This window comes from Microbacterium sp. MYb54, assembly GCF_002979515.1.
Lineage (GTDB): Bacteria > Actinomycetota > Actinomycetes > Actinomycetales > Microbacteriaceae > Microbacterium.
In genome coordinates this window covers 115344-157645 of record NZ_PCPA01000010.1, presented here as the reverse complement: position 1 = coordinate 157645, position 42302 = coordinate 115344, and the positions used below count along the sequence as shown (strand labels likewise).

Below are 42302 nucleotides of genomic sequence, written 5' to 3'. Positions count from 1 at the left end.
AGCGGGGGGCTAGCCGTTGGCGTAGATGGCGATCGTGGCCCAACCCAGGCCGAGGAAGAGGAGCGCGGAGTGGGTGAGAACCTGTTGCATCGCGGTGACCCGTCGGCGGAACACCCAGGTCAAGACCAGCGCGAGGAGCCCGAGTCCGGTGGCGAGGAACGCGATCGGGACCCGAGACTCACCGGTCTGGGTGGTGATCGTGCCTCCGTCCGTGGCGGCGTAGGTGCACTGTCGACCCGGGGGGAGGAAGGTGATGTCGGCTTCGTAGGCGGAGGAGTCTTCTGTCCCCACAGCCCCTGGGGGCACGTTCCCGAAGCACTGGCCTTCGATCTCTCGGCCGTCGGCGTACTGACCGATGAACACGAACCAGATCAGCGCCGCGCCCAGCGCGCTCAGGAGGACGAACCACCATCCCAGATTGCGCCGGCGGTCTGCATTCGTCATCGAGTCACGATCTCGTCCGCGCTCTCTCGACGCGGACGAGGCGGGTCGCGGAAACGGCATACGCGCCGGCTATGGCCAGCGCCAGAAGCGCGCCGAGAACGACGGCGGCCGGGAACGGAGCGGTCCCCGCTCGAAAGAGGCCGGTGACGGCCTGAATCGCGAAGAGGACGGAGAGGACCGCACTGGAGAGAGCCGTCGTCGTCATCCGCCACCACGGCCGGGGCTCCGGCCCCTCGCCGGGACCACGGAACGCACGCGCGGTGAAGACCACCAGGGCGATGACCACCAGCAGCGACCAGACATACCCGATCAGGAGGTTCATCGCGCCGAGGGCGATCCCGATCATCGGAAGGATGATCACCGCTCCGACGACGATCCCCGCCTTGGCCGAAGGTGCTCGCACGCGCATTCTGCCCTCTCCCCCACACGAATCCTGCACACGACGAAGAGACGTCATGCCATCAGGACACTAGACGTTTCTGAGCGCCGTGTCTGTCGACTGTTCGGGGGACACCGCCGCAGTCGGGCGTTCTCGTCGAGTGCACGGCATCCTGCCGAGTGCACGGCATCCTCGCATCGATAAGCCGTGCACTCGACGCGAAGCCGTGCACTCGCGGCCCGGGGGGGCGGGGCGCGCGCCGCCGCTCAGCGCTTCTGGCGCTGCACGGCCAGGGTCACCGTCGCGGAGTCGGCCGCCGGGACAGGAGGCGCGGCGAGGGTGGGGAGCCCCGCGGCGACGGGCTTGCGGGCCCGACCGATCGCGCGCCGGGAGAGCGCCCACTGCAGGCCGTAGCCGATCGCGAACACCATCAACGTGAAGATCAGCGCCATCGCGGCCCCCTGGTCCGGCGCGTACAACTGCGCGGACCGCGGGTTGATCATGGCGTAGATGTACATCGACAGTGGACGCGACGACGGGGTCGCGAGGAACGCCGGGAGGGTGAACTCGTTGGTGCCGAGGATGAACATCTGGATCCACACCGCCATCACGGTGGGCATCAGCAGCGGCGCGATGATGCGGCGGAACCCCTCGAACCGACTCGCTCCGCTGGTGAGCGCCGCCTCCTCCAGCTCGGGACGGATCTGCAGCGTCGCGCTGTACGACGAGCGGTAGGCGATCGACACCCGGTACGAGTAAGCGATCACGAGAGCGAGCAGCGTACCCGCGATCGGGATGTACGGGTTGATCACCATGAAGGTGAGGAACATCGCGAAGCCGGCGATGGTCGCGGGGATCGCGACCGACGACGAGGCGAACAGGTCCATGGCCTTCACCCACCACGTCTTCTTGCTGCGGGCGATGCCGTAGGCGAGCACCGTGGCGAAGACCACCGCGATCGTGGCGCTGCCGCCCGCGATGATGACCGTGCGCCCGAGCGACACCCAGAACTCCGGGTCGGCGAGCACCGTGCCGAACGCTCCGAAGTCGGTGCTGCCGAGCATCGCGTCGATCGAGAATGCCACAGGGTACGGGGTGATCGCCGCCCACAGCAGCGCCAGAAGAGGAAGGATGCCGGTGAGCAGGATGAACACGGCGACCAGCAGCATGACCGGGATCTTCCACGGCCCCATCCGCATGGTCGACGGCCGGAAGCCCTTGCCCGACACCGAGGCTCTTCGCTCGGCGTTGCGCGTGGCCCGCAGATAGATCGCGAAGGCGATGGTCGTGATCACGAGGAACACCAGGCCCCACGCGGCGGCCAGACCGTACTGGGGCAGCTCGCCCGCGTTGGAGCTGATGAGCGTCCAGAGCTTGAGGGCGAAGATGTCGCGCCCCGACTCCTGACCGAACAGCAGCGGGACCTCGAGACTGCCGAGACCGAGGATGAAGGTGAGCACGGTCACTCCGAGGAGGCCGGGCCAGAGCATCGGCAGCGTCACCCGACGCAGCGTCTGCGGCCACGAGGCTCCGGACACCCGTGCGGACTCCTCCAGAGAGCCATCCATGTTCGTCAGGATGGGCACGATCATCAGATACGGGAACGTGACGTTGGTCAGCGCCTGGATGAAGATCATGGTCGGGAAGGCGTACGGATCGATCGGCACGTCGCTCGCGAACGGCAGCAGTCGCAGCATCTGGTTGAGCACGCCAGACTCCGGCGACAGCATCAGCAGGTAGGCCTGGGCCTTCACGATCGGCGGGATGATGTACGGCACGATCACCAGCACCGAGATGAGGCGACGCCACGGTGCATCCGTGCGCACCGTGACCCAGGCGAGGCCGAACGCCATCAGGAGCGTGAGCAGCGTGGAGCCGCCGACGAAGGCGCCGGTCGCGCCGAGCACTCCCCAGAAGTCTTCACGCAGCTGCCACAGGGTGACGAAGTTCTCGACACCCCACTTCGCCGATGAGACGCCGAAGGGCAGAAACGGACCACGGAACGCGGTGATCACCTGGACGATCAGCGGTACCGCGAGAAGGATGAAGATGACCGCGCCCGAGACGATCATCGCGATCGTCATCGTGGTGGGACGCTTTCGCCCCGTGGTCCGTCCTGCCTTGAACATCGTTATCCGTTCAGCGCCTTGTCGGCGGCGTTGATCATGGCCTGCCAGTCGTCACGAGTGGCCTGCGTCTCGGTCTCGGCCCCGTTGTCGAGGCCGAGCAGCAGTGCGTCGGAGTTCGTCTTCATGAGCCCGGTGGACTCGGCGAACGTCGCGGCCGGAAGACCTGCGAACGGCACCTGGGTGCTGGCGAAGCGCTCGTCGGTCATGCGGAGCTTGATCCAGTCGGGGTCGAACGCGTTCCACAGGGTCCACAGCGCCGCACCCGGCTTGTTCTTGGCGTCGGAGTTCACTCCGGAGAACTGCGCCCAGACCCCCGCGTGCTCGAACGGCGAGACCTGCAGCGCCGGGTTCGGGTTGAACAGCGTCTGGTTGAGCGCGATCGGCACGTCACCGCTGGAGAGCGGAGCGCCCTGGTCTTCCAGCAGCTTCAGGTTGCCCGACGACATCAGCTCGTCGATCAGCGAGACCATCTTGTCTTCACCCTCGGCCATGCCGTATCCGGCGAAGACCACCGCGTTGTAGCCGGCGACCGACACCTTGTCCTTGTACTCGGGGGCGAGCAGACCGTCGAGCGTCTCCGGCACCGACTCGACCTTGTCGGTGTTGTACTGGATGAGCGTGCCGTTGATGCTGTCGGGCATGAGCTCGGGGGCGCCGATGGTCAGGAACTCCTTCGGAACGCCGAAGCTCTCCCAGTCGACCTTCTCCCAGAAGCCCTCGTCGTACATGGCGGCCATCGAGGTGATGGAGCCGGACACCACATCGGTGTTGCGCGAACCCGTGGCCTTGGCCGAGATGATCGCCGACGACAGGTTGTAGGTGAGGCCCCTGGTCTCGACCTTGATGTCGGGGAAGCGCTTGTTGAACTGCTCGATCACATCGGGCGACAGTTCGTACCAGTCCCAGATGACGAGCGTGCCGCCATCGGCCTTCTTCGCCTCTTCGTAGAGGGTGTCGAGCTGCTTGTCGATCTCGGGCCAGTAGTCGTCGTAGAAGTTCTCGCAGCGCGTGATCGCTCCGATCTCCGCGGCGTCGCAGGTGGCCGAGGCGGCGTCGCCCTTGAGCGCGCTGCCACCGCCGGCGGCCTCGGTCGACGTGTTGCATCCGGTCAGGGCGAGTGCGAAGACCGCCGTGATGGCGACTGCTCCCAGTGTTCTCTTCATGATCTGAATGTCCTCTCTGACATCAGGTGTGTGATTGCGGGTGTGGTGCGTGATTTCGTCAGGCGCCCAGCACGCGGCAGGCGTGCGGGACCAGTTCGAGGAAGACCCTGCCGCCCTCGGGGGGTGTCGCCTGCGGTGCTCCGCGTCCGACGATCGTGGCGACCGGCTCGCCGTCGGTGAGCACCTCGGCCTCGTACTCGACGATCTCGCCGAGGAACTCCACCCGCACGATGCGCACGGGAAGCACGTTCGGGCGGTCGACCGCGGTCTCGTGCCAACGCACGGTCTCGGGGCGGAAGGTCAACGTGACCTGATCGCCCGCCGAGACGTCGTCGGGCACGGGCGTCTGCAACCGCGTGCCGAGCGCCTCGACCACCGCGTCGCCGGCGCCATCGCGGTCGATCACCACGGCGGGGATCATGTTCGCGCGGCCCACGAAGTTCGCCACGAACCGGTCTGCGGGCTGGTCGTAGAGTTCGCGGGGCGTGGCCTCCTGCACGATCCGCCCCTCGTTCATCACGGCCACCCGGTCCGACATCGACAGCGCCTCGGACTGATCGTGCGTGACGTACAGGGCGCTGATGCCCAGGGTGCGCTGCAGACTCCGCAGCTCGTTGCGCATGGTGTCGCGCAGCTTGGCGTCGAGGTTCGACAGCGGCTCGTCGAGGAGCAGCAGTCGCGGACGATGAGCGAGCGCACGGGCGAGAGCGAGTCGCTGCTGCTGTCCACCCGACAGCGCGGTGGCCGGACGCTGCGCGAGGTGGTCGAGCTGCACGAGCTCGAGCGCCTCCATCGCCCGCTTGCGCGCCTCCTGCTTCGGAAGCTTCGAACCCGCGACCTGCAGCGGGAAGATCGCGTTGGCGAAGACCGTCATGTGCGGCCAGATCGCGTAGTTCTGGAACACCATGCCGATGTCGCGCTTGTCCGGCGATACGTGCTCGGTGCCCGTCGACAGAACGCCGCCGTCGAGCGAGATGACACCGCCGTTGCTCCGCTCGAGGCCGGCGACACAGCGCAGCGTGGTCGTCTTGCCGCATCCCGACGGACCCAGCAGCGAGTAGAACGTTCCCGGCTCGATCGTGAAGGTGACGTCTTTGACGACGGGAACGGCCGCGCCATCCAGCTCGTAGTCCTTCTTCAGGCCGTCGACGACGAGTCTTCCGCCTCCGGATCTCTCGTTCATCGGAGCCTTCTCCTGCTTCTTGGTTCTGGATGTTGGATCCACTGCGATTGCCGTCATCATCGTCCCTCTCTCACAACAGAACCCACCGGCTGCGGGGCGGTCGGTGCACCCCAGGGGCGGGGCTTCTCGAAGAACACCACGACGACCGCGCACACCGCGAAGGCGATGGCCGAAAGCAGAAGCGACTGCGACATGGCCGCGGCCAGCCCGATGCCGTCGTTCTCCGACAGCTCGCTGCCCGGGTGGATCGCCCCTGGCACGAATCCGGCGATGTGCGCGGCGAGCGTCACATTCATCAGCACGGCCAGCAGCGCCGATCCGATCACCGATCCCATCTGCCTGGTCGTGGAGTACACACCCGATCCCGCTCCCGCCTGCGTGTGCGGGAGATTGCGCGTGGCGGTCGACGCGAGCGGGCCGAACATGCCGGACACCCCGACTCCCAGCAGCGCCGAGGGGAACAGCAGGAGCCAGAACGGGGCATCGAGCGTCATCGTCGTCGCGTACCAGGCCATGGCCACTGCCGAGATGACGAAGGCGGCGAACGTCACCCAGCGCGGACCGATCCGGTCGCTCAGCTTGCCGACGAAGGGCCCGAGCACACCAGAGACGACCGCCATCGGCGCGAGCATCAGAGCGGCGAGCGTCGGGTCGAGGCCACGGGCGACCTGGAAGTAGAAGGCGAGCGGCACCGGCATCGCGGTGATGCCGACTCCGACGAGGAAGATCGTGGCGTTCGCGACCGAGAAGTTGCGGTCGCGGAACAGGCTGAGGGGCATGAGGGGCTCTGCGCGGTTGAATCGCTGCCAGACGACGAAGAGCACCAGCAGCACGACGCCTGTGACGATGACGCCCCACACCGTGACCGGACCGAACATCACCCCCCAGTCGTAGACCTCGCCCTCCTGGATGCCGAACACCAGCAGGAACAGGCCGAGCCCCGACAGGGCGACGCCGATCCAGTCGAACCGGTGCGGATGCCCCTCCAGGTTCGGCACCAGACGCCAGGCGACGACGAAGGCCACGATCCCGACCGGCACGTTGACGAAGAAGATCCACTCCCAGCCCACGGTGTCGGTGAGCACGCCGCCGAGGATCGGACCGACGAGCGTCGCCAACCCGCCGACTGCTCCCCACGCGCCCATGGCCTGACCGCGACCGCGAGGCGGGAAGACCCGCGCGATGATCGCCATGGTCTGCGGCGTCATCAGAGCGGCACCGAAACCCTGCACGGCTCGGGCCGCGATGAGCATCTCGATGCTGCCGGCCAGGCCGCACGCGAGCGAGGCGAGGGTGAAGACCACGAGACCCACGAGGTAGACCCGCTTGGGACCGAACCTGTCGCCGAGTCTGCCCGTCACCAGCAGCGGAACCGCGTAGGCGAGCAGGTAGGCGCTGGTGACCCAGATCACCGTGGTCAGGTCGGCGTCGAATGCCGCGAGGATGACCGGGTTGGCGATCGCCACGATCGTCGTGTCGACGAGGATCATGAAGAAGCCGATGCACAGCGCCCACAGGGCTGGCCAGGGCCTGACTGTCTGAGTCATGGATCGCTTTCGGGAGAGATCGTCATGGGTCGGGAGCCGGTGTCCGTCCACTCAGCCCCTTGTCGGAGGACGGACACCGGAGTTTCGGGGAAGCGGTCAGCCTTCGGCGGCGGGGATGCCGACGACGGGTTCTCCCAGCAGCGGAGTGGAGACCGCGTAGATGCCGTGGTTGGCGAAGAGCCAGATCACGTTGCGGTCCCACTCGACCAAGATGCCGTGCACGGGGGCGGCGAGGTCGTCGTCGTCCTTGAGGCCGATCGGCGGAACGAAATACGCACCGACCTTGGGGTTCTCCGGATCGCGAACGTCGAAGATCTGCAGACCAGCGGCGTAGAACGCGTAGGGGATGACTCCGCCGTGCGGCGTACCCGTGTTGGTGAAGTAGCCCGAGCGCTTGGGCCCGAACGATCCGCGGCGCTGCGCCCAGTCGGTGAACGCGGCCTCTGCCGGCGGCGTCGGGCGGGGGAGCGTCCGCACGACCCGCGGGTTCGTCGGGTCGCTCACGTCGATCTGGTAGATCTCCTTGGCCGGCTCGTAGCAGTCGGTGTTCATCGGGTAGCCCGAGACGTAGACGTATCCCGTCTCCTCCACCTGAGTGGTGTCGACGTTGTCGCCCTCGGTGCCGGCGACGCTGACCGGGAGGTGGCACCAGCCGACGTGGTTGATGTTCGTGGGGTCGGACACGTCGAGCACGAAGAAGCCCTGACCGCCCTGGGCGGCGTAGCCGTACTTCCACCCTGACTCGACCGAGCGCGGCATGAAGATGCCCATGCGCGAGCCGAACCACGAGGTCTTGTTGTTCCAGCGCTCATTGTCGGCGAGGTACTCGGAGTCCGCCTCCTCGCCGGCGCGGGATCCGGGCACCCACCAGTTCGAGAGCAGCTCGGGCTTCGCAGGGTCCGACACGTCATAGGCCGCGTGACCCGCCGTCCACAGCGTGGTCTTGTACGGCTGGTTGGTGAAGGTGTTGTCGGGCGCGGTCGCCACGAACAGGTACTTGTCGCCGTAGTAGACCGGCAGGTCGAGCACGCCGTTGCCCTCCTGGATCTCGTCCGGTCCGTGGTTCGGGTCGGTCGAGACCTCGGTGAGGAGCGTCCAGTCGCGGGGGCTGGGGCCGTTCATCTCCCAGGTGCGGAAGCCGCGCAGGCCCTCCCACTCCTTCAGCTGCCCCTCGACGGTGTCGTCGATCCACTTGTTGGCGACGCGTCCCTTGAGGAAGTACCGCGGGGTCTCGCTCGCCTGGATGGCGATGTGCTTGCCGAGCTTCTGGTTCCACTGCACCGTCGTCGCGCCGAACTGCGGGCGGGGGTCATCCCAGCCCCACTGCTCCTCGTCGACGATGGTGAGGTCGCGCGGGTCGGTGATGTCGTAGAGCTTCCAGTGGTTGCCGCCGCCGTAGTGCAGCATGAGGCGGCGGCCGTCCCAGTCGTAGATGCACTGCCATGAGTGGCTCGTGTTCACCACGATCGGGTAGAACGCCTCGGCCTTCGCGTTGAGCGCGTAGGTCTCGGGGTCGCGGTAGTCGAGCTGCCCCGGCCAGTCGACGAAGACGTCGCGCGGCACGGACGGCGTGTGCTCCGGCGGCAGGAACGTGCCGTCGGGCTGCATGCCCCAGCTGGAGGGATCGGGATCGGCCGGTTCACCGGCGACGCGCACGAAGTCTTCCGGGCGGTACTTCTTCGCATCGGGCACGTAGGGAGAGCCGGCCATGTCGCCTCCATTGGCTGAATCGGGTGAGATCGTCACGACGTCGTGTCGTTCTCATCAGGTTCACCCTGTGGGAGCGATGCTGTCCAATATCCATACGGGTCAGAGCTATGACCATCCGGGCATATCAGCCGGCGAAGCGCGGCTCCGTCTGCGCGTACTCGCGCTCGAGCTCCGCCAGGCGTGCGCCCTCTTCGCGCAGATGAGCCAGCAGCGCGGATGCTGCCGGCGACGGCGCCCGGTCCTTGGGCACCGTGACGCCGACCGAACGACGGATGGAGCTGAGCGGCGTGGGCAGGATCCGCAGCTCGCGGTCGTCGACGGCGATGAACATCGGGAGCGCCGCGATCACATCGGTCGAGATGAGCAGGGTGCGCAGCGTCAGCATCGAGGTGCACTCGACGCGGTCGGGCGGGAGCGGCAGTCCCTCGTGGAAGAAGACCGCTTCGAGCTCGGCCCGCAGCGCCGTCTGCGCGACCGGGAAGATCCACGGGTAGCTGATCAGCTCGGCGAGGGAGTTCGCCTTGACCCCGCCGAGCACCGGATGCCCGGCGCGCGCAACCAGACGGATCGGCTCGAGATGCAGTCGCTCCTGCTCGAGTCGCACCGGCGCCGTGGGCGAGAGCCGCCCGACCGTGAGGTCGAGGTCGCCCGCGAGCAGCAGCTGTTGCAGGGTGTCGGGGGTGCCCTCGCGGACGACGACGGTGAGCCGTGGATGCTCGGCCTTCAGCGCGGCGATGGCCCGTGGCAGCAGCAGGTTGGAGCCTGCGAGGTGCGTGCCGACCGTGACGGTGCCGAGCTGCCCCGACTGCAGCAGCCGCACCTCCTCCCCCGCGGCACGAAGCTCGGCGAGCACGGAACGTGCGCGCTCGATGAACGAGTACCCGTACTGCGTGGGCCTGACCCCGCGCGGCAGCCGCTCGAACAGCGGCACGCCCAAGACGTCTTCGACCGCGCGGAGGCCGCGGGTGACGACGGGTTGGGTGATGTGCAGCGACTCGGCGGCGCGCACCAGGGTGCCTTCATCGGCGATGGCGGTGACGAGGACGAGGTGGCGGATCTTGACCCGTCCGTCGAGCAGTCGATCGGTGACCATGTTCCGGACTATAGCCGTATGGGCATGGCAGTGCATCAAGAGAGTATTTGTCGGCATCCCTCGAACCTTCTTAGCCTGAGCCCATGCCTTCCGAGACGATGACGCCTCCCCTCCGTGCCCCTGAGCCGGAGCGGGCGCCCCACGCGATCCACAACATGATCGCCGGCGAGCGCGTGGAGGGCATCGCCACCTTCCAGAAGATCAGCCCGGTCGACGGGTCGATCATCGCCGAGGTGCACGAAGCCGGCACCGAGCAGGTCGACCGCGCCGTGGCCGCTGCCCGCGCGGCGTTCGACGGGCCGTGGGGACGGATGACGGTCGCCGAGCGTGCCCGTCTGCTGCGCGGGGTCGCCGACGCGATCGACCGCCGTTCCGACGAGCTCGTCGCGGCCGAGGTGGGCGACACCGGCAAGCCCGAGGCCCTCGCCCGCGACCTCGATGTGGCCCGGGCCGCCGCGAACTTCCGCTCCTTCGCCGACACGGTCTCCACGGCCGGACTCGACTCGTTCCTCACCGAGCTGCCCGACGGCCGCCGCGCCCTGAACTACGCCGTGCGCAAGCCGCTCGGGGTCGTCGCCGTGATCGTGCCGTGGAACCTGCCGCTGCTGCTGCTCACGTGGAAGCTCGCTCCAGCCCTCGCCACCGGCAACACCGTCGTGATCAAGCCCTCGGAGGAGACGCCGTCGTCGGCCACGCTGCTCGCCGAGATCCTCGCCGAGGCGGGCGTCCCCGCCGGCGTCGTCAACGTCGTGCACGGTTTCGGCGCCGACTCCGCGGGCGAGGCACTCACGAAGCACCCGGGCATCGACGGGGTCACCTTCACCGGCGAATCCTCGACCGGGTCCGCGATCATGCGGGCGGTCGCCCCGCGCGTGCGCCCGGTCTCGTTCGAGCTCGGCGGCAAGAACGCCGCGCTCGTGTTCGCGGATGCCGACCTCGACGCCGCCATCGCAGGTCTCGCCCGCTCCACGTATCTCAACACCGGCCAGGTGTGCCTGTGCACCGAGCGCATCTACGTCGAGCGCGCAATCTTCGACGATGTCGCAGCCGGCCTCGCCGAGCACGCCGCCCGTCTGCGTCTGGGCCGCCCGGAAGACCCGGCCACGACCACCGGTCCCCTCATCTCGCAGGCGCACCGCGAGAAGGTCCGCTCCTACTTCGACCTCGCCGTCGCGGAGGGTGCGACCGTGCTCGCCGGCGGTGGCATCCCCACCCTCGGCGACGGACTCGACGGCGGATCCTGGATCGAGCCGACCCTGTGGACGGGCCTCGACAACAGCCACCGCACCGTGCGCGAAGAGGTGTTCGGTCCGGTCGCAGCGCTCATCCCCTTCGACACAGAGGAGGAGGCGATCCGACTGGCGAACGACACCGACTACGGGCTCGCCGCCGTCACCTGGACCACCGACCTCACCCGCGGACACCGCGTGGCACAGCAGATGCGCACCGGCATGTCGTGGGTCAACACCTGGTATCTGCGCGACCTGCGGAGTCCCTTCGGCGGCGTCGGCCTCTCGGGTATCGGTCGCGAGGGCGGGCATCACTCGCTCGAGTTCTACACCGAGCCGACGAACGTGTGCGTGCAGCTGTGACCGGCATCCACGATTCCGACGCCGTGCGCCTGGCGGACGAGCGGCTTCGGCTCGCAGCCGAGTCGGGGCGCCCGTGTGCGCCGGTGCGCGACCTGCTCGGCGAGACGGATCAGGATGCCGCGTACGCCGTGCAGTCGCTCGGCATCGCCCGGCGCCTGGACGAGGGACGACGGGTGGTCGGCCGCAAGATCGGCCTCACCTCCCCCGCCGTGCAGACGCAGCTCGGCGTCGACAGCCCCGACTACGGCGTGCTGCTCGACGACATGATGTTCGCCGACCGTGAGCCGATCGACCTCGCTCGCTTCCTGCAGCCGCGCGCCGAGGCCGAGGTCGCCTTCGTGCTCGGCAGCGACCTCGACTCCCCCACCACGCACGTCGCCGATGTGATCCGGGCCACCGAGTTCGTGCTGCCCGCGATCGAGGTCGTCGACTCCCGCGTGGCCGGGTGGGACATCCGCATCACCGACACCATCGCCGACAACGCCTCCAGCGGGGCGGTCGTGCTCGGCACCACGCCTCGACGCCTCGACGGGTTCGACCTGACCGCACTCGGCATGACCCTCGACCGCGAGGGCCGTCCGGTCTCGACCGGATCAGGCGCTGCGTGTCTCGGCAGCCCGGTGATCGCGGTGGCGTGGCTGGCACGCGAGGTCGCCCGACGCGGGCAGCCGCTGCGCGCGGGCGAGGTGATCCTCTCCGGAGCGCTCGGCCCGATGGTCGACGCGACCGCCGGGGTATACCGCGCCCGCCTCGACGGACTCGGCGAGGTGCGTGCCGACTTCTTCGGCACGGCATCCGGCACATCAACGGAAGGGGCTGCGGCATGACCGTCGGCATCGCCATCATCGGCTCGGGCAACATCGGCACCGACCTGCTCATCAAGGTGAAGCGGCTTTCCACCACACTGCACGTGGTCGCGATGGCCGGCATCGACGAGCAGTCCGACGGGCTCGCCCGCGCGCGACGACTCGGTGTCGCCACGACCCACGAAGGCGTGGACGGCCTGATCGCGATGCCCGAGTTCGCCGATGTGGAGCTCGTGTTCGATGCGACCTCGGCCGGAGCCCATGCCCGCAACGACGCGCTCGTGCGCAACGCCGGACGCCTCATGGTCGATCTGACCCCCGCGGCGATCGGCCCCTACGTCGTGCCGGTCGTGAACCTCGAAGCGCACCTCGGTGCGACCAACGTGAACATGGTGACGTGCGGCGGTCAGGCCACGGTACCGATGGTCGCCGCGGTGTCGCGCGTCGCCCCGGTGGCCTACGCCGAGATCGTCGCCTCGATCGCCTCGAAGTCCGCAGGTCCCGGCACCAGAGCCAACATCGACGAGTTCACCGAGACCACCGCCCGCGCGCTGGAGGTGATCGGCGGTGCCGAGCACGGCAAGGCGATCATCGTGCTCAACCCGGCCGACCCGCCGCTCATCATGCGCGACACCGTGTTCTGCCTCGTCGAGGGTGACCACGACGCACTGGATCGCGATGCCGTCAGCGCCTCGGTCGCCGACATGGTCGCCGAGGTGCAGGCCTACGTCGGCGGCTACCGCCTCAAGCAGCAGGTGCAGTTCGACGCGGTCGACGAGGCCTTCGTGCCTGCTCTCGACCGCCCGTTCCGCGGCACACGCGTGACCGTCCTGCTGGAGGTGGCGGGTGCGGGCCACTATCTTCCGGAGTACGCGGGCAATCTCGACATCATGACCTCGGCCGCCCTGCGCACGGCCGAGAGACTCGTCGCTGAACGGACAGGGGTTCCCGCATGACCACTGCATCTCCGCGCGTGTACGTGCAGGATGTCACCCTCCGCGACGGCATGCACGCCATCGGCCACGGCTACACGACCGATCAGGTCCGCGACATCGCGCGTGCTCTCGAGGCCGCGGGCGTGGATGCCATCGAGGTCGCGCACGGCGACGGGCTCGGCGGTTCGAGCGTGGCCTACGGACAGGGCGCGCACACCGACTGGCAGTGGATCGAGGCGGCGGCCGAGGTGCTCGACCGTGCCGTCCTGACCACCCTGATCCTGCCCGGCATCGGCACGATCGACGACCTCGCCAGGGCCTGTGACCTCGGTGTCGCGAGCGTGCGGGTCGCGACGCACTGCACCGAGGCCGACGTGGCGATCCAGCACATCACCTGGGCGCGCGAGCACGGCATGGACGTCTCGGGCTTCCTAATGATGAGCCACCTCAACGATCCGCGCGGTCTCGCGGAGCAGGCGAAGATCATGGAGGCGGCCGGAGCGCACTGCGTGTACGTCACCGACTCGGGCGGACGCCTCACGATGCGCGACGTCGCCGACCGCGTCGACGCCTATCGCGACGTGCTCGACCCCGGCACGCAGATCGGCATCCACGCCCACGAGAACCTCTCGCTGAGCGTGGCCAACAGCGTCACGGCCGTCGAGCACGGCGTGTACCGGGTCGACGCCTCGCTCGCAGGGCAGGGCGCGGGGGCGGGCAACTGCCCGATCGAGGCGTTCATCGCGGTGGCCGATCTGCTCGGCTGGGAGCACGGCTGCGACCTGTTCGCGTTGCAGGATGCGGCGGAGGAGCTGGTGCGTCCGTTGCAGCGCCGCCCGGTCCGCGTCGACCGCGAGACTCTCACGCTCGGCTACGCGGGGGTGTACTCGAGCTTCCTGCTGCACGCCGAGCGCGCGGCGGAGAAGCACGGCCTCGATGCCCGTGACATCCTCGTGGAGTTGGGACGCCGCCGCATGGTGGGCGGCCAGGAGGACATGATCGTCGACGTCGCCCTCGACCTCGTCGCCGCCCGCTCGATCGAGGTGACCGCATGACCGCCGATGCCGTGTTCGCCGCCGCGCTCGACACCGCGCAGCGCACCGCGACCGCCATCAGCCAGCTCTCCTCCACGGAGGAGGTCGATCTCGACACCGCGTACGCCACACAGCATGCGCTGATCGCCCGCCGAGTCGCCCGCGGCGAGCGCATCACGGGCCTCAAGCTCGGCTTCACGAGTCAGGCGAAGGCGCAGCAGATGGGCGTGCACGATGTGATCATCGGCACCCTGACCGATGCCATGCGCCTCGACGACGGTGCGGTGTTCGACCGGCGATCGGCCATCCACCCGCGCATCGAGCCCGAGGTCGCGTACCTCCTGGCATCCGACATCGACGGCACGGATATCAACGGCGCCGGAGCCGATCGCCCGCTGTCTGAGCTCGTCGCCGCGGTCGCTCCTGCGCTGGAGATCATCGACTCGCGGTACCGCGACTTCCGCTTCAGCCTCTCCGATGTCGTGGCCGACAACACCTCGGCAGCCGGCTACGTGATCGGCCCATGGACACCGTTCGACCGGGCCGGTGCCCTCGACAACAGGGCCGTCCGGCTCGAGGTCGACGGCAGGGTCACGGCCACCGGCTCCACCGCCGCGATCCTCGGCGACCCCGGTCGTGCCATCGCCGCAGCCGTGCGGCTCGCCGCCCGCCACGGGTTCACCCTCCGCGCCGGCACGGTGCTGCTCGCCGGGGCCGCGACCGCCGCCGTCCCACTGCCCGACAACGGAGTGGTCGAGGCGACGATCACCGGGCTCGGAAGCGTCAGTGTCCGCACGCGCAACGGAGCCGACAGTCTCGTCCAGGAGGAGGCACGATGACCGAATCTCGCGGCATCCTCGTCGAGGGCAAGGCCACGCCCCGCGGCCGCTTCCCGCACGCCAAGGTCTCCGGCGACCTGGTCTTCGTCTCCGGCACGTCGAGCAGGCGCCCCGACAACACGATCGCCGGGGCCGAGGTCGATGAGTTCGGTGCGACGAGGCTCGATGTCGCGGTGCAGACCCGCGCGGTCATCGAGAACATCCGCGAAGTGCTGGCCGCCGCCGGCTGCGGCCTCGACGACCTGGTGCAGGCGACGAGCTTCCTCGTCGACATGAACGACTTCGCCGCGTACAACGCCGTCTGGGCCGAGTACTTCGACGAGCAGGGGCCGGCCCGCACCACGGTCGCCGTGCATGCCCTGCCGCATCCGCACCTGCGCATCGAGATCCAGGCGATTGCGCGCCGTCCAGAATCCACCACCGACCGCACCACCACCGACCACAACACCGCTGCCACTCTCGAGGAGGAGAAATGAGCACCATCGCACCCGTCATCCCACCCGTGATCGATTTCCCCGCATGGATCAAGGAGAACGAGCATCTCCTGAAGCCACCGGTCAACAACAAGGCCGCCTGGACGCCCATGGGCGACTTCATCGTGCAGGTCGTCGGCGGCCCGAACCAGCGCACCGACTTCCACTTCGACCCGTATGAGGAGTGGTTCTACCAGTACCGCGGCAACATGCACGTGAACATCCAGACGCCCGACGGCCTGCAGCGCATCGACATCCGCGAGGGCGAGATGTGGCTGCTGCCCGGCAACGTGTTCCACTCCCCGCAGCGCCCGGAAGAGGGCTCCATCGGCATCGTGATCGAGCGCATCCGCGAAGAGGGCACGCTCGAGAAGTTCGCCTGGTTCTGCCCGAACTGCAATGCCAAGGTGCACGAGGTCGAGCTGCAGGTGCGCGATATCGTCGAGGATCTGCCGCCGGTGTTCCGCGACTTCTACGAGAGCGAAGAGGGGCGCACCTGCCCCGAGTGCGGTGCCGTCCACCCCGGCAAGGGCTGAAACCCCTTGGGCACGATCGACGTCCACACGCACTTCGTGCCGAGCGCCTGGCCTGACCTGTCGACACAGGTCGGGCCGGGTCTCTGGCCGACCCTGCGCGTGGACTCCGAGCGCGAGGCGATGATCATGCTCGGCGACACCGAGTTCCGGCGGGTCGGCGACGACTGCTGGGACGCTTCCGTGCGCCTGGCCGACATGGATGCCGACGGTGTCGAGATGCAGGTCGTCTCCCCCACCCCGCTGTTCTTCTCCTACGACAAGTCGGGCGCCGAGGCCGTCAAGGTCGCCCGCATCTTCAACGACCTCGCGCTGGAGATCTGCGCCCCGGCACCCGATCGGCTGATTCCGTTCGCGCAGGTGCCGTTGCAGGATCCGGATGCCGCGTGCGCCGAGGCCGACCGCGCGATCGCCTCCGGTCACGCCGGCGTCGAGATCGGCAACCATGTCGGCGACCGCGACCTCGACGACGAAGGCATGGTGATGTTCCTGCAGCACTGCGCCGACAGCGGCATCCCGGTGTTCGTGCATCCGTGGGACATGCCCGGCTCACCCCGTCTCGACCGGTGGATGGCGCGCTGGCTCACCGGCATGCCCGCCGAGACGCACCTGTCGATCATCGCCATGATCCTGGGCGGAGTGTTCGACCGGGTACCGCCGACTCTTCGCCTGGCGTTCGCGCACGGGGGCGGATCGTTCGCGTTCTGGCTGGGCCGGTTCGAGAACGCCTGGCAGCAGCGGCCCGACCTCATCGGGGTCAGCGAGCGCCCGCCGTCGGCCTACCTCGACCGCTTCAGCGTCGACAGCGTGGTGTTCGACCCCGTGGCCCTGCGCGTGCTGGTCGAGACTCTGGGCGCCTCTCAGGTGATGGTCGGCAGCGACTACCCCTACCCCCTGGGCGAGCGCCCCGTCGGCAGCGTCGTCGACCGGGCCGACTTCCTCGATGACGCGCAGAAGAGCGCCATCCGCCGCGACAACGCCCTGCGATTCCTGGGGCGCTGACCCCGCACGACCTCGAACGGACCTGCCTCATGAGCACCACCTCCACCCGCCCCGTCATCGACCGCGCGACCTGCACGGCCCTCGACGACGCCGACCCGCTGGCCTCGATGCGCGATCGCTTCGTGCTGCCCGACGGCGTGATCTACCTCGACGGCAACTCGCTCGGTGTGCTGCCGAAGCACACCGCAGCCCACCTGCAGCGTGTGATCACCGAGGAGTGGGGCACCGGCCTCATCCGCAGCTGGAACGACGCCGGATGGTTCGCCAAGCCGCGCACGATCGGCGACCGCATCGCACCCCTGATCGGGGCTGACGCCGGCGAGGTCGTGCTCGGCGATTCGACATCGGCGAGCCTGTTCCAGGCCGCGGTCGCGGCGGTCCGGCTTCGTCCGGGACGACGCGTGATCGTCGCGGAGCGCGGCAACTTCCCCACCGACCTCTACATGTTGGAGGCCGTGCAGGAGCTGCTCGGTGGCGGAACCCCGTTGGAGCGCCGGCTGATCTCCGACGACGGCCCCACCCTCGACGACGTGCTCGACGATCACGTCGCGGTGGTCGTGCTCACCCAGGTCGACTACCGCACCGGACGGATGCACGACATGGCCGAGGTCACACGCAAGGTGCATGCCGCCGGTGCCCTCGTGGTCTGGGATCTGTGCCACAGCGTCGGCGCGGTGCCGATCGACCTGAACGGAGCGGAGGCCGACTTCGCGGTCGGCTGCACCTACAAGTACCTCAACGGCGGCCCCGGCTCGCCGTCGTTCATCTGGGCCGCCGCCCGGCACCACGAGGCTGCCCGTCCGGCGCTGACCGGCTGGCACGGCCACGCGAAGCCGTTCGACTTCACGGTCGAGTACGCCCCCGCCGCGGGGATCGAGCGCTTCCGGGTCGGCACGCCACAGCTGCTGTCGGTCGCCGGACTCGAGGCGAGCCTCGACATCTGGGACGACGTCGACCTGGAGCTGCTCCGCGAGAAGAGCCTGCGGCTGACCGAGCTGTTCATGTCCCTCGTCGACACCCGCCTCACACCGCGCTGGGGCATCGAGCCGGTCACCCCTCGGGAGTCCGCCCGCCGCGGCAGCCAGGTCTCGCTCCGCCACGAAGACGGCTACGCGGTCATGCAGGCCCTGATCGAGCGCGGGGTGATCGGCGACTTCCGAGCGCCCGACCTCATCCGCTTCGGCTTCACGCCGCTCTACACCTCCTACACCGACGTGTGGGATGCTCTCGATGCGCTGGAGGACGTGCTGCACAGCGAGATCTGGCGCGAGCCGCGGTTCGCGCGTCGCGGCACCGTCACTTGAAGCACCGTCACCTGAAGCACCGTCACCTGAAGCACCGTCACAGAGGGGGACCGGCGAAATGATCGCCGGTCCCCCTCTCGTGCACACAGTGCTGCGCGTCAGGCTCCGTCGCCCGCGGCCTCGATCGCTGCAGCCTCGAGCAGTGCGATGACCCCGTCGCGCACGTGATTCAGGTGCGACTCGAGCACGCGCAGAGCCTCGTCCGCATCTCCGGCCGCCACGACATCGATCAGCTCGCCGTGCGAGTGGTCGTGCGCGCCAGGAGACACCAGCCGCCAGCCGAGCACGTAGCGCCCCAGCTTGAGTCGCAGCTGCTCGATCATCTCCCACATCACCGGACGGGACTGTGCGTCATACAGCGTCGCGTAGAACTCGGTGCGGGCCTCGACGAACTCGCCGCCCTCGGAGATGTCGTCCGCCGTCTGGGCGAGTTCGCGGAGACGAGCGACCCGTTCGGGCGTGATCTCCTCCATCGCCAGGCGCAGTGCATCCTTCTCGAGCAGCGTCCGCAGGTGATAGACCTCCGTGGCTTCCTCGATCGACAGCGCGCGCACCATCGCCCCGCGACGGGCATGGAAGATCACGAGCCCGTCGGCCTCCAACTGGATCAGCGCGGAGCGGATCGGCAGGCGCGAGATCCCGATGGATTCGGCCAGCGTCTCCTGCCGCAGCTTCATGCCGGGGGGCAGCGTGCCGTCGAGGATCGCGTCGCGGATGATGTCGTAGGCCATCGCTCCGACCGACCGGTATCCGGCCCCGTGTCGCTGCGCGAGCTTCTGCAGAGCCTCGGCCCGTTCCTTCGGCGACGCGGCGTTCCCTGATTGCACCATGGGAGCGAGAGTATCGGATCATCACCGCGAACTCTGCATTCTGGATCCAAAATCGGACACGCGCCGTCACGGCAGTCACGTCCACCCGCGGGAGGACGAGGATCAACCCGCGGGAGGATGTCCCGGCTCGCGCGACCCGGCAGGCTCGAATTGTCGATCGTGTCGCCGAAGCTCAGTCGCCTCTCGTCGCGCTGAGCCGGAACCACAGGACTCGGCGCGGAACGACGAGAGTCGGGTGACCACAGGCGGCTTCCGCGTCGCGGTGTGCGTCTTCGCCTGCCACCGCGACCCAGCCGAAAGCACCTCACCGCTCCATGTCGTTCCTCACGCGCAGCAGTCTCAAGAACCGTCTCATCCTGTCGCTCGCGACACTGGCCATCGTCGCCCTCGGCCTGATATCGATGGGGTCGCTCAAGCAGGAGCTGATGCCGTCGCTGCAGGCGCCGATGGCGTACATCTCCGCGCAGTCGCAGGGCCTCGCGCCCGAGGAGATGGCGAGCAGCGTGACCGAACCCGTCGAGCAGGCGGTCCGAGCCGTCCCCGGCGTGACGAGCGTGACCTCGACGACGTCCAGCGGTGGTGCGCAGATCCTCGTCGAGTGGTCGTTCGGCGAGAACGACGAGGAGACCCTGCGCACGATCCGCAGTGCGACCGAGTCGTTGAAGCCGAGCTTCCCGTCCGGCACGGAGGTCGTCGTGGCGTCCGGGGGTGCCGGTGATATCCCGGCCATGGTGCTCAGTGCCGGCACCAGCGGCGACCAGGAGGCGTTCGGCGACGCCCTGCAGCAGACCGTCGTCCCCGCGCTGAAGGGCGTCCCGGGGGTTCGCGATGTCACGCTCGCCGGCCAGGAGACCCAGCGCATCACGATCGACCTCCGCCCCGCCGACGTCACGCGCCTGAAGGTCGAGACCTCGACTCTCGGGCCACTCCTCGAGTCCCACGGCGCAGCGCTCCCCGCCGGGCAGGCGGACTCCACCGAAGGCCCGCTCTCGATCACCGTGGGGTCGCGGCTCGCCACCCTCGAAGACATCCAGGCTCTCTCCGTGCCCACACCCGACGGCGCCGTCACGGTCGCCGACTTCGCTGACGTCACGATCGAGAAGGTGCCGGCGCAGACCATCTCGCGCGTCAACGGCAACCCCTCCCTCACCCTCCAGGTCATGCCGTCGCAGGGTGCCAACGTGGTCGACATCTCGCACGGAGTGAACGCCGAGCTCGACCGGCTCGCACCGATCCTCAAGGCCGACTTCGTCACGATCTTCGACCAGGCGCCCTACATCGAGCAGTCGATCCACGACCTGTCCGTCGAGGGCGGGCTCGGACTCCTCTTCGCGGTGCTCGTGATCCTCGCGTTCCTGCGTTCGTGGCGCTCGACGGTCATCGCGGCCGTGTCCATCCCCCTGTCGCTGCTGATCACCCTCGTGGGCCTGTGGTGGAGCGGCAACACCCTCAACATCCTCACCCTCGGCGCCCTGACGATCGCCATCGGACGCGTCGTCGACGACTCCATCGTGGTGATCGAGAACATCTCGAGAAGGCGCGGAGACGGCCCGCTCACGGTCGACGGCATCGTCGCGTCCGTGCGCCAGGTGGCCGGTGCCATCACCGCATCGACCCTCACCACGGTCGCCGTCTTCCTGCCGATCGCTTTCGTCTCGGGCATCGCCGGTCAGCTGTTCCGCCCGTTCGCGGTGACCGTGTCGATCGCCCTCCTCGCCTCGCTCGTCGTGTCGCTAACGATCGTGCCCGTGCTGGCCTCGTGGTTCCTCAACAAGGCTCCGAAGCACCGTGCCGCAGACGCCGAGACTGCTCACCCCGCTGACTCGGAAACGTCTCCCGACGCGGCGCCCGCCCTCGAGGCCGAGGGGACGACGGCCGTGCTCGCGACACCTGCCGCAGCTGCCGCCGCCGCACCGGCACCGACTCTCGCGAGCGAGGCGCCGTCCGAGCTCGACGAGATCCACACCGCTCCCGACCGCCTGCAGCGCACGTTCATGCCGGCCCTGAACGCGACCCGTCGGCACCCCGTGATCACCCTGGTCGCCTCCGGGTTGCTGCTCGTCGCGACCCTCGGCATGACGCCGTTCATCCAGACCGACTTCCTCGGCTCGTCAGGCCAGGCGAGTCTGCAGGTCGTGCAGACACCCCCGAAGGAGTCCACAGCCGACCTCGTAGCAGCGGCGGAGCCGGTCGAGAAGACGCTCGGAAAGATCACGGGCATCGCTGACATCACCACCTCGATCCCGATCCCCACACCCGGCACGCCGACCTCCATCACCTATGACCTGCGCTTGAAAGACGGTGCCGAGGTCGCAGAGGTCGAGTCGAAGGTGGAGAAGGCGCTCGACGGGTTGCCGGACAGCGGCGAGATCGAGCTCGCGTCGCAGGACGCCTCGCTCGCCGGGGCCGGCGACGGTATCGACCTGGCGATCCAGGGCAACGATCCCGCAGCTCTGCGCACGGCGAGCGACCTGCTCGAGAAGCAGCTCGCTGATGCCGACGGAGTCCGGTCCGTGAAGAGCGAGCTCGCCGGCGAGCAGCCGGTGCTCCGCGTGAAGGTCGACGAACCGCTGGCCGCGCGCCTCGGGTTCGACCGCGCGATGATCGCGAAGGCCGTGCAGGAGGCACTTGCCGGCACCACTGTCGGCACGCTCATGTTCGAGGGGCAGGAGCGCGACATCGTCGTGCGCACCCCGGGCGCCGAGCGCACCGCCGACAAGATCGGCGAGATCCTGCTCCCGGTCACTCCTCAGCAGACCGCCGAGGCGCAGAAGGCCGCGTCAGACGCACTCAAGGCCAAGGCCGACGCCAAGGCGAACGAGGCGAAGATCAAGGCCGAGAACGAACTCAACTCGCAGATCAACACGGCCACGAAGCAGCGTGCGGAGCTCGCCGGCCAGATCGGCGCCTTGAACAGGCAGCTCGCGGAACTGTCTGCAGCGCCGATCGTCCCCGCTGATCCGCTCGATCCCAACGACGAGGCCGTCCTCAAGGCGCAGACGGAGCGCGCCGAGCAGCTCTCCGCGCTGCAGGGTGCGATCGAGGGCGCGCAGTCCGGCGTCAAGGCAGCGGACGAGCAGATCAAGGCTCTGCGTCAGGGCCGCACCGATGCCGCAGCCCAGCAGGTCGAGGCCGAAGCCGCCGAGGCCGAGGCCAAGGCGGCCACCGAGGTCACCGGAACGGCGATCCCGCTCGCCGCGATCGCAACCGTCGAAGAAGAGCTGACGGCTCCGACCATCACGCGCGCCGAAGGTGAGCGTCAGGTGACTCTGACCGTGACCCCGGAGAAGGGCGGCCTCGCAGCAGCCAGCCGGGCGATCGACAAGGCGATCGCCGAGACCGATCTCCCGGCGGGGGTCACCTTCGAACAGGGCGGTGCGTCAGCACAGCAGGACGAGGCCTTCAGTCAGCTCGGTCTGGCCATGCTCGCCGCCATCGTGCTCGTGCTCCTGGTGATGGTCGCGACGTTCCGCAACTTCCGCGGACCGCTCGTGCTGCTCATCTCGATCCCGTTCGCGGCGACCGGGGCGATTCTCGGGCTCCTGCTCACCGGCACCCCGATGGGCCTGCCGGCCCTGATCGGGCTCCTGATGCTCATCGGCATCGTCGTGACGAATGCCATCGTGCTCATGGACTTCGTGAACCGTCTCCGAGAAGCCGGAGCGAACCTCGATGAGGCCGTGGAGCACGGCACCCGCCTGCGCCTGCGCCCGATCCTGATGACGGCTGCCGCCACCATCTTCGCGCTGGTCCCGATGTCTCTCGGGCTCACGGGCGGCGGGGTGTTCATCTCGAAGCCGCTGGCGATCGTCGTGATCGGCGGGCTCGTGTCGTCGACGCTGCTCACGCTCGTCCTGGTGCCTGTGCTCTACACGCTCGTGGAGCGCAGTCGGGATCGCCGGATCGCCAAGCGCGCCGAACGTCGGGTCCGTCGCGAGGAGCGCCGCGCCGCTTCGTCCGAGGCATCGACCGACATCTTCGAGGTCGCAGCCGACAGGGAGTAGCCCCTAGGTCCGGTCACTCGCTGCACATGTCGGGAGCGTGCGGGATTCAATCGTCGGACGAAGCCGCTGACCGGATGACCTCGGCGAGGTCGCCTGGACGACTCCACATGGGCCAGTGCCCCGTGGGGAGGTCGATGACATCGAGATGCTCGAGGTTCGCGACCTCGGCGAACATGGGGTGACCTGCTCGAGCCAGCTCCAGCAGTTGCGCGCTCGGGATCGAGCAGCACACCAGGGTGGTCCGAACCCTCCGGCGAGCGTCGTTCGTGAGCTCGACAGACTGACGAAGCACCGGACCGGGCTCAGGGACAGCCCTGTCGCGAAACCGCTCGAGGACCTCTGCACTCAGGCCCTCGAGGCTCGCCTGCTGCGCGAGAACGTCGAAGGGCGGCAACGGAAGCTCCTCCACCTCGTCGGGGAGCTCGGGGGCGAAGATGCTTCCCGTCGCCACCGGGCCGGAGTCGACCCAGATCACGCGGTCGACGAACTCGGGATGCCGGTCGAGGACGAGACTGACCGGCGCATTCGCCCCACTGTGAGCGACGATGATCGCAGGCTGATCCTCAGAGACCCCGCCCTGGGCGAACTCGTGGAGAATGCCCGCGGCCTGATCATCGATCGTCTTCGTCGCTCGCTGAGGATCCTCCCCGTCGAGACCCGCCAGGGTGATCGCGACCGCGCGAGACTGGTCGATCTTCAGGTGGTCGAGAACCTCATCCCATGCCCAGGCACCCAGCCAATGGCCGGCGATGAGGATGATGGTCGGACTGCTCGTCGTCGTTGTCATGTCTCCACCTTCTTACCTACCGCAGGCAGGTGTGTGTCACTATTTATGTCATGAATCTGCCCCGGTCTGCACGATGAAGCGCACGGAACGCCTCCATGCCCTGTCCGAGATGCTGCGCCGCAGCGGATCACGGGGGTGCTCGGCCGAGCGGATGGCGCGAGAATTCGATGTCTCCGTGCGAACAGTCAAGAGAGACCTCGCCGCACTGGCGAACAGCGGCGCGCCGCTCTGGTCGCGCCCGGGCCCTGGTGGCGGGTACGGGTTGACCCTCGGCGCATCCCTGCCACCGGTCAGCCTGTCTCCCGCACAGGCCGTCGCGCTGATGGCCGCCGTGTCGGCTGCACCCGATGCCCCGTACGCCGATCTGGCCGCAGCCGGTGTCCGCAAGATTCTCGACGTCCTCGATCCGCGAACCCGAGCGCGAGCCGATGAGTTGGCCGATCGAGTGTGGGTCGAAGCGCTCCCGTCCGCATCCCGCGCGATCCGATCGGCGCTGGAGGAGGGGATGGCCGAGCAGCGAGTGGTCCGCATCCGCTACACGTCCGGAGACGGGACGACGACCACCCGCGATGTCGAGCCCGTGCTGTTCGCCGCCACGAACGGCCAGTGGTATCTCGTCGGGTGGTGCCGACTGCGAGACGCCATGCGGTGGTTCACCGTGTCACGTGTCGAGCGGGCCCATGTGACCAAGACGGCCTGCAGCGGCCATACCGTCGACGAGGTCGGCGAGCCCCCGGCGAACGCCAGAGCGGTGCACGGACGGGTCGCCTGAGTCACGGGATCGAACTCCGCAGGGAATGCAGAACGCCCCCTGTCCCGAAGGACAGGGGGCGTTCCGGAAGTGCCTTACTTGGCGGCGACGACCAGCAGCGTGATCACTGCGGTGACGTCGTCGTGCAGACGCACGGTTGCCTCGTGCTCACCGGTCACCTTGATGGGCGACGGGATGTGCACCTTGCGCTTGTCGATCGCGCCCAGGCCGGCGGCTGCGACAGCATCCGCGACGTGGTCGGTCTTGACGGAGCCGAAGAGACGACCCTCCTTGCCGGCCTTGACCGTGAGGCGCACCTTCGTGCCCTCGAGAGCGTTCTTCAGTGCGACAGCGTCGTCACGATCGTGGATCGCGCGTGCCTGACGCGCGGCCTGGATCGATGCGACCTGCTTTTCGCCACCGCGGGTCCACGCCGTAGCGAAACCCTGCGGGATGAGGAAGTTACGGGCGTACCCGTTCTTGACCTCGACCACGTCACCAGCGCTACCGAGCCCGGCGACCTCGTTCGTGAGAATCAGCTTTGCCATCTCGATACCCCTTACCGGCCGGCGCCAGCGTAGGGCAGGAGCGCCATTTCGCGCGCGTTCTTGACCGCGGTGGCGATCAGACGCTGCTCCTGCACCGAGACACCGGTGATACGACGGGCACGGATCTTGCCGCGCTCCGAGACGAACTTGCGGAGGGTGGCGACATCCTTGTAATCGATGAGGCCAACCCGGATGGACTTCGCGGGAGCGGTGGGCTTGCCACCCTTCCGCGGCTTGCGGCGGTCGCCGCTCGACTTTCCAGCCATTGTGTTTCCTTAAATGAGAGCGGATGCCTTCCCCGAGACGAGCTCGGGGCCGGATCCAGAAGTTGTTTAGAAGGGGGTGTCGTCGCCGAAGCTGCCAGGAGTGCTCCAGGCATCCGCGCTGGTCGACGAGCCGGGCGTGGACCACGGCTCTTCCGACGTCTGCTGCTGCGCGGGACGGGACTGTCCACCGCCGCCGGCACCACCGGCACCGCCGGTCGAGGCCGCACGGGTGACCTGCGCGGTCGCGTACCGGAGCGAGGGGCCGATCTCGTCGACCTCCAGCTCGATAGCGGTGCGCTGGTTACCCTCGCGGTCCTGGTAGGAGCGCTGACGCAGACGGCCCTGCGCCATGACGCGCATGCCCTTCGTCAGCGAACCTGCCACGTGCTCGGCGAACTCGCGCCACACGGATGCACGGAGGAACAGCGCATCGCCGTCCTTCCACTCATTCGCGGCACGGTCGAAGTTCCGAGGCGTCGATGCGATGGTGAAGTTCGCCACCGGCAGCCCGTTCTGCGTGTAACGCAGCTCGGGGTCGGCCGTGAGGTTTCCCACCACGGTGATGACGGTTTCGCCGGCCATGGCGCTTAGGCCTTCGCAGCCTTGGCGGCCTTGCGGGCAGCCTTCTCTTCGGAGCGCTTGGCTTCGAATGCGGCCATTGCCTGAGCCTCTTCCGAGCGGAGGACCTTGGTGCGCATGATCTGCTCGTTCAGCTTCAGCTGACGGTCGAGCTCCTGCGTGGCCTCGCTGGTGGCGGTGAAGTTGACGACGGCGTAGATGCCCTCGTTCTTCTTCTGGATCTCGTAAGCCAGACGGCGCTTACCCCAGATGTCGATCTTGTCAATCGAGCCACCATCGTTGGTGATGACCTTCAGGAACTTGTCGAGCGTAGGGGCTACCTGGCGCTCGTCGATCTCGGGGGTCAGAATGACCATGAGTTCGTACTGGTGCGTCACTTACCCACCTCCTTCGGACTAGAACGGTTACCGCGTATCTCGCGGAAACAGGAGGGTGTGTGAATGTGTCGGCCCTTCGATGAGCGCAGGGGCTCAGAGCAGACAACCTCGACAGTCTAGCGGAATCGCGTGGATGGCGCGAACGAGGCCGGCGACGTGCGGAACGTCAGCGGACCTTTGGCATGCTGGGACCGTGCCCGTTGACGGTCATCGGGCACTCGACCAGAGGGGGGACGCCATGCGCGTCAACAAATGGGGGGTCGGCGTCATTCTCGCCGCCGCCGTGCTGCTCACCGGATGCTCGGGGAGCGGAGCGGATACGACGGCCGACAAGAAGCCCAGCGCCGGATCGTCACAGCAAGAGGAAGCACCGAAGACGGATTGCCCCGAGCTGAAGGAGGGCGCGACCGTCGACGGCGCTGCCCTCGGCGGGTGCATCGCCGATGCGATGACGGACACGGCGGGGTACGCGGCGACGACCAGCGTGATGGGCGTCGACTCGACGGCACGCTTCAACCCGTCCGAGAAGGCGATCGAATCGATCTCGCCGGTCGGATCCCTGATCGCCATCGGCGACGACGTCTGGGTGAAGTCCGCGACGAGTGACTGGCAGGCCGCCGACCCGTCGTCGAACGATCCGATCATCGCCGCGCTCAGCACCAGCGCCGCCAACATCACCTCGCTCGACCCGGCAACGGCTGCGTCGGCCATCACCGGCGACTTCACGGTGACCGGTACCGGCGAGCGACTGGGCCAGAAGGTCTACCTCCTCTCCGGCACTGTCGAGCAGCAGGGCGCCTCGATCGACATCGTCTTCGAGGTGACGGCGGACTACATCAACCTCGCGTCGACCAGCACGGCATCGCTCGAGGGCCAGTCCGTCGAGGTCTCGATGGAGATCACCGAGTGGGACGTGAAGCAGGACATCGTCGCACCGCTCTGATCCAGAGCTGAGAACGAAGGGCCGGGGCGGATGCCCCGGCCCCTCGTGTTTCTCGGGCACGCGACGGTACAGCGCAGCCGTGCCCGGCCCGACGTGCGGACCGGGCGCAGCGCGGCTTCAGCCCTCGCTGTTGATCGCGGGGGGCGCGTCGACGATCTCGTGCGTGAAGCGTCGGATGGTCGTCGGTGCCCCGCTCTCGACGAGCGGGCTCGTGCCGACCGGCACGTTCTGGCCGGCATCGTACGCCTCCGTCAGATGCTGAGAGACTTCCCGCAGCTGATCGGTTTCGGTGTCGAAGACGAGCCGACGGATCGCCCGGTCGTCATCGAGGCGAACGGTGGTGACGGTTCCCTCGACCGACTCGATGTGCAGGCCGTCCGCGAGTGCGATCACGCCGAGGAGCACGGAGCGGTAGGCACCCGAAGCGGTGGCTATGTCGCCGGTGACCAGGGTCTCGAAGACCACGGCGATGGCTTTCTCCTTGGTCGTCCCGGCGGGGAACTCCGCCAGGATGTCGTCGAGAAACGACTGGGGCTCGGTCGCGAACGTGCCCCAGTCGTCGATGCGAGAGTCGTCGGGGTCGTCGATGACCTGCCCTTCTTCGAGATCATTGCTCCAGAGACGCGCATGGGCGACACCATCCATCTGGAAGACCACCGGCGGGCGGGGAGATTCGATGACGTCATCCCAGCGCCCATAGGTCGAGCCGTAGTAGGAGTTCCACGCCTCCTCGACGGCTTGGACGTCGCCGCTGGCCGCGACCGGCTGATAGTCGCTCACCTCCAGAATCGGCGGGACGTCGGCGTCAGACGAGAGGAAGGTCGAGGTGATCCACCTCGTCGTCAGAACGCCGGTCGCGTCCTGCAGCACGTACGAGAAGGGTTCTGCCTCCGTCGGTCCGTGAAAGCCGATGACCTGCTCGAACGTCTCGGTCGTCTTCAGGTACTTACCGGCCGGTATCTCGGACGCCCGGAGTTGTGCGGCAGCACTCAGGACGATCGTCTCCGCTGCCGACGCCGGTGGCGCGACGACGACCGCGCCGACAGTGAACGTGCCCGCCACGACCGCTGCCACCGCGGAGATGCCGACGACACCACCTGCTGTGCCGAATGCGATTCCCAGGCCACGACGACGTCGCCGGCGCCCCTCGCCCGCCATCGCCCGATGAAGCGAGTTCCGCGCACCGACGATGCTGGCAGAGGGGTCTTCCACTCCGAGTTCGCGAACGCTATCCAAGATGTCCATATTCGACCTCCGATGTGTGCTGAGTGCTGGTTGATGTCTTGTTGCCCGCGCGCGCCGGCGCAAGCAGCCGACGAACGCGATTGAGGCGTGACTTCACGGTTCCCACCGGAACGCCGAGAGCCTGCGCCGTCTCCTCATAGCTCAGATCCCCCCATGCGAAGAGGAAGAGCGTGTCGCGGTCCTTCTTCGCCAGTGCGGCGACCCGAGGGGCCAGTTCCCGGAGCGACGCACTCGCGTCGAGACGATCCGACAGACCGTCGGAGTCGTCGGGGCGCGCTCGCTCTGGCGGCTGGGCGAGCAGGCTTCGCAGCTGCTTGGCCTCGCTCGCGCGGTGTCGGTGGATGATACGGGTCGCGATTCCGAGCAGCCACGGACGCGCGGAATCGACTCGGAGATCGAAACTCGCGCGCCGGCGGAAAGCCACGAGGAACGTCTCGCTCAGCACGTCTTCCGCGACATCCGCTCCGACCCGTCGAGAAGCGAAGCCCACCACCGCGCGGGCGTGCCTCTCGAACAGCTCGCCGAACGCGGCCGCCTCCTGTCTCGATCGCCGAACGATCTCACTATCAGTGTTCACGTTAGATATTCCTCAGCCCGCGCGATCAGGTTCACGCGCGGTCATCCTAGGACGACGTCGAGGCGAGGGCGGCGCGACAGGAAGAAGGCGCGCACGTCGGGAACGCCGTGTTCCGCCGCGTCGAATCAGGCCGATGCGCGGCGCGACCGTCAGTACATGACCGGCGGGATCTCCGCCCACACCGTGCGGTCGTCGACCGAGGGAGCTGCGGGGATGCGGCCGGCGCCGTCGGGCTCCGGGATCGCTGCGAGCAGCGCCTGCGTATAAGGATGCCTCGGTGCAGCCCAGAGCTGATCCGTCGGCCCCGACTCGAGCACACGCCCACCGAACATCACGAAAGTGCGATCGGCGATGCGCCGCACCACGGCGAGGTCGTGCGAGATGAAGAGCATCCCCGCACCCGACTCCGCCACGAGGTCGCGCATGAGCCCGGCCACGCTCGTCTGCGTCGAGGCGTCGAGGGCGGAGATCGGCTCATCCGCGACGAGGAGCGAGGGCCGTGCGGCCAGGGCCCTCGCGATCGCGATGCGCTGCTTCTGCCCGCCGGAGAACTGGTGCGGGAAGCGGGTGCTGACGTTCGTGGGCAGCCCGACCCGCTCGAGCCATTCGTCGACGGTGGATCCTTCGGCACCGCGCGCACGGGCCGTCGCGATGCCGTCCGCGATCTGGTCACCGACCCGGCGTCGCGGGTTCAGCGAGGTCGCCGGATCCTGGAACACCATCTGGATGCCGGTGAGCGCGATCGACCGGCGACGGATGCCGAGCGGCGACACGGGGGCGTCCCGGAAGAGCACCGTCCCGCCCGCGGTCTTCTCGATGCCGACGACGGCACGGGCGAGGCTCGACTTGCCACTGCCCGACTCCCCCACGAGAGCGACGGTCTCGCCGGCGGCGACGCTGATCGATACGCCGTTCACGGCGATCACGGGCGGGTTGCCCGGGTAGCGCACGACCACGTCCTGTGCGTCGAGGACTGCGACCTCACTCATCTGCGGCCTGCCCTTCCGGTGCCTCGTCGATGCGCGAACCCGGCAGGGCCGCGAGCAGCATGCGCGTGTACTCGTGCTGAGGATCGCGGAACAGCGTCTCGCGGTCGGCGAGCTCCACGATCTTGCCGTCCTTCATGACGGCGACCTTGTCGGCGATCGCGCTCATCACGCCCAGGTCGTGCGTCACGAGGAGCACGGCGAGGTTGCGTTCGATCGCGAGATCGCGCAGCAGCTTCAGGATGCCCGCCTGCACGGTCACATCGAGAGCCGTGGTGGGCTCATCCGCCAGCAGCACCTCGGGGTCGCACGCCAGGGCGCAGGCGATCGCGATGCGTTGACGCTGTCCGCCGGAGAACTGATGCGGGTAGCGCTTGAGGGCCTCAGCGGGGTTCGGCACCTGCACGGTCTCGAGCAGCTCGACGGCCCTGGCGCGAGCTGCGGCACCCTTGAGGCCGAGATGCACACGCATGTGGTCGGTGAGCTGGCGGCCGATGGGCAGCTGTGGGTGCAGCGAGGCCGACGGGTCCTGGAACACCATCGCGATCCGCTTGCCGCGCACCCGATTGAGGGAGCGACGGCGCAGGCCCACGAGCTCTTCCCCGCCGAGCAGGATCGATCCGCCGGTGCGCGCCTGCCGAGGAAGTAGTCCCAGCACGGCGAGCGAGGTGAGGGTCTTCCCCGATCCGGATTCCCCGGCGAGGCCGTGGATGCGACCGGCCTCGAGTTCGAGCGAGACGCCCTTCACGAGCGGACGCCCGATGTCGATCGTCAGGTCGCGGATGCTGAGCGTCGACGACTGCTGCGCGACTGCGCTTCGGACACTCATGCGGCCACTCCCGTCGCGGAGGCCTTGTGCTCCGCGGCCTTCTCGTGCGTGATCTCGGCCGTCGGGTCGAGCACGTCGCGCATCGCATCTCCGAGGAAGTTGAACGCCAGCACGACGGTCAGGATCGCGAGACCCGGGAAGACTCCGAGCCACCAGGCGTCGAAGTTCTGCATCGCGCCGGAGATCATCGACCCCCACTCCGCCGTCGGCGGCTGTGCACCGAGGCCGAGGAAGGAGAGTCCGGAGAGGAGCAGGATGGCCGCACCGATGTCGAGCGTCGCGAGCACGAGCACGGGGCCGGCGATGTTCGGGAGGATGTCGACGAACAGCGTCCGTGCGGGCGAGTGCCCGAGCAGACGACCTGCGATCACGTAGTTCTGGCCGCGCAGACCCAGCACGATGCTGCGCGTGACACGGGAGTACTGCGGCCACGACACCACGATCGCCGCGATCACCGCGTTGAACAGGGACGGTCCGAGGGATGCTGCGACCACCATCGCGAGGATCACGGTCGGGAAGGCCATGAACAGATCGGTGATTCGCATCAGCGTCTCGTCGACCCATCCGCCGAAGTACCCGGCGATCGCACCGATGAGCGTGCCGATGATCATGGCCGCGATCACGAGCATGAGCGCGAGCGGCAGGCTCACGGTGGCACCGGTCATCAGGCGCGAGAAGATGTCGCGGCCGTTGCCGTCGGTGCCGAGCAGGGTGTCGATCCCCGGCGGCTGCAGGCGGGGCAGCACCTGCGCGTTAGGAGGGAACGGAACCCACCACTGCGCGGTGAAGGCCACGACGATCCAGGCTCCGGCGATGACGGTGCCGATGATGCCCAGTGGGGTGCGCCAGGCGCGGGGCCAGCGGAAACGGAAGCGCCCGGCCGGCGTGGCGGCGGCGATGCGGCTCATGCGATCCTCACTCTCGGGTCGAGCACGCCGTAGAGCATGTCGACGATGAAGTTGATGAGGAGGTAGATCATGCCCACCACGAGACCGACGCCCATGATGCCGGGCAGGTCGAGGTTCGCGGCCGAGTTGTAGGCATAGGTGCCGAGCCCGGGCCAGGCGAACACCGATTCGACGAGCACCGTGCCCGAGAGCAGCGCCCCGAACGCGACACCCACCACGGTGAGGATCGGCAGCGAGGCGCCACGCAGCACGTAGTCGAGGATCACGCGCATGGCCGGGAGCCCCTTGGCACGGGCGGCGCGCACGTAGTCGCTGCCGAGCACCTCGAGCACCGAGGTGCGGATGAAGCGGGTCAGCAGACCGATGGTCACGAGCGAGAGCACCATGACCGGAAGGGCCAGGTGCGCGAGGGCGTCGAAGAAGCCGACCGCGTCGCCGTTCAGGAGGTAGTCGACCGTGTAGAGCCCGGTCACACGCGGCGGCGGTGTGATCGACGGCGAGATGCGGCCGGAGCCCGGCGCGATGCGCAGCTCGAGGAAGAAGACGTAGAAGCTGACCAGCGCCAGCCAGAAGGTCGGCACGCTGAGTCCGACCAGGGTGACCACGCGGATGACCTGGTCGGTGACGAGTCCGCGGCGGTACGCGGCGAGAGTGCCGAGAACGATGCTGACCGCGAGGCTGACGATGATCGCCCCGATCGCGATCTCGATGGTCGCCGGCACCGCGGTGGCGAGGTCGCTGGTGACCGGGCGTCCGGTCACCAGCGACGTGCCGAGGTCCCCGCGGAGCAGGTTCCCCATATAGATGAAGTACTGCACGAACAGTGGCAGGTCGAGACCGTGCTCCTTGATGAACGCGTCACGCGTCGCGGGGTTCTGCGACGCGCCCTCACCGAGTGCGGCCGAGACCGGGTCTCCCGGCACCAGGTTGGTGAGCGCGAACGTGACGATCGTCACGCCCACCAACAGGAGCAGGGAGGTGCCGATCCGCCGCAGCAGGTATCCGATCAGAGGCGATCGGCGCCGCTGCGCCTGCCTCTGCACCGCCACTGTCGTCATGAGATGTCCGCTCAGCCGGCCGGCGTGATCTCGGCGATGTCCATCTCCCAGACGGAGTTGTACACCGCGCCCTTCACGCTGTCAGCAGAGGAGATGTTGCGGCCTGGAACGATCAGCGGCACGAAGGGGCCGTCGGCCTGCATGGCCTCGGCGAACGCGGTGAACGCCGACGAGCGCTGGTCGGGGTCGGTCGCGGCAGCAGCACCCGCGGCGATTCCGGCGATCTCCGGGTTGGCCTCGGCGGCCCAGCCGGCGCGGAGGCCGACCTTGAGGCCCGGAGCGAAGGGCAGGAAGTTCGCGGAGTCCGCGTAGTCCGGACCCCAGAACCAGAGGCCGAAGCCCTCGGTGCCGTTGACGTAGGCGTCGAGCTCGGTCGCGAAGGGTGCGGGGGCGAGGTCGACCGTGATGCCGGCATCTTCGAGCTGCGCCTGCACACGCTCGGCGAGCGGGGTGAACTCCACACCGCCGACCGGGTAGTCGTTCGGGAACTGCAGCTTCAGCGTCTGGCCCGTGTATCCGGCCTCGGCGAGCGCGGCCTTGGCTTTGTCAAGGTCCTGCTTCACGCCACCGTCGAGAGCGCCCTCGAATCCGGGAGGGATGACGCCGGTCGCCTGCACGGAGCCGGCTCCTGCCAGTTCGAGCAGCGCGTCGTAGTCGAGCGCGTAGCGGATCGCCTCGGCGATCTTGACGTTCGCCAGGTCACCGGCGACCGCCTCTGACTGGTTCAGCAGCAGGAAGATGGTCTGACCGGAGGGAACCGAGTCGACCGTGATGCCGTCGCCGAGACCGGCGACCTGGTCGCCGTTCAGGTCCATCGCGACCATCGAGTCGCCGCCCTTGAGGTTGGCGAGCTGGGTGGCGCTCTCCGAGACGTTGCGCACGACGACGCGCTTGTACGCCGACTCCTCGTCGCCGTTGTACTCGTCGTTCTTCTTCAGCACGACCTGCGAGCTGAGGTCGAGGGTGTCGAGGACGAACGGGCCGGAACCCGCGGACTCGCCGTCGAGGAACTTCTGGGCCGAGTCGGTGCCGTCTGTGGTGCCGCCGTTCTCGATCACGACGTCGGAGTTGACGATGCCCAGTGCCGGGTTCGCGAGGATCGCGGGCAGCTGCAGCAGCGGGGTCTCGGAGGTGAACTGGATCGTCTTGTCGTCGACCTCGGTGATGGTGAGGCCGCCGAGAAGGAAGTTCGGCTTGGCGTCTTCCATGCCCTGGATGCGCTGCAGCGTGAAGACGACGTCCTTCGCCTCGATCGGCGAGCCGTCGGAGAAGACGCGATCCCCCTCGAGCGTGAACGTGAACTCGGTCGCCTCGTCGTTCTGCTCCCACGAGGCGAGGCCGGCGACGGGAGTGGAGACGTCGGAACCCTCGAAGTCGACGAGGGTCTCGTAGAGTGCCTTCGCGATCATGTTGCCGGTCGGGTCGTAGGTGTGACCCGGGTCGGTGGTCTCGATCGAGAATGCGGTGTCGATGACGAGGGAGTCGGAGCCTGCGGACTGGCCGCCGCCGCCCGCCGAGTTCCCTCCAGAGCAACCTGCGAGCGCAAGGAGCGCGACGGCTCCGAACGCGATGACCGGCGTGATACGGCGTGACGACATGAGGGCCTCCAGAGGCGAGGAGTACATTCGGGTGAGTCGCCACCGATGTGGACGACCGTGGATCAGATTCGCATCATATGCGACGATGTGTCCAGCAAGAGCGGGTCACCTCGGCACGCTCTGTCCAGAACCTCGGATGTGAGGAACAATATGTCCAGCAAGGACGCGGAACCGTCGAAGCATTCTGGACGAAGTGCCGCACCTTTGGACGAGACGGCATACAGAATCCTCGAAGTACTGCGTGATAACGGTCGCGTCTCGATCGCCGCCCTCGCCGACAAGGTGGGGATCTCCCGCGCGAATGCGTACACGCGCGTCGAGTCGCTGGTGCACGACGGGGTCATCACCGGCTTCAGCGCACGGGTCGATCAGGCGAAGGCCGGGCTCTCGATCGGTGCGCTCGTTTTCGTCACGGTGATGCCGCAGGCCTGGGCCTCATTCCGCGAACGAGTGCTGGAGATGCCCGACGTCGAGTGGTGCGCCATCACGACCGGCGAGCACGATGCGATGCTGCTGATCCGCGCCGTCGACGTCAGCGGCGTGCACGAGTTCTCCACCGGAGTGATCGCCCAGCTGCCCGAGGTGCGCACGGTCGTGAGCGTCGTCGTGCTCGACGAGGTCATCCGTCGTCCGTACCTGCTGCCGGCCGACCTGCCGGAGCGCGATGCCGACACCGCGCCCCTCGGCATGACGCGGTGGACGCCCGCTTCACCCGGTCGCGATGCACTCCCGCCCCGCTGACGCGCCATCCGTCAGGCGGAGATCTCCTCGCACACGCTGAGCTGCGGGAGCCCGTGCATCTCGTAGTGCTCCACGAGGCGGATGCCGCCGTCGTCGGTCAGCTCCAGCTCGCTCTCGCCGTCTCCGGTCACGACCGTTCCGTCGGTCTTGAGCACGTGCACGAACGAAACCCAGATCGTGTCACCCGTGCGCGTGCCGACGAACTTGCCGAACGTGACCGTGTCGCCCTCGTACCCACCCCAGATCGCTCCGTCGCGTTCGAAGTACTCGAAGATGCTCGGGGATTCCGGGTCGACCGCAGAGGTCGTGGACGACACCATCCGGAATCGGCGGCCGTCGAGGGAGGGGAGGGTTGCAGTCGCAGTCACACCCTTGATTATGCCCGTCGAAACTCACCCGCAAACTCACCCGCCGAGGGTGGTGACACCCCGGAGCGCCCTGCTTAGGCTGGGCGCGAAGCGGGCTGCTCTGCTCGCCGAGAGCCGTAGGAGTGAGCATGTCCGAGCCCCAGCGTTCCAGTCTTCCGATCCCCGATCTGGCCTACACGGGCACGGTCACCTACGACGCGACCGACCCTGACACGTCGTTCCCGCCGATCACGCCGGTGCGCCCACCCGAGGGATCACCGAACGTGCTCGTCGTGCTCATCGACGACACCGGGTTCGGTGCATCGAGCGCTTTCGGCGGCCCTGTGCACACCCCCAACTTCGAGCGTGTGGCGGCTGCGGGTCTGAAGTACACCCGCTTCCACACCACGGCTCTGTGCTCTCCGACCAGGGCAGCCCTGCTCAGCGGCCGCAACCACCACACGGTCGGCATGGGGGGCATCACCGAGATCGCGACGTCCGCGCCCGGGTACAACTCGCTGCGCCCCAACAGCTGCGCCCCGCTCGCCGAGACGCTCAAGCTCAACGGCTACAACACCGCCCAGTTCGGCAAATGCCACGAGGTTCCGGCCTGGCAGGCCAGCGCGATCGGCCCGTTCGACGGCTGGCCGACCCCCGGCAACGGCTTCGAGTACTTCTACGGGTTCATCGGGGGCGAGACCAACCAGTGGTACCCGGCGATCTACGAGAACACGACGCCCGTCGAACCGTGGGGCACGCCCGAGGACGGCTACCACTTCATGGGCGACATGACAGACAAGGCGATCGCCTGGGCCCGTGCGCAGAAGTCGCTCGCCCCCGATGTGCCGTTCTTCACCTACTTCGCCCCCGGCGCCACGCATGCACCGCACCACGTGCCGACCGAGTGGGCCGACAAGTACAAGGGCGCCTTCGATCAGGGGTGGGACGAGCTGCGCAAGGAGACCTTCGCCCGTCAGATCGAGCTCGGAGTGATCCCCGCCGACGCGGTGCTCACCGAGCGCAGCCCCGGCATCCCCTCGTGGGACGAGATGAGCGACCTGATCAAGCCGGCCCTGGCCCGACAGATGGAGGTCTATGCCGGGTTCCTCGCGTATGCCGACCACCACGTCGGCCGCCTGCTCGACGCCTACGAAGAGCTCGGCATCCTCGACGACACCCTCGTCTATGTGATCATCGGCGACAACGGTGCGAGCGCCGAGGGGTCGATGCACGGCACGACCAACGAGAGCTTCACGATCAACCACATGAACGAGATCGAGACCGAGCAGTACGTCGCCGACCACATCGACGACATCGGCACCCCGAACTCGTACAACCACTACGCGATCGGCTGGGCGCACGCGATGGACACGCCCTACCAGTGGACCAAGCAGGTCGCCAGCCACTGGGGCGGCACCCGCAACGGCACGATCGTGAGCTGGCCGAACGGAGGGGTGGAGAAGGGCGGCATCCGCAACCAGTTCAGCCACGTGATCGACGTCGCCCCGACCGTGCTCGCCGCGGCCGGCATCCCCGAGCCGACGACCGTCAACGGTGTGACCCAGCGCCCCTATGAGGGGACGCCGATGAACTACACGTTCGCGGATGACAGCGCCGACGCGCCGGAGCAGCACGAGACGCAGTACTTCGAGATGCTCGGCAACCGCGCGATCTATCACAAGGGGTGGACCGCCGTCGCGAAGCACAAGGACCCGTGGCTGGCCTCGTCGCACGGTCTCGACGACGACGTGTGGGAGCTCTACAACGTCGAAGAGGACTGGACCCAGTCGAACGACCTCGCAGCCGCCGAGCCCGAGCGTCTCGCACACCTGCAGCGGTTGTTCCTCATCCAGGCCGCGCGCTTCAACGTGCTGCCGCTCGACATCCGGTCGGCGGAGCGGATGAACCCCGACATCGCCGGTCGCCCGCAGCTCATCGTCAGCGACTCGCAGAAGTTCTACCCCGGGATGAAGCGGCTGAGCGAGAACACCACGATCAACATCAAGAACAAGTCGTGGACGGTCACTGCACAGGCGACGGTGCCGGAGGCCGGTGCCGATGGTGTGATCATCGCGCAGGGCGGGGCGTACGGCGGGTGGTCGTTCTACACGACCGGCGGCCGACTCGCCTTCGCCTACAACCTGCTCGGCATCGACGTCGACATCGTCCGCTCCGACAGCACCGTTCCCGCCGGTCATCAGGATCTGCGCGCCCACTTCGCCTACGACGGCGGTGGGCTCGCCAAGGGCGGCACCGTCACGCTGTTCGTCGGCGAGGAGAAGATCGGTGAAGGTCGCATCGGGAAGACGATCCCGTTCCAGTTCACCTTCGACGAGACGGTCGACGTCGGCTGCGACCTCGCCTCGCCCGTCTCTCCCGACTACCAGGCAACGGGCAACGCCTTCACCGGGACGCTCGACTGGGTGCGCATCGACATCGGCGACGACGATCACTCGCACCTGATCGACGACGAGCACAAGCTCACGGTGGCGATGCTCAAGCAGTAGCCGAAGCTGGCCTCGGGCGGCGTGCGATCACCGATCGCATGCCGCCCTTCGTCATCTCCCGGTCCCGCCTCGTTCTCGCCACTCATCCTCGAGGAGCGCGTAGACGAGCAGAGTCGTCCACTCGTCCTTGAACCATTCGCTCTCCACCAGTCGCGCCTCGCGTCGGAAGCCGAGCCGCTCGACGACCCTGGCCGATGCCGTGTTCCGCTCGTCGATCCGCGCGACGATCCGGTGCAGGCCCAGCCCGTCGAACCCGAGTTCGAGGAGCGCGCCGACGGCCTCCGTCGCGTACCCGCGACCGCCGGCGCGCGGGTCGAAGATGTACCCGACCTCACCGGATCGGTCGGTCTCGCTGCGCCAGAACAGCACCACGTCGCCGACCAGCCCACCGGTCGCAGGCGCCTCGACGGCGAGGGAGACGGCGTCGCCCTCCTTCGCGAAGCGGGTGTTCGACCAGGTGGTCGCGATGCGATGCTCGACGTCTGCGAGCTCCAGCGGCGCGTAAGGCACGTACTGCACGGCATCCGGATCCGACTTGTAGACGTGCATCGGTGCGGCATCGGCCGGCGCGATGGGACGCAGGATCAGTCGCTCGGTGCGAATCGGGTACTCGGGGTCGTGCCCCCGCTCCCCGGTCACTCGAGGTCCAGGGAGAGGAGGCCGGGCAGATGCGCCGTCCTTGCTCGGACGGCGAGCAGGAGGTCGTCGTAGTCGGGCGTGATCCCGACGCGGGAAGATGCCAGCAGGTGGGTGGTCGTCTTGCCTCCGGCGCGTGCGAGGCGCAGGCGCTTGACCGGGTAGGCCGGCGGGGTCAGCCAGATGCGGCTGAGCTGCGTGTAGGGGTTGTCGACTCCGTCGATGCGGATGCCGTGGGTGTCGATCGAGACGAGGGCGGGAATCGACCGCACGACACGTCGGCGCTGCACGGCTCCGATCCCGAATCCGATGGCGGCGAACGCGGCGAACGGCGCGAGCAGGATGAGGGCCGAGAGCTCACTCTCGACGAAGCCCGGAACGATCACCAGCAGTCCGACGCCGATGGCGATGACGAGGAACACGACCGCGGCGATCGTGATGCGCGAGGCCAGACGCCGCTCGCCCGTGGCGTCGATCGTGAACTGCGTCGGCAGCTGGGCGCCCGCGCGCGCAGCCGCGACGGGATCGTCGAACACCGGCTGCGCGATGGGGTTGAGCGTCGCCATCAGCTCGTTGAACAGCGACCGCGTGTAGCCGGGCAGCTCGATCGTGATCTCCCGGTCACCGCTGTGCACGACCAGAGCGCGCGTCGTTCCGCTGGGCAGTCCGTTGGTGCGGTGCTCGGTGATCTTCGAGCGGAAGGCGGTCGTCGCCCTCGAGAACGTCTCGCGGCTGCCGGCCTTCCCGATCTCGACCGCGTCGGGGCGCACGACGATCCGGATGTTGCGGAACCAGAAGAACCCGGCGAACACGGCGATGGTCAGCGCGATCGCGACGACGAGCACCAGCACGCCGCGAGTCGAGATCTTCATGGTGCCCGGCAGGAACTTCGGGAGCAGGAAGAGCGTCGCCGCCGACAGCACCGCCGAGAGCACGATAGCCCCGACGGCCGAACGGACTGGATTCCTGCGGAAGATCCGCTCACCGGACACGGCTTCGGCCTGATTCAGCATTCGAACTCTCCCCCAAGACAGTCGGCTCGCGCGACGCGATTCCTACCGTAGCGCCCACCCCGGTGGCAGCACAGCGTCGGATCTGCTCAACCGGTGACCGATCCGCCGTCCCTGCCCCAGACGCCACGGAATCGGCTGGCTGCCCAGACCAGGAGGCCGGCGAGGAGGACCGCCACGAGCAGGCCGATGATGTGGAGGAGCAGCGACACCGGGCCGCGTTCGGGAAGAAGGAAGCCGTACGGTACCCAGCCATCGGTGACGCCACGGATCAGGACCACGACGAGCCAGGTGAGGGGATACGGCAGGAGCATCCAGAGGCGTCGCCACGGCAGGCGGAAGCGATCACCCACCAGCAGCCAGTCGAGCACGACGAGCACCGGGAACACGACGTGCAGCAGCACGCTCACCCAGGGCGGCGCCGAGCCGGTGCCGGGGACGAGAACGTTGTAGATCACCCCGACCACGATCAGATACGCGGTCACGATGCCCCTCAGCAGGGTGAGCCAAGGCGGGATCGGTCGACCGTTCACCGCGAGTGCTCCGGCGCTGATCAGGATCAATGCGGCGAGCAGGCTGGTCTGATTCGTGAAGTAGCCGAAGTAGTCGAGCGGGTTGCCGTCTCCGACCGCGATGCGCAGGAGATAGGCGTAGAGGAGGACCGCGATGACCGTGACTCCGGCGACGATGCGGCCGAACGCCCACACGATGGAGGTCGGCGGCGCAACGGTGTCGGACTTCACAGCGTCAGCCTAGGAGCACTTCCTGCACGACCGATGGTCGCAGTCCGCGCGCGTTGGGTAGCGTGGTCGCATGGAGTGGACGTCTGATCCATCGGCGGGTGCATGGCTGCGCGAGCGGCTCGATGCGGGGTACGAGACCATGCACGGCGTGGTCCCTCGGGGCTTCCCCGCGTATGCGCGCGTCTTTCATCCCGCCGTCGTCCGTTCGCTGCCTGACCGCGCGATCCCGACGCCCGACGAACTGGTGCGGATGCCGGAATCCGAACAGCGGGCCCTCATGGACCGGTTCGTCGACGAACCCGCCACCTGGGCGCAGGCTGCCGCGACCTTCGGCACGGTCCTGCATCCGCTGGCACAGTGGCAGCGGATCGTGCGCACACCGCCAGACGGCGACGGGCGCATGGGGATGGCGCCGGATGGCCGCGAGTTCTCGGCGCCGATGGAGGGCGAGCTCCCACCGGATCTCCTCGCCGCGATCGCCGGCCACCTCGAGGAGCATACGCAGACACCGGATGCCGGATTCGCCGCGCTCTGGGAAGGACGCGGCGGTCTGCTGGGGTTCGTCGGCATCACCCCATCGCGCGCCTTCCTGACCTTCTCGGACGACCCGAACCATCAGGCGATGCTCGACCGCAGCACACGCGATCCGTTCAACAACGTCTTCCGCAAGCCCACCTGGCAGGAGGGCATCCTCTCGCGCGAGATCTCGGAGGGGCCGAGGTTCGAGCTGCCGGGGCGGGGGCACGTGCTGTTCTCCGCATCACCGCGCTCCTTCGCCGACCCCGACTGGGTGCTGCGCGCCCCCTGGCGAGACCTTCCAGCCGAAGAACATGGGTTCCCGCCGTCCGCTCAGAGTCCGAGCATCCTGTGGCCCGAAGATCACGCGTGGGTCATGGTGGGCGAAGTCGACTTCGACTCGACGATCGTGGCGGGGTCGTCCGAGCTGATCACGGCCATCTGCGCCGACGGGCGTCTGGAGGCGCTCCCGATCCCGGAGGGCGCCGACCTCACCTGGGATGCCGATGCGGTGAATCGGTGACGACACCGCCGCCGACCTTCGACGCCGGGCCTCTCACCGAACCGGTCGACGCGGCGGCCGTGCGCGCCTTCGCCGCGGAGCTTCGTTCACGACCGACGGCAGGTCTGTCGGCATCCACGATCATCGGCATCGTGGCGGCGACGATCGCTGCCATCGTGATGCTCCCGCTCCTCGTGGGCGTGATCCTGAGTCTCGGGTCGTTCGGCACCTCACCTGCCGCTGCGGCGATCCCGCTGGTGCTGATCCTTCTCCTCCTCGCCGCAGTGGGAGTGATGATCTGGTTGGCCGCGCGCAACGCGCAGGCCAGACGCTACCGGCTGCATCGATTCGCTCAGGCGAACGGCATGTCATACGAGCCGAAGCTCGCAGACCCTCCGCTTCCCGGCATGATCTTCAGCCTCGGTCGCGCACGTCAGTCGACCGACCTGGTCCGGGGCACCCGACCGCGCTTCGTGGAGTTCGGCAACTACCAGTACACGGTGCAGTCGGGAAAGAACTCGACGACCTACCACTGGGGGTACGTGGCGGTGAAGCTCGATGCTCCCCTGCCGAACATCGTGCTCGACGCGAAGGGCAACAACGGTTTCGGGTCGAACCTTCCGGCATCGTTCCAGAAGGCGCAGCGCCTGTCGCTCGAAGGCGACTTCGATCAGCACTTCACGCTGTACTGCCCCGCCGGATACGAACGCGATGCGCTCTACCTCTTCACGCCCGACATCATGGCGCGGTTCATCGACAACGCCGCCCAGCTCGACGTCGAGATCGTCGACGACTGGCTGTTCCTCTACACGCAGCGCAAGGTCTCGACGCTCGACCCGGCGACGTGG

At 68.0% G+C, this 42302-nt stretch carries 41 protein-coding genes (1 of these 41 only partly in view); 16 read left to right on the top strand and 25 right to left on the bottom strand.

Annotation, left to right across the window (positions count from 1 at the left end; genetic code table 11):
* Nucleotides 1–9 precede the first annotated feature (9 nt).
* The 8 genes from CQ040_RS12735 to CQ040_RS12700 all read right to left on the bottom strand — a co-directional run bounded on the left by CQ040_RS12735 (nucleotide 10) and on the right by CQ040_RS12700 (nucleotide 9648).
* Nucleotides 10–444, bottom strand: a complete 435-nt coding sequence (locus CQ040_RS12735) for a hypothetical protein (protein WP_105526612.1) — start codon at nucleotides 442–444, stop codon at nucleotides 10–12.
* A gap of 4 nt (nucleotides 445–448) precedes the next feature.
* Entirely contained in the window at nucleotides 449–847 is a 399-nt protein-coding gene (locus tag CQ040_RS12730; RefSeq protein WP_146113879.1) for a hypothetical protein, read from the bottom strand.
* Between the two features lie 242 nt (nucleotides 848–1089).
* Nucleotides 1090–2907 carry an iron ABC transporter permease gene (locus tag CQ040_RS12725; RefSeq protein WP_181156738.1) on the bottom strand — a complete coding sequence of 606 codons (1818 nt, stop codon included), beginning with the start codon at nucleotides 2905–2907 and terminating at the stop codon, nucleotides 1090–1092.
* Nucleotides 2908–2954: 47 nt separating this feature from the next.
* Nucleotides 2955–4115, bottom strand: a complete 1161-nt coding sequence (locus tag CQ040_RS12720; RefSeq protein ID WP_105526609.1) for an ABC transporter substrate-binding protein — start codon at nucleotides 4113–4115, stop codon at nucleotides 2955–2957.
* Nucleotides 4116–4173: 58 nt separating this feature from the next.
* Nucleotides 4174–5298: an ABC transporter ATP-binding protein gene (locus tag CQ040_RS12715; protein ID WP_105526608.1), complete on the bottom strand. Its 1125-nt coding sequence runs from the start codon at nucleotides 5296–5298 to the stop codon at nucleotides 4174–4176.
* 56 nt (nucleotides 5299–5354) lie between these two features.
* A complete protein-coding gene (locus CQ040_RS12710) occupies nucleotides 5355–6845 on the bottom strand; it encodes a DHA2 family efflux MFS transporter permease subunit (RefSeq protein ID WP_105526607.1) in 1491 nt (496 codons plus the stop codon).
* A gap of 96 nt (nucleotides 6846–6941) precedes the next feature.
* A complete protein-coding gene (locus CQ040_RS12705; RefSeq protein WP_105526606.1) occupies nucleotides 6942–8555 on the bottom strand; it encodes an LVIVD repeat-containing protein in 1614 nt (537 codons plus the stop codon).
* Between the two features lie 124 nt (nucleotides 8556–8679).
* The gene (locus CQ040_RS12700; RefSeq protein ID WP_105526605.1) at nucleotides 8680–9648 is read right to left on the bottom strand and encodes a LysR substrate-binding domain-containing protein; all 969 of its coding nucleotides are present in this window, start codon (nucleotides 9646–9648) and stop codon (nucleotides 8680–8682) included.
* Between the two features lie 83 nt (nucleotides 9649–9731).
* Between CQ040_RS12700 and CQ040_RS12695 the strand changes: the two genes are divergently transcribed.
* The 9 genes from CQ040_RS12695 to kynU are packed head-to-tail and all read left to right on the top strand — an operon-like array spanning nucleotide 9732 to nucleotide 18166.
* On the top strand, nucleotides 9732–11240 hold the full coding sequence (locus tag CQ040_RS12695) for a 2-hydroxymuconic semialdehyde dehydrogenase (protein ID WP_219844700.1): 1509 nt from the start codon (nucleotides 9732–9734) through the stop codon (nucleotides 11238–11240).
* A complete protein-coding gene (locus CQ040_RS12690) occupies nucleotides 11237–12067 on the top strand; it encodes a 2-keto-4-pentenoate hydratase (protein WP_181156736.1) in 831 nt (276 codons plus the stop codon). Before CQ040_RS12695 ends, CQ040_RS12690 begins: the two co-directional genes overlap by 4 nt.
* Nucleotides 12064–13002: an acetaldehyde dehydrogenase (acetylating) gene (locus tag CQ040_RS12685; RefSeq protein WP_105526604.1), complete on the top strand. Its 939-nt coding sequence runs from the start codon at nucleotides 12064–12066 to the stop codon at nucleotides 13000–13002. Before CQ040_RS12690 ends, CQ040_RS12685 begins: the two co-directional genes overlap by 4 nt.
* Nucleotides 12999–14036, top strand: coding sequence for a 4-hydroxy-2-oxovalerate aldolase (gene dmpG / locus CQ040_RS12680; protein ID WP_105526603.1), 1038 nt, complete (start codon nucleotides 12999–13001; stop codon nucleotides 14034–14036). The genes CQ040_RS12685 and dmpG overlap by 4 nt, the downstream gene beginning before the upstream one ends.
* Nucleotides 14033–14854: a 2-keto-4-pentenoate hydratase gene (locus CQ040_RS12675; RefSeq protein ID WP_105526602.1), complete on the top strand. Its 822-nt coding sequence runs from the start codon at nucleotides 14033–14035 to the stop codon at nucleotides 14852–14854. Before dmpG ends, CQ040_RS12675 begins: the two co-directional genes overlap by 4 nt.
* Complete coding sequence (locus CQ040_RS12670) at nucleotides 14851–15330, top strand: RidA family protein (protein ID WP_105526601.1); 480 nt, start codon at nucleotides 14851–14853, stop codon at nucleotides 15328–15330. The genes CQ040_RS12675 and CQ040_RS12670 overlap by 4 nt, the downstream gene beginning before the upstream one ends.
* A complete protein-coding gene (locus CQ040_RS12665) occupies nucleotides 15327–15863 on the top strand; it encodes a 3-hydroxyanthranilate 3,4-dioxygenase (protein WP_105526600.1) in 537 nt (178 codons plus the stop codon). The genes CQ040_RS12670 and CQ040_RS12665 overlap by 4 nt, the downstream gene beginning before the upstream one ends.
* Before the next feature lie 6 nt (nucleotides 15864–15869).
* Nucleotides 15870–16862 (top strand): amidohydrolase family protein, encoded by a 993-nt coding sequence (locus CQ040_RS12660; protein WP_105526599.1) that lies wholly within the window; start codon nucleotides 15870–15872, stop codon nucleotides 16860–16862.
* Nucleotides 16863–16891: 29 nt separating this feature from the next.
* Nucleotides 16892–18166, top strand: coding sequence for a kynureninase (kynU, locus tag CQ040_RS12655; RefSeq protein WP_105526598.1), 1275 nt, complete (start codon nucleotides 16892–16894; stop codon nucleotides 18164–18166).
* A gap of 98 nt (nucleotides 18167–18264) precedes the next feature.
* Here kynU and CQ040_RS12650 read toward each other — a convergent pair whose 3' ends face one another.
* A complete protein-coding gene (locus tag CQ040_RS12650; RefSeq protein ID WP_105526597.1) occupies nucleotides 18265–18996 on the bottom strand; it encodes a GntR family transcriptional regulator in 732 nt (243 codons plus the stop codon).
* Nucleotides 18997–19310: 314 nt separating this feature from the next.
* Between CQ040_RS12650 and CQ040_RS12645 the strand changes: the two genes are divergently transcribed.
* Nucleotides 19311–23000, top strand: coding sequence for an efflux RND transporter permease subunit (locus CQ040_RS12645; protein ID WP_105526596.1), 3690 nt, complete (start codon nucleotides 19311–19313; stop codon nucleotides 22998–23000).
* Nucleotides 23001–23046: 46 nt separating this feature from the next.
* Here the strand turns inward: CQ040_RS12645 and CQ040_RS12640 are convergent, their stop codons facing one another.
* Nucleotides 23047–23787 (bottom strand): alpha/beta fold hydrolase, encoded by a 741-nt coding sequence (locus CQ040_RS12640; RefSeq protein WP_105526595.1) that lies wholly within the window; start codon nucleotides 23785–23787, stop codon nucleotides 23047–23049.
* Nucleotides 23788–23860: 73 nt separating this feature from the next.
* Between CQ040_RS12640 and CQ040_RS12635 the strand changes: the two genes are divergently transcribed.
* Nucleotides 23861–24559, top strand: coding sequence for a YafY family protein (locus tag CQ040_RS12635; protein WP_105526594.1), 699 nt, complete (start codon nucleotides 23861–23863; stop codon nucleotides 24557–24559).
* Between the two features lie 74 nt (nucleotides 24560–24633).
* Here the strand turns inward: CQ040_RS12635 and rplI are convergent, their stop codons facing one another.
* The 4 genes from rplI to rpsF all read right to left on the bottom strand — a co-directional run bounded on the left by rplI (nucleotide 24634) and on the right by rpsF (nucleotide 26308).
* On the bottom strand, nucleotides 24634–25086 hold the full coding sequence (gene rplI, locus CQ040_RS12630) for a 50S ribosomal protein L9 (protein ID WP_028501150.1): 453 nt from the start codon (nucleotides 25084–25086) through the stop codon (nucleotides 24634–24636).
* Nucleotides 25087–25097: 11 nt separating this feature from the next.
* Entirely contained in the window at nucleotides 25098–25352 is a 255-nt protein-coding gene (gene rpsR / locus CQ040_RS12625; RefSeq protein ID WP_028501151.1) for a 30S ribosomal protein S18, read from the bottom strand.
* Nucleotides 25353–25418: 66 nt separating this feature from the next.
* Nucleotides 25419–25934, bottom strand: coding sequence for a single-stranded DNA-binding protein (locus CQ040_RS12620; RefSeq protein ID WP_105526593.1), 516 nt, complete (start codon nucleotides 25932–25934; stop codon nucleotides 25419–25421).
* A gap of 5 nt (nucleotides 25935–25939) precedes the next feature.
* Nucleotides 25940–26308: a 30S ribosomal protein S6 gene (gene rpsF / locus CQ040_RS12615; RefSeq protein WP_105526592.1), complete on the bottom strand. Its 369-nt coding sequence runs from the start codon at nucleotides 26306–26308 to the stop codon at nucleotides 25940–25942.
* A gap of 238 nt (nucleotides 26309–26546) precedes the next feature.
* On the opposite strand from rpsF, the gene CQ040_RS12610 reads away from it, so the two are divergent.
* Nucleotides 26547–27251, top strand: coding sequence for a hypothetical protein (locus tag CQ040_RS12610; RefSeq protein ID WP_105526591.1), 705 nt, complete (start codon nucleotides 26547–26549; stop codon nucleotides 27249–27251).
* A gap of 117 nt (nucleotides 27252–27368) precedes the next feature.
* On the opposite strand, the gene CQ040_RS12605 is transcribed toward CQ040_RS12610, so the two are convergent.
* The 7 genes from CQ040_RS12605 to CQ040_RS12575 all read right to left on the bottom strand — a co-directional run bounded on the left by CQ040_RS12605 (nucleotide 27369) and on the right by CQ040_RS12575 (nucleotide 34452).
* A complete protein-coding gene (locus CQ040_RS12605) occupies nucleotides 27369–28496 on the bottom strand; it encodes a hypothetical protein (protein ID WP_146113876.1) in 1128 nt (375 codons plus the stop codon).
* On the bottom strand, nucleotides 28480–29073 hold the full coding sequence (locus tag CQ040_RS12600; protein ID WP_105526589.1) for an RNA polymerase sigma factor: 594 nt from the start codon (nucleotides 29071–29073) through the stop codon (nucleotides 28480–28482). Before CQ040_RS12600 ends, CQ040_RS12605 begins: the two co-directional genes overlap by 17 nt.
* Nucleotides 29074–29222: 149 nt before the next feature.
* Nucleotides 29223–30062, bottom strand: a complete 840-nt coding sequence (locus tag CQ040_RS12595; RefSeq protein ID WP_028501155.1) for an ABC transporter ATP-binding protein — start codon at nucleotides 30060–30062, stop codon at nucleotides 29223–29225.
* The gene (locus CQ040_RS12590) at nucleotides 30055–30888 is read right to left on the bottom strand and encodes an ABC transporter ATP-binding protein (protein ID WP_105526588.1); all 834 of its coding nucleotides are present in this window, start codon (nucleotides 30886–30888) and stop codon (nucleotides 30055–30057) included. Before CQ040_RS12590 ends, CQ040_RS12595 begins: the two co-directional genes overlap by 8 nt.
* On the bottom strand, nucleotides 30885–31796 hold the full coding sequence (locus tag CQ040_RS12585) for an ABC transporter permease (RefSeq protein ID WP_028501157.1): 912 nt from the start codon (nucleotides 31794–31796) through the stop codon (nucleotides 30885–30887). Before CQ040_RS12585 ends, CQ040_RS12590 begins: the two co-directional genes overlap by 4 nt.
* Nucleotides 31793–32854: an ABC transporter permease gene (locus CQ040_RS12580; protein ID WP_105526587.1), complete on the bottom strand. Its 1062-nt coding sequence runs from the start codon at nucleotides 32852–32854 to the stop codon at nucleotides 31793–31795. Before CQ040_RS12580 ends, CQ040_RS12585 begins: the two co-directional genes overlap by 4 nt.
* A gap of 11 nt (nucleotides 32855–32865) precedes the next feature.
* Complete coding sequence (locus CQ040_RS12575; RefSeq protein ID WP_105526586.1) at nucleotides 32866–34452, bottom strand: ABC transporter substrate-binding protein; 1587 nt, start codon at nucleotides 34450–34452, stop codon at nucleotides 32866–32868.
* Nucleotides 34453–34602: 150 nt separating this feature from the next.
* On the opposite strand from CQ040_RS12575, the gene CQ040_RS12570 reads away from it, so the two are divergent.
* Complete coding sequence (locus CQ040_RS12570) at nucleotides 34603–35193, top strand: Lrp/AsnC family transcriptional regulator (protein ID WP_258131274.1); 591 nt, start codon at nucleotides 34603–34605, stop codon at nucleotides 35191–35193.
* 11 nt (nucleotides 35194–35204) lie between these two features.
* Here the strand turns inward: CQ040_RS12570 and CQ040_RS12565 are convergent, their stop codons facing one another.
* The gene (locus CQ040_RS12565; RefSeq protein ID WP_258131275.1) at nucleotides 35205–35561 is read right to left on the bottom strand and encodes a hypothetical protein; all 357 of its coding nucleotides are present in this window, start codon (nucleotides 35559–35561) and stop codon (nucleotides 35205–35207) included.
* Between the two features lie 128 nt (nucleotides 35562–35689).
* Here CQ040_RS12565 and CQ040_RS12560 point away from each other — a divergent pair, with 128 nt between their 5' ends.
* Entirely contained in the window at nucleotides 35690–38047 is a 2358-nt protein-coding gene (locus tag CQ040_RS12560; protein ID WP_105526584.1) for an arylsulfatase, read from the top strand.
* A 51-nt stretch (nucleotides 38048–38098) separates the two neighbouring features.
* On the opposite strand, the gene CQ040_RS12555 is transcribed toward CQ040_RS12560, so the two are convergent.
* The 3 genes from CQ040_RS12555 to CQ040_RS12545 form a co-directional block, all read right to left on the bottom strand.
* The gene (locus CQ040_RS12555; RefSeq protein WP_105526583.1) at nucleotides 38099–38686 is read right to left on the bottom strand and encodes a GNAT family N-acetyltransferase; all 588 of its coding nucleotides are present in this window, start codon (nucleotides 38684–38686) and stop codon (nucleotides 38099–38101) included.
* Nucleotides 38683–39696 carry a hypothetical protein gene (locus CQ040_RS12550; protein ID WP_105526582.1) on the bottom strand — a complete coding sequence of 338 codons (1014 nt, stop codon included), beginning with the start codon at nucleotides 39694–39696 and terminating at the stop codon, nucleotides 38683–38685. The genes CQ040_RS12555 and CQ040_RS12550 overlap by 4 nt, the downstream gene beginning before the upstream one ends.
* An 86-nt stretch (nucleotides 39697–39782) precedes the next feature.
* A complete protein-coding gene (locus tag CQ040_RS12545) occupies nucleotides 39783–40436 on the bottom strand; it encodes a Pr6Pr family membrane protein (protein WP_105526581.1) in 654 nt (217 codons plus the stop codon).
* A 70-nt stretch (nucleotides 40437–40506) separates the two neighbouring features.
* Here CQ040_RS12545 and CQ040_RS12540 point away from each other — a divergent pair, with 70 nt between their 5' ends.
* Nucleotides 40507–41475: a hypothetical protein gene (locus CQ040_RS12540; protein ID WP_105526580.1), complete on the top strand. Its 969-nt coding sequence runs from the start codon at nucleotides 40507–40509 to the stop codon at nucleotides 41473–41475.
* Nucleotides 41472–42302, top strand: partial view of a hypothetical protein gene (locus tag CQ040_RS12535; RefSeq protein WP_105526579.1) — the 5' portion only. It continues 273 nt past the right edge of the window; only the first 831 of its 1104 coding nucleotides appear in the window; its start codon is at nucleotides 41472–41474; the stop codon falls past the right edge of the window. Before CQ040_RS12540 ends, CQ040_RS12535 begins: the two co-directional genes overlap by 4 nt.

Bases quoted from the DNA above. Each gene is read 5' to 3' on its own strand.
- rpsR (WP_028501151.1), bottom strand. From the start codon at position 25,352: ATGGCTGGAAAGTCGAGCGGCGACCGCCGCAAGCCGCGGAAGGGTGGC.
- CQ040_RS12575 (WP_105526586.1), bottom strand. From the start codon at position 34,452: ATGTCGTCACGCCGTATCACGCCGGTCATCGCGTTCGGAGCCGTCGCG.
- CQ040_RS12675 (WP_105526602.1), top strand. From the start codon at position 14,033: ATGACCGCCGATGCCGTGTTCGCCGCCGCGCTCGACACCGCGCAGCGC.
- CQ040_RS12580 (WP_105526587.1), bottom strand. From the start codon at position 32,854: ATGACGACAGTGGCGGTGCAGAGGCAGGCGCAGCGGCGCCGATCGCCT.
- CQ040_RS12645 (WP_105526596.1), top strand. From the start codon at position 19,311: ATGTCGTTCCTCACGCGCAGCAGTCTCAAGAACCGTCTCATCCTGTCG.
- CQ040_RS12585 (WP_028501157.1), bottom strand. From the start codon at position 31,796: ATGAGCCGCATCGCCGCCGCCACGCCGGCCGGGCGCTTCCGTTTCCGC.
- CQ040_RS12725 (WP_181156738.1), bottom strand. From the start codon at position 2,907: ATGACGATCGCGATGATCGTCTCGGGCGCGGTCATCTTCATCCTTCTC.
- CQ040_RS12605 (WP_146113876.1), bottom strand. From the start codon at position 28,496: ATGGACATCTTGGATAGCGTTCGCGAACTCGGAGTGGAAGACCCCTCT.
- CQ040_RS12640 (WP_105526595.1), bottom strand. From the start codon at position 23,787: ATGACAACGACGACGAGCAGTCCGACCATCATCCTCATCGCCGGCCAT.
- CQ040_RS12670 (WP_105526601.1), top strand. From the start codon at position 14,851: ATGACCGAATCTCGCGGCATCCTCGTCGAGGGCAAGGCCACGCCCCGC.
- dmpG (WP_105526603.1), top strand. From the start codon at position 12,999: ATGACCACTGCATCTCCGCGCGTGTACGTGCAGGATGTCACCCTCCGC.
- CQ040_RS12635 (WP_105526594.1), top strand. From the start codon at position 23,861: ATGAAGCGCACGGAACGCCTCCATGCCCTGTCCGAGATGCTGCGCCGC.
- CQ040_RS12540 (WP_105526580.1), top strand. From the start codon at position 40,507: ATGGAGTGGACGTCTGATCCATCGGCGGGTGCATGGCTGCGCGAGCGG.
- CQ040_RS12570 (WP_258131274.1), top strand. From the start codon at position 34,603: ATGTCCAGCAAGGACGCGGAACCGTCGAAGCATTCTGGACGAAGTGCC.
- CQ040_RS12595 (WP_028501155.1), bottom strand. From the start codon at position 30,062: ATGAGTGAGGTCGCAGTCCTCGACGCACAGGACGTGGTCGTGCGCTAC.
- CQ040_RS12560 (WP_105526584.1), top strand. From the start codon at position 35,690: ATGTCCGAGCCCCAGCGTTCCAGTCTTCCGATCCCCGATCTGGCCTAC.
- CQ040_RS12610 (WP_105526591.1), top strand. From the start codon at position 26,547: ATGCGCGTCAACAAATGGGGGGTCGGCGTCATTCTCGCCGCCGCCGTG.
- CQ040_RS12685 (WP_105526604.1), top strand. From the start codon at position 12,064: ATGACCGTCGGCATCGCCATCATCGGCTCGGGCAACATCGGCACCGAC.
- CQ040_RS12695 (WP_219844700.1), top strand. From the start codon at position 9,732: ATGCCTTCCGAGACGATGACGCCTCCCCTCCGTGCCCCTGAGCCGGAG.
- CQ040_RS12735 (WP_105526612.1), bottom strand. From the start codon at position 444: ATGACGAATGCAGACCGCCGGCGCAATCTGGGATGGTGGTTCGTCCTC.
- CQ040_RS12550 (WP_105526582.1), bottom strand. From the start codon at position 39,696: ATGCTGAATCAGGCCGAAGCCGTGTCCGGTGAGCGGATCTTCCGCAGG.
- CQ040_RS12620 (WP_105526593.1), bottom strand. From the start codon at position 25,934: ATGGCCGGCGAAACCGTCATCACCGTGGTGGGAAACCTCACGGCCGAC.
- CQ040_RS12710 (WP_105526607.1), bottom strand. From the start codon at position 6,845: ATGACTCAGACAGTCAGGCCCTGGCCAGCCCTGTGGGCGCTGTGCATC.
- CQ040_RS12665 (WP_105526600.1), top strand. From the start codon at position 15,327: ATGAGCACCATCGCACCCGTCATCCCACCCGTGATCGATTTCCCCGCA.
- CQ040_RS12705 (WP_105526606.1), bottom strand. From the start codon at position 8,555: ATGGCCGGCTCTCCCTACGTGCCCGATGCGAAGAAGTACCGCCCGGAA.
- CQ040_RS12715 (WP_105526608.1), bottom strand. From the start codon at position 5,298: ATGAACGAGAGATCCGGAGGCGGAAGACTCGTCGTCGACGGCCTGAAG.
- CQ040_RS12720 (WP_105526609.1), bottom strand. From the start codon at position 4,115: ATGAAGAGAACACTGGGAGCAGTCGCCATCACGGCGGTCTTCGCACTC.
- CQ040_RS12590 (WP_105526588.1), bottom strand. From the start codon at position 30,888: ATGAGTGTCCGAAGCGCAGTCGCGCAGCAGTCGTCGACGCTCAGCATC.
- CQ040_RS12650 (WP_105526597.1), bottom strand. From the start codon at position 18,996: ATGGTGCAATCAGGGAACGCCGCGTCGCCGAAGGAACGGGCCGAGGCT.
- CQ040_RS12700 (WP_105526605.1), bottom strand. From the start codon at position 9,648: ATGGTCACCGATCGACTGCTCGACGGACGGGTCAAGATCCGCCACCTC.
- rplI (WP_028501150.1), bottom strand. From the start codon at position 25,086: ATGGCAAAGCTGATTCTCACGAACGAGGTCGCCGGGCTCGGTAGCGCT.
- kynU (WP_105526598.1), top strand. From the start codon at position 16,892: ATGAGCACCACCTCCACCCGCCCCGTCATCGACCGCGCGACCTGCACG.